Raw genomic sequence first — 57,063 nt, forward strand, 5'->3', positions numbered from 1 at the left:
GGCCCAAGAAGCGCTACCGGGCGGCTGACGAGACCGAGCAGGAGGTGCTGCAGAAGCTCTCGGACGCGCTGGCGGCGCTTCCCGAGGGCGCCGATGGCGAGGCGATCCAGACGGCGCTCTACGATCTCGCCCGCACCGTGCCGCGCTATCAGGATTTGAAGGCCAAGGGCGCGACGCCGGAGCGCCCGGGCGTCTCCAATGATTTCTTCAACATGCTCTACGCCGTGCTGCTCGGCGAGGAGAAGGGCCCGCGCTTTGGGTCCTTCGCGGCGCTCTACGGCGTTCAGGAGACGCGCGCGCTCATCGCGCGGGCGCTTGCGGGGGAATTGGCGGGAAACCGATAGTCGAGGCTTCAGGTCCTGAGATCCGATGCGTCTCCAATGGGTAGCTGAAACACGCTGACCGTCCACATTTCCGACGTGACCTTTCTCCTCGCCTACTTCGTTTGTTCGAGCGGAGCGTTGTACTCGATTCTTTTGTATGAGACGTCAATTTGTGAGCTTGGAATAGGGCCTATGCGACCGCGAGGGAATTCAACGACTGTGTGATATTCCGCATGGTATTCATGAGTTGGGGGATTGAACGGAAGTGATGGCCGGCCAAACTCATCAAAATCCCGGCGGCACTGAACGCGCTCACGGGATATATTTCTGCAGTCAAACCTGCTAAGGCGCAAGAACGGTTCGAGCTCCTCACTCTCAGAAATTTGGGCGAACCTCTCGCGAAGCCGCTCTTCAACTTTGGAGCAATCCAGCGTCCGGCGTCCTTTTCCCTCAGGCACAGTTGTTTCAAAGCAAATATTCCGGATAGTAGCAATAGCGCTATCCAGTTCTCCCCTAGGCGGGTTAGAACCCTCATTATCATCATCATAAATATCCATCGTCTCGACTATAGAGTCCTTGGCTAATGAACTCAGCCCGCCAGGCGGCAGCAAAATACAAGTCACAAGCGTGAGCAGAACGCCGACAGACCGGCTACCGGGGACTTCAGTGCTCGCGTCAGACGCGCGACGGAGATGCCGGCGCCTTTTACCACGGAAAAGTAGCGCTGCAGAGAAGAGCGCGAGGGCTTGATCAAATTTCATCTATCCTAACCTCCCGCAAATCGTCCTTATCCCTTCGGCGTCGGTCACGAAGCGCTCATTGAGTCAGCACCTCTCTCCGGCCTGCCCCGCAGGGGAGCTGTCTTGCGCGCTTGTATCCAATAAGATTCACCGCGTTTGCATGTTCGTCATCCTTGGTTCGTCCGAATTCGACGCGTGGCTGTCCTCTCTCCTGGACCACAAGGGAAGGCCAGAATTCTGGCGCGCTTGCGAAGCGCCACGTTCGGCAATTTCGGCGATTGCGCTTCGGTGGGGGAAGGCGTTTTCGAAATGCGCCTCCACTTTGGACCCGGCTACCGTGTCTATTATGTGCGTGCGGAGAAACCGATCTATCTCCTGCTGATCGGAGGCGACAAATCCACGCAAAAGATGGACATAGTCCGCGCCAAAGAGATGGCGCGAGCGATCGAGGAGACGAATCGATGACGACCACCTTTGCCCCCTTCGACGCCGCGGATTATCTCGATAGCGACGCGACGATCGCCGAATATCTCACAGCCGCCGCCGAGGACCCAAACAGCGATGTCTTCCTCGCCGCGCTCGGCGACGTCGCCAAAGCGCGCGGCATGGCCCGGATCGCCAAGGACACCGGCCTCGGCCGAGAAAGCCTTTACAAGGCGCTCAGCGCCGGCGCCCATCCGCGCTTTGAAACCGTGAATGCGGTTTTGCAGGCTCTCGGTGTGAAAATCGCGATCGTCCCCGCGGGACCCGGACAGGACGACTCGCCGGCTGCCGGCGCGGCAGACCGCCACGCATGAGCCTGTTTGGACTTTCCAGAGTCATCGCCTCGCCCAGGCGGTCCGCCCGCGCTTCGCCGCTCAGGCTTCGTAAACCACCTCGCCCGCAACCATCGTGAGCTTCACAACGCCTTGCAGCAGCGCCTCGTCGAAAGGCGTGTTGCGGCAGCGCGAATGGAGCTTTTCCGGATCGACCACGAAGGGCTCGTCCGGGTCGAAGCGGATAAGGTCCGCCGGCGCGCCTTTTTGCAGCCGGCCCTGCTCCAGCCTCAAAATCTCGGCCGGGCGAGACGACATCGCGGCCAAGAGCCGCGGCAGAGTCACGGCGCCCGAATGCACGAGGCGCAGCCCCGCGGCGAGCATCGTCTCCAGGCCGATCGCCCCGAACTCCGCCTCGCCGAAGGGCAGGCGCTTCGTCTCGACGTCCTGCGGATCGTGATCCGAGACGATCACGTCGATCAGCCCTTCCGCGAGCGCCCGGACGAGCGTCACCCGGTCTTCCTCGCAGCGCAGCGGAGGACGCAGTTTCAGAAAAGTGCGGTAGTGGCCGATGTCGGCCTCGTTCAAGGTCAGATGATTGATCGTCGTCCCGCAGGTGACGGGAAGTCCGCGCGCCTTTGCGGCGCGAAAAGCGTCCAATGACTGCGGCGCGGCGAGGATCGTCGCGTGATAGCGCGCGCCGGTCAGCGCGACGAGGCGCAGGTCGCGGTCGAGCGCGATGGTTTCGGCTTCGCCCGGCACGCCCGCAAGGCCGAGACGCATCGCCGTCTCGCCTTCGTTCATGACGCCACCGCCGGCGAGGTCGCGGTCCTGCGGGAAATGCGCGACGAGCGCGTCGAAGCCGCGCGCATAGGTCAGCGCGTAGCGCATGACGAGCGCATTGGCCACCGACCGGCCGCCATCGCTGAAGCACGCAGCGCCCGCCTGTTGCAGCAAGCCATATTCCGCGATCTCGCGGCCGGCGCATCCCTTGGTCAACGCCGCCATCGGCAGAACGCGCACGCGGCCCGTGTCGCGGGCGCGGCGCAGGACGAAATCAACGACGGCCGGATCGTCGACGACAGGCGAGGTCGTGGGGGAGGCGAGAATCGTCGTGACGCCGCCCGCCGCCGCGGCCAGGCTCGCGGTCGCGATCGTCTCGCGATGTTCGGCGCCCGGCTCGCCCACGAAGGCCTGCATGTCGATGAGGCCGGGGGCGACGACGTCGCCGCCGCAGTCGATGACGCGCGCGCCCTCGGGCGCGAAGGTCGCTTCAGGCCCGATATCGGCGATGCGCCCGTCGAGCGCGAGCAAGCCGCCCAGCGTCTCGCTTCCGGTCGCCGGATCGACGAGACGGGCATTTTGGAAGAGCAGCGGCGGAGGCTTTGAAGCGCGAGACTCGGGCATGACGCCGAGCAATAAGGGATTTCGAGGCGGGAGGGAATGTGGAGCCGGCTTGAGCTGGGAGGGCGGCTCTCACGGGTGGAAGACAAATGCCCCGCTGCTCTGCGACGCAGTATTTGCTACTATGAGAGCAACAAGGGAGTCGTCGTGGCCAATGTTCAAAAGCTGAGCGTGGCGCTCACGCCCGAAATCATCGCCATGCTCAAGGAAGCCGTGGCAAGTGGCGAGTACACCTCTACCAGCGAGGTGGTGCGCGACGCCTTGCGGTGCTGGAAAGCACAACGGACGGCGCATGAAGTCGACGCAGAAGAGCTGCGGCGGCTTTGGCGGGAAGGGGTTGCGTCCGAGACTTCGATAGAGGGCGAGGCTGTGTTCCATCGCCTGCGGGAAAAATACGCAAGCCAACCGAAGAAAGGATGAGCCGACTTCTCCTTACAGAGAAAGCCGTTGGCGATCTTGAGAAGTTCGGCGACGACATCGCTCTTTACAGTCCGACGGGAGCCGAGCGGATAATCGCAAGGATTGAAGAAATCGTCAGCCTCCTGCGGGATTTCCCGCGAATTGGGACCCCACGGGACGACATCGAAAGGGGAATGCGGATTTTCCCCGTCGGCAATTACCTCATTTTATTCGGCGCGCTCGACGACGGAGTCGAGATCGTACGCGTGGTCGACGGCCGCAGCCATCCGAGGCGCTGGCTGTAGAGTCGACGCGCTCCAAACTTTTCGAATCGCTCACGTTTTTCGCCTTCAGGCGACCCCTACGCAGCGTGATCCAAAGAGCGTCCGGGTCGAGCGGAATCGCGCGATCGATTGAGCTTTGGAAGCGGAGTCAGAAACAACGAACGGCCCCGGCTGCGGTCACGAGGGCGCTTGCGTACGGCCTTGGCGGTTCGAACAGTCCGCGCCATTTCCTTTGAAAACTACTCGTTTTACCGCGGGTCTTCCCGCGGGGGAAAGGCGAAGAAGATGCCCCTTGCGCAGATCATTCCCTTCGAGAGCGGCGCGCGTCCGCACCGTCTCAATCGTGAGCTCGAGAGCTGGCGCATGCGGCTGCGCCTTGCCTATGAAAGGCAATGGGACTGGCGCGCGCGCGAGATCTGCAAGCAGGAAATCCGCCGGCTGAGCGACCTCGTCCACGCGGCGCCGCCTGACGGAGAGTGAGTCGCGCGACGCGCGCTCTCTCCTTACTTATCTTGCGGCAAGAGCGACAAAAGATCCGCCATCTTGGGCGCCGCGGCGGGGTGCATCATGCCGACGACGTGATAGCCGGCGTCGACATGGAGGATCTCCCCCGTGACGCCCCGCGACATCGGCGAAAGCAGATAGACCGCGCTCTCGCCAACCTCCTCGATCGTGACGACGCGGCGCATCGGCGCGTTATACTCGTTCCACCGCAGAATGTAGCGGAAGTCGCCGATCCCCGAAGCCGCCGCGGTCTTGATCGGTCCCGCGGAGATCGCGTTGACGCGGATGTTCTTCTCGCCGAGGTCGGCGGCGAGATAACGCACGGACGCCTCGAGCGCGGCCTTGGCTACGCCCATCACATTGTAATGCGGCATCCATTTCTCGGCGCCGTAATAGGTGAGCGTCAGCATTGAGCCGCCGTCCGTCATCAGCTTCTCGGCGCGCTGCGCCAGCGCGGTGAAGGAATAGCAGGAGATCAGCAGCGACTGAGTGAAGTTGTCCGCCGTCGTGTCGACATATCGGCCGTTAAGCTGGTCGCGGTCGGAATAGGCGAGGCAATGAACGAGGAAATCGAGCTTGCCCCAGAGTCGTTCGACTTCGGCAAAGACGGCGTCGATCGTCTCGGTCTCGGCGACGTCGCAACGGCCGACGACATGCGCGCCAAGCTCGGCGGCAAGCGGCCGCACGCGCTTCTCCAGCACTTCCGCCTGATAGGTCAGGGCCAGCTCGGCGCCCGCCTCGCGGCAGGCCTTGGCGATACCATAGGCGATCGAGCGATTATTCGCGATGCCGAGGATCAGCCCCTTCTTTCCTGCGAGAACGCCGCTATGGGCGAGACGGGGCGAATCGGCTTGCGTCATCGTCGAATTCCTCGAACCTTTTGTGTTGCTTCAGGCCGCGCCCTGGCGCGCCTCTCGAACGGGATCGTTCGAACTGTGAGAATTTGCGCCAGATCAAAGCGCTGGGGCGAATTCAGATGCGCGTAAGCCCGCCAACCCTCGCGCAAATTCGCTCTAGCGCGGTTCGGCGACGAAGGAAACCCGCTCGATCGCGCCGCATTCAGCGCCATGGCGTGAAGGCGGAGCTCCGCCGCGAAAAAAGGAAACCGGCCTTGGCCTCGAGCCGAAAGCCGGTTTCCTTTTCACTTCAAAGGGCGCTTCCGCGCCTAGCGCGTTTCCCGCTCGAACGGAATCGTTCGAGCGGGAAACGCGCCAAATCAAAAAGGTGGAGCATGTCCCGGAAAACCGCTTCGCACTTTTCCGGGACATGCTCTAGACTATCAGTACCCGAAGAAGCCGTGCTCCGGGCTCGCGCCCATGGCCGGATGCAGCGTGTCCAGCATGAAGGTCCCGGCCTGATAGGTGCCGACCGGATCAACTTCCGGATAGGCGCGCATCCGCGCATATTGCGTATAGGTCCCGACGGGAACCATGGGTCCCGGGTCGAGCCAGCTGCGGCGCTCGATGACGATGGGCTGGCGGCCTCCGGCATAAACATAAGTGTAGCCATAGTCGGCCCGGTGGCGCTTGTGCTTGGTCTTCGCCTCCGCGCTCGGGACAAGGGCCGGGACAAGGGCGATGACGAGGGCGAGCGCCGTCGCGGTTCCAAAAAACTTGCGCATCTGCCGGGCTCCTTTCAAGCTCTGCCAACCCTGGAGACACTAGCCCATCGCTTCCGTAAGCGATAGGCCCGCGTCGCCGCAGAGCGGTGAAAAGCCCCCGTCTCTCAGTTCTTGGTTAGCGCGCCTTCTTTGCTGTTTTTGCGGGGAGAGCCGGGCTCGCCGCCCCGGGAGGGACGGAATGCGCAGCCATCCAATCCGCTTTCTCCGATGAGGCCGCCGCCACGGCGCAGGCCTGCCCGCGCAGCGGTTCGGCAAGCAGGAAGAACTTGTCCACGGCCGGCGCGGCGCCATTGGAGCGGAAGCTCAGTTGATCGACGAGGCATCCCAGCATTTTTCGATCGAAGGCCTGGCCCGGCCCGGCGCAGACCACGCCAGCGATTTCGACGCCGAGCTTGGCGCCGGCCAGTCGCAATGTCTGGCAGTCGCGCTCAACGCTCGCTCCTCCAAGGGTCTTGCCCGAGACTTTCGCCTCGGCGACCTCGAAGGCGCCAAAACGCGACGCAAAGGGCGACGGCGGTCCGCTCTTTACGATCTTGAGGCCGGCTTGTTCCGCCTCATGCGCGACATCGAGCGCGAATTCCGGATTGGCGCGCGCATCGCCCGAAGCCTGGCGAAGGTCGAAACGCGCGAAAGCGGCGCTTTGACCGAATTGGCCGATCGTCAGGCTGTCGATGCGCACCACCTCTTCTCCGCTCGTCGCGACGACGCGGGATAGGCCGGCAAACTCTTGTGCGGGCAGATCGAGCTGGACCGCGGGCTGCGCCGCGACGGGCGGGCGGGCTTCCGCCGCTTCGCTCGGTCCGCTCTCGCTCGGCCGTCCCGAGAAGGCCCAAAAGCCGAGAAGAACGATAACGGCTGAGGCTCCGAGCCCGAGCGAGACTCGAACGCCAAACGGTCTCGCCTCGATGGGACCCCGGCGGGGTTCGAGGAGCCACTCTTTTTCCATTCCGCTGACGCTCATGACGCAACTCCGCCAGATTGATATTCCGGAGCGATTTCCGACCGCAAAAGTCTGTCAGCTTTTGCGGGGCTCGCTTGGGCTCGCCGCGGGCGCTCGCGCGGGCGCAGACTACGGCCCGATTTCGCATCCAATTGTCGAAAATAAAGTTACCGAGCTCCCGCCTCGAGGCGGCATGGTTAAGGCGAGGTTGACGCCCTTGCGCTCGCTGGCGTGTTTGCACGGATCGTTCGAGCGCTAAGGAATGCGCTAAATCAAAAGTTGGAGCGAATTCTGATCGCAAAAAAAAAATAAGCAGCCGGCGAGACGTCCGACTGCTTATTTGCCGACTGCTCGGGAGAAGTCGCCGTCAGGCGGCAGGCTTCTTCTTGTCGAGGAAGAAATGCTTATAGGCCAGTCCGAAACCGACGACCGCCAGAACCGCGAAGAAGATCGTGATGGTCATGTCCTTGCCCGCAGTCTGGCCGACCGCGAAGGGAAAGCGCGACGTGTATTCCTTGCCGTCATCGCTCTTCGCCGTCACGAGACCGATGTAATTGCCCTCTTTGGCGAAGTTGTATTCGAAGTTCAGCGTGCCCGTTTTATATTTCTTTGGCGCCACATAGATTTCTGTGTTCGCCTCCATGTTTTCCTTGTCGTCCTTCTGGCCGACGTTGCGCAGGATGCGGATCTCGAGCGCCATGTCGCGCAGCTCATCCTGCTGTGCGTCCAGGACGATGATGGTTGGACCCACGTCCGGAATGTCGTCGCAGAAGGTCTCGCGCGACTTGATGGGCTGGTAGCCGGTGAAGGACATCGTGTCCGGCCCGATCTTCATGATGCACTGGCCCTGGTCGAGGCTGACGCCGCCATGGGCGTAGGCCTCGCCGGAGACGCCGAGCGCGGCGACCGCCAGAGCGGCGAGAAGAATCCTCTTCATGTTTCATCTCCCTTGCACTTTTTTGCGGGCGAGAGCCCTTTATTGCGCACGCCGCCCCGCCGGCGGGACCTCTGGCGGCCCTGTCGGAGCAAGCGCGCGAACCAATTTCACCTTATATCAGCTTTCTGCGGACTGTCCCGCGACGATCCGCCACATTCTGTCGGGAAGCGATTGATCTCGGCTCGCTCGCGTCGGCATTGGAGCCGCGGGCTCCCGCCCCTGGCGCCTTACCCCGGTTTCGGCGATGATGATTTGATGGCCCCGTTCACGCGCCGGCGCTCGCCGGTGAGAAGGGGGCTGACGCTTTCAATGGGGACCCGAGCTCTTGCCTACCGTCTCGTGCCCTTTCTGCTCGATCATGGCGAGCCAGGTTCTCGCCGAGAATGGGCTGGCGATCGCAATTCGCGACAAATATCCCGTACGCCCGCTGCATAGCCTGATCCTCACGAAGCGCCACGTCGCCGACGTTTTCGCGGCCTCTGCCGAAGAGCGCGAAGCCATGCATTCGCTCGCGGACAGCTTGACTGCAGCGATCAAGCGCGAGGACCCGACCGTCTCAGGCTTCAATTTCGGCTCGAATATCGGCGCGGTTGCGGGGCAGAAGATTTTCCACGCGCATCTCCACCTGATTCCCCGACGCCCTCATGAAGCGCCGCCTCCGGCGGCGAAGCCCTGAAACAGCGCCCCTATCGCAGGCCGTCCTTTATGCTATAAGCCGCGCCAGCCCGGGATAGCCGGGCCCCGCTCAGGCGACCGTGCTGGACGACATCCCGGCAAAGGCCCTCCTCGAGCGGACGAACCGAAGAAGAAAGGAACCGCCGATGTCGATCACCGCCGAGCGCAAGCAGGCGCTCATTAAAGAATATGCGACGAAGCCCAACGATACGGGTTCGCCCGAGGTGCAGGTCGCGATTCTCACCGAGCGCATCGTTAATCTCACCGAGCATTTCAAGTCGCATGTGAAGGACAATCACTCGCGCCGCGGCCTGCTCAAGCTCGTTTCGCAGCGCCGTCAGCTGCTCGATTACGTGAAGCGCGGCGACGAACCGCGCTACCGTGCGCTGATCGAGCGTCTCGGCATCCGCCGCTAGTTTTCGCGCGGAATTGACTGCCTCCACCTCTCCCCGCCCGCGGGGAGAGGCGCTCGCCGCAATCGCGGCGCCAAAGGCCAAGGGCAATCGGGCCTGCGGCCCAGAGAGCCAAACCTGCGTCAGGGCAGGATCGCCAGACGCTGCGTGAGAAGCCCCGCGCTTTTTGACGTTCTCCGCAGCCTCTCGCCGTCTTGCTCATGACGATCCCAAGGCTCGCTTCATGAGAGAAAGACCCTCAATGTTCGAAATCCATCGCGAAGAGATCGATTGGGCCGGGCGCAAGCTCGTGCTGGAGACCGGCAAGATCGCCCGCCAAGCCGATGGCGCAGTGCTCGCGACCTGGGGCGAGACGACTGTGCTCGCCACCGTCGTCTCGGCCAAGTCAGCCAAGCCTGGGCAGGACTTCTTCCCGCTCACTGTCAACTATCAGGAGAAGGCCTTCGCCGCCGGCCGCATTCCCGGTGGATACTTCAAGCGTGAGGGCCGTCCGTCAGAGCGCGAGACGCTGGTCTCGCGACTGATCGACCGGCCGATCCGGCCGCTCTTCGTTGACGGCTACAAGAACGAGACGCAGGTCATCCTGACCGTGCTGTCGCATGATCTCGAGAATGATCCCGACGTCCTCGCGATGGTCGCCGCCTCCGCCGCGCTGACGCTCTCGGGCGTGCCCTTCATGGGCCCGATCGGCGGGGCGCGGGTCGGCCACATCAACGGCGCGCTGAAGGTCAATCCGACGATCGAGGAGATGAAGAATTCGACGCTCGACCTCGTCGTCGCCGGCACCGCCGACGCGGTGCTCATGGTCGAGTCGGAGGCCAAGGAGCTTTCCGAGGAGACGATGCTCGAGGCGGTGATGACCGGCCATCGCGGCTTCCAACCCGTGATCGACGCGATCATTCGCCTGGCCGAGCGCGCCGCCAAGGAGCCGCGCGACTTCTCGCCGCCGGCCAAGGAGGAAGTCGCCGCCGCCGTCGCCAAGATCGGCGAAGCGGAGCTTCGCGAAGCCTATAAGATTACCGTCAAGCAGCAGCGCTATGCGACGGTCGACGCCGTCAAGGCGAAGGTCTTCGCGGCGCTCGCGCCGGAGGGCGCCGAGGCGAAGTTCTCGAAGGAGCAGATCGACGAGGCGTTCCACGATCTGCAGGCTAAGGTCGTGCGCTGGAACATTCTCGACGACGGACTGCGCATCGACGGGCGCGACGTGAAGACCGTGCGGCCGATCGTCTCCGAGGTCGGCATTCTGCCCCGCGCCCATGGCTCGGCTCTGTTCACGCGCGGCGAGACGCAAGCGCTGGTCGTCGCCACGCTCGGCACGGGCGAGGACGAGCAGTTCGTGGACTCGCTCGAGGGCACGTACAAGGAGCGCTTCTTGCTCCATTACAACTTCCCGCCCTATTCGGTCGGCGAAACGGGCCGCATGGGCTCGCCCGGACGTCGTGAGATTGGACACGGCAAGCTCGCCTGGCGCGCGATCCGCCCGGTGCTGCCGGCTCCGGCGGAGTTCCCCTACACGCTGCGGCTCGTCTCCGAGATCACCGAGTCGAACGGCTCTTCGTCCATGGCGACGGTCTGCGGCTCTTCGCTCGCGCTCATGGACGCCGGCGTCCCGATGAAGCGGCCGACGGCCGGCATTGCGATGGGACTCATCCTCGAGGGCGAGCGCTTCGCCGTGCTCTCCGACATTCTGGGCGACGAGGATCACCTGGGCGACATGGACTTCAAGGTCGCCGGCACGTCGGAAGGCGTGACCTCTCTGCAGATGGACATCAAGATCGCCGGCATCACCGAGGAGATCATGCGGGTGGCGCTGGCGCAGGCCCGCGACGGCCGCATGCACATCCTCGGCGAGATGTCGAAGGCGCTCTCGAGCTCCCGCGCCGAGCTCGGCGAATTTGCGCCGCGCATCGAGACCCTGAAGATCCCGACGGAAAAGATCCGCGAGGTGATCGGCACGGGCGGCAAGGTGATCCGCGAGATCGTCGAGAAGACGGGCGCCAAGGTCAACATCGAGGACGACGGCACGGTGAAGGTCGCTTCCTCCGACTCCAATTCGATCAAGGCGGCGATCAATTGGATCAAGTCGATCGCCTCCGATCCGGAGGTCGGCCAGATCTACGAAGGCACGGTGGTCAAGACGGCGGAGTTCGGCGCCTTCGTGAACTTCTTCGGCTCAAAGGACGGCCTCGTCCACATCTCGCAGCTCGCGGCGACGCGCGTCGCCAAGACGACCGACGTCGTCAAGGAAGGCGACAAGGTCAAAGTGAAGCTCTTAGGCTTTGACGATCGCGGCAAGGTGCGCCTCTCAATGCGCGCGGTCGATCAGACGACCGGCGAGGACATCGAGGCCAAGGCCGCGAAGTCCGACGGAACCGGCGCGCAACCGCAAGTTTGAGCGGAAGACCGCCGGAACCGAGAAAGGGCCAGAAAGCCCGCTAGAGCTTATATATCAATCACGCAGCTGCGTTCGGGCGTTTTCCGCCTGAACGCAGCCTGCTCGCCGGGCGCAAGCTGCGGGAAATCCTCGTCTGCCAGTTCTCCTGTTTGACTGCTTATTGACGCCAGATTCGCACAAGGCTCAACTTAGAAACACGCGCTGATCGGATCCGCTTGGCTCCTGCATCCGCCAGCCACGCCTCAATGACTTGATCCGGGTCAGGAGGAGAGATGTCTCAGGCAAATGCTTCGGCGGTGAGCCATGCGGCTTGCGCAAAGGTCGCCTCGGTCGCGCGGCGGGCGCTCTTTTATGCGTTACAGACGGAAATTCCCGTGGCGGCGAAGCTTGCGAGCATCCAGGCGAGGCGAGCGCTCACGATCCTATGTCTCCATGGCGTCGCCGAAGGTCAGGGCGCCTATGTCTCGATGACGCCCGCGCTGTTCGATGATTTGATTGCTTGGTTGAAGAAGCGCTTTCGGATTATCGTCTTTGCCGATCTCGAAACTTTTGAACCGGGCGGCAAACCGCCGTTGATCCTTTCCTTTGACGACGGTTACAAGGACTTCATCGAGATCGTCGCGCCAATCCTCGAAAAACATGGCGTTCGCGTCAATCTCAACGTTTTGCCGGGCGCGATCGAAAGCGGTTTGCCGCCGATGAATGTGATGTTGCAGGATTTTATCATATCCGCTCCCGCAGCCTTATTGGGCGAGACGCCGCTGCCGGGACTTCCCCAAGGCGCGGATCCCGAGAACCGCGCCGCCGCTTGCTTGCGAGCCTCCGCCGCGCTCAAGAATCGATCGATATCCGAGCAAAAAACCATGTTCGCCGAGTTGCAGCGAAGCTTCTCACGATTCGAAGGATTTCGTCCCACGCAGATGATGACCCTGCAGGACGTCCACGAGATCTCCTCGATCCACGAAGTCGGCGCTCATTCCTTCGAGCACGCAAGCATGGCCTTGGAAAGCGACCATTTTTTGCGCGAAGACGCGCACAAATGCAGAGATTATTTTCTGGCGAACCTCGGCTACGCGCCGTCGATTTACGCCTTTCCGAACGGCTTCGCGCGCTCGGGTCAGGCAGAGATCCTGCGCGAAGCCGGATATAAGCACCTCCTGCTCGTCGGACAGGATTATTCGCGCCTTGACGCCCGAGTGCATCCTCGCTTCGGCGTATATGCGAGAAGCGAGTTCGAAGCGCGCGCGCGGGCGGTGGGCTGGTCCCGCTAGAGCGCGATGCGAAAAAGTGGAAGCCGGTTTTTCGCGCAATCGCGCTCGAGTTGCGCGCTCTGCTAAGCTGGCCCGCTCCAAAAGCCCGCCTATGAATAAGGATGACCGGTTCGCTTCCCGCTGGCTTCCATGCCGATCAGCACTGCAGAATTCTCCCATCGCGCCATCATCTTCATTACGCTCGCGCTCACGCCGCTCGTCGTCTGGCTGCTGTTCGACGTTGTGCTGATGGTGACGGGCGCCGTCCTGATCGCCGTGCTGCTTCACCTCGTCGCCTGGCCCTTTCGCAAGATCAGATTGCCGAGAGCTCTGGCGCTTGCGGTTGCCGGATTCTTGATTCTCATCGTGCTCCTTGGCGTTTTCTATCTCTTCGGCAGCGGCATGGGTAACGAGTTCCAGGAGATCATGAGTCGCGCCGAGGCGGGACAGAAGCAGCTCACCCAGATGCTTCAAGGATCGACATTCGGAAAGACGGTGCTTTCGCATGTCCAACAGGGCACTTTCTCCCTGCCCGACCTCTTCGCGCGGGCCTTCCGAATCAGCGCAAGCTTTTTGGCTGGCGCGGCCATCGCCATCGTCGCTGGCGCTTTCATCGCCGTCGAGCCGGAGCTTTATCGTCAAGGCCTGAGCCTGCTCTTTCCGCAGCGCTACCGCGGAAGCGCCGACGAAACCCTCGATTATCTTGCCGGCGCGCTAAGGCTCTGGACGATCGGTCAGCTAATCGACATGGCGTTCGTCGGCGTCACGATCGGCGTCGCCTCCTGGTTCGTCGGCTTGCCTTCAGCCTATGCGCTTGGCGCGATCGCAGGCGTCGCACAATTCGTCCCCTACATCGGCTCAATCGTCGCATTTATTCCCGCCGCGCTTGTTGCGACGACAATCGACTGGAGCACGCTGGCGTGGACAGCCATCGCTTATTTTCTCGTTCATCAGTTCGATGGTTATGTGTTCATGCCGATCGTCCAGCGGCGCATGGTGTCCGTGCCGCCCGCGCTCATGCTCGTGAGCATCGTCGCGCTTGGCGAAGCCTTCGGCATCACGGCGACGATCTTCGCCGCGCCCATTACTGTCTCGATCTACGTGCTGGTGACGAAGCTCTACGTGCGCGAGACGCTGCACGAGGAAGTCGCCGTGCCCGGCGAGGCGGGCGTCAAAGCGCTGGCCGATGAGCGGAGTTCCGCAGCTGATTAGAAAGCGATCGTCAGCCGGCTAAAGCTTTTCGACACGATAAGATCTCGCTCGAGCTGACAAGACCGCCCATCCGCTTGAGCGCATATTGCGCCGGCATATCGAAAAGTGATCCGGTCGGGCGCCGGCCCCGACAAGGCGAGCTCGACCGTCACCCGCCCCTCGCCGCGCTGAGCCTTGAGGTTGAGCGCGCCGAAAGCGGTTGGCAAGTCGCGCAGCCTGATCCCCTCCCCTTCCCACCAGCTCTCAGGGACGGCGCGAAACAATTCGAGCGTTCCGCCGTCTTCCCGCACCAGCATCCTTCGCATGGCGGTGGCGAATTCGGCGCCGATCCAGCTGTGGGGCATATCGCCGATATATTCCGGCGCGCGCGGATCGCTCCAGACGACCTCGGCCCATTGCCGCCAGCCCGCAGGCCTGCGGCAGGCGAGCATGGCGGCGAGCAGACGAAAGGCGTCGTCGCGCCGGCCCAAAGACGCAAAGGCGTTGAGGTTGCGCAGCAAATAGGGGCTGTAATTCCCCTCGAACGCCGGCCCCGAAAATTGCTCGATCTGCGCGGCCACGAGGTCAAAGGTCGCCTCGACGAATTCCGCCGGCAAAACGTCCTCGACGCGGCAGGGCTCGAAGGCGATTGCGGTCGAGCTGGGATCGACGTCTTCTCGGTCGGCGGACGCCGCGATGAGCCCTCTGCCCATGAGCTCAGAGGTCACGCGCAGGGAGCGTGCGAGCGTCTCGGCAAATGCGCGGCCTTTGGCCCTCGCCTGTTCGGCGATCTCGAGCTCCCCGGCCTCACGGGCCAGATATTCGCAGTTTCGCCAAGCGCTCAAAGCGAAGAAGTCGTCCCAATAGCTGTAAGAGGGCTTGCTGTAACCCTCATGACTGATCGACGGCGCCACGAGGCCGCAGCAGCGCGAGTCGCGCTCGCGTCGCGCATCGGTTTTCGCGCAGAGCGCCTCGATGAACTGGGTCGCCCGAACCACGGGTTCAAAAACAGCGTCGAGGAAGACTCGATCTTTGCTGACCCGGTACACCTCCGCAGCGACGCCGACGAATTCACCCTGCGCGTCATATTCAATATCGCTGCCATAACCGCGGTTGACCGTTCCGTCCGGATTGAGGATCGGCGGCGCCAAGCCGTTCTCGTAGATGCGTTTGGAGTACCAGACGACATAGGACTTGGCTTCCTCGATCAGTCCCGCCCACAGCAAGGCGAGCGCCTGCGAAGAGCCGTCGCGTATCCATATGCGGTCGTAGTTTCGCGGGCCGGGCCTAAAGGCGAAGCGCGTCGCATTGACGAGAATGAGCGCGATCTGCGCCTCGATCGTGTCGCTGATCTCTTGATCGCCGACGGTGATCCTTCTTGCGCCCAACTTATTTCGCCACAAGCCGGCGACCGTGTTCCTTAGGGCGGAGAAGGCCGCCTCCGCGTGAGGCGCAATCTCGGCGCTCAGGGGAGACGCGGCGACGACGGCGACATCTTCGCCGGGGTCCAAGGAGAAGGCGAATTCGCAGGCGGCGCTGAGCAAACCTGAATCAGAACGAAGGTTCCGGGTAGTCGGTTGGGGGCCGTGCTCCAGGAGCCTTAGGACATCTCCTCCCTCGAAGTCTGCGATCGTCACGACATCCGGTTCTCGCGAGAAAGCGGCGTAGTGAGAATCGTTGATCCGCATGTTGACGCCCTCGACGCTGATCGCGTTGACGAGCGCGTGACCGCCATGTTGCCAGTAGGGATTGATCTGCACGGGGCGCACCGTCAGCACGAGCGCGCCCTCTCGCCGCGCGTCGCCACGATTGGCGATCCGATATTCCACCATCGCCTGCTCTTCATGCGCTAGCGCCGTCGCGTGAAGCTCCAGACCTTGCGTCGACCAGACGACGTTGGGAATGGGCAGCGAGCCCTCGACCAGGCATTGGCTGACGGTTTCGCTTGCGGGGGCGCCATGCAGGCCGTCGCCCAGGCGCAAGAGCGGCATGAGCTGAGCGAAGCCGCGCTGCGCTTCGAGATTTCCATATTCGTCGAAGAGCGCTTCCCCGTCCTGATTCAACTCCCCGAGCACCGTCCAATAGACTTGGCGGCCGAGCAGCGATTGCGGGTAAAGATCGGCGCGCCCCTTGCGCGCCGCACGTTCCAGCTGCCCGATCGGCATTCGATCCTTGTTCAGGATCCGGAGCTTCAGCTCCTTGACGATCGCGCCTTCGGGCGCGCTGGCCGCATGCAGGCTCAGGCGAAAATAACGGCTTGTCGTCGAGCGCCACCAAAAACTGTCCGTGCCGCCGTCGCCGGTGGTCATGCGCCCCACCTCCCGGAAGTTCTCGCCGTCGTCGGAAAGATGCACGGAAAAAACAACGCCGAAGCGCTCGCCCCACTCGACAAGGGCTCCAAGCGGAGATCTCACATAGCCGAAATCGACTGTTATGCTCTCTCCGGCCAGAAGCGCGATCGGCGCATGGCCAAGAGCCGCGACGCGGCCCCCCTCGAGCACAGAGGCCGCATCCGCAGGATCATAGAGATTGATCTGGACGATCTCCGGCGGCCGCGCCTCTGTGGGCGTTTCGCAGCTCCAGCGCAGGAAGCGCGCCGCGACGGGCGGGAAAGCGAAAACGTCCTGTCCGCCTTCGCCGTGACGCGTGCTGCAGAGATGTGACCACGACCGCCCATCGAGAGAAGTCTCGAATCCATATTCACTCGCCGCCTGACCGCCCCAATAAACCTCCAAACCGCCCAAAGTCGCGGTCCTCCCGAGGTCGATCTCGAGCCGGGCCTTTTTTGACGGTTCTGAAGCCCATGCGGTTGCATAGCAGTCGTCGATGGCTCGCCGCGCATCGCCGCTGCTGGCGGTGGCCTTCCACAAGCTCTTCGGCGGAACTTTCATGAGCGCTCCGCGGCCAGTTTCCAGCGGCCGCAGGCCCAATTAAGGCTTGCCTTGGGGCTTTCGACAAGGGCTTTCGACAGGGACAACTCAGCAGAAAGGATTCTTCAAAAACTCCTCTTCGGCTTTCGTGCTTTTACGCCCCAGCGCTCCATTCCTATCCGGGAAACGGCCAAACCGAATAATCTGATCCCGATGGCAGAGCGCGTGCTGAAGGGACGTCGCGTCGCCGAGCCTTACGAACAGATCCACGCTTCTTTCCTGCAGCTCCAAATCTTCAGCATGCTCAAAAGGGAGATAGAAAAAAAGCTTCTGGACCGTCAACACATTCATGTCGAAGCGCTTCTCGATCGCATATTCCGCCAGCATCCTGGCTTTGGAGTCGTTGGCGAAGGCTCCTGCTGCGCCGCGAAAAATGTTTCTCGAAAACTGATCGAGCAAAATGATCAGCGCCAAGGTCCCCATCTGAGTCTGCTTTAGATCGTCCAACGCTCCCGTTGCGGCGAGCCGGTTGGCCTCCGAAAACCTCTGCCTTATCTCCTGGTCGAACCCAGGAGTTGCTGCAAACCATATTTGACGCCGGCTCCCCAATTCTGCCGAGTCCGCCGAGCCGAACCAGAAATCGAGGACCTCCCGCACGAGAGGGTTGCTGTCCATCTCGGACCTCCGCCCTTTGGCGTTGAGCAACAGATCGGCGCGCCGCGACGTCAGCCGTCACGCGCCTTCGGGCGGATGCACGCGACATTGCCTTGGCGCTTATCCTAATTCTACCTTGCAAGCGGCGCGCCCGAATATTCATTGTACCTTTTCGCCGCGCCCGACGGGCGGATCGCGAAGAGCGCAGGCTGATCCGCGGGACCGATCGCTTTCCACCACATGGGAAGCGACTTGAACGCGAACACCATGTCGAAGTCTGTCGCGATCGAGCCTGTGTCAGGGTCGAAGGGTTCTGTTCCCAAACGGTCTTGGAACCAGCGGAACCAATCCTTGGACCCTGGCGCCGGTGAGCAAATATAGGGGTCGTCCGGCTTGCCGTCCGGGCAGGGTCTGAAGGGCGGTCCGGCTTTCGGGTTGGGATAGGACGGGAGGAGGAACGACAGCATCTTATGTTGCACCGGCTGCCACTGCGCCGGCGAATGGCAGCTCATACAGGACGAGTCCGGTGCATTCAGCATCACGTTATCCCCGACCTGGATGTTGTTTCTGGCGCCGTCGTTGGGGCCCGAAAGCCGTCCGCCCCATCCCAAGGTTTGCGTCGCATAGAACGGCGCCACCGGATTGATCCAGTTCTCCTTGAGTGGAGGCGGCGGGTTGAGCGCCGAATTGACGTCGGGATCGTTGCCCCATTGCGCGCCGAGGGGAACCATTTTGTCCCAGGCGTCCTTGCCCGGCGCGTCCGCATCATAAACAAGCGTGGCGAACACCCAGCCCGTTTTAGGAGCTGCGACGGAGTCCTTCACGATAATGTCGAACTGCATGACGTAGCCGTTAACGACTGTCCGCGCGGCGCCCTGCTGGCCTTCCGGGATTGCGATGTAAAGCGGCCACTGCGCCGCACCCTGCGTTACCCCCGGCCACCAGTCGCTTTGTTTTTTTGGATCGTCCGAAACGAAAATCGCGGCTTTGACAATGACCGAGCCTTCGTCGAACTGAAAGTTCTCTGTCTTGATTTCGGGATTCATTGCGTCGGCCTTCCACACCTTGTGGAGCGAGTAGGCCGCGCGCTCGTCATAGTAGGTCAGCACATGCGTATCGAAAGTCACCTTTAAACCGGTGTTGGGAAATGATTGATCATCAAAATTGCCCGCGGAATATGTCCCGTGAATGCTTTCGCGACGAGAGCCCAGCCACGGCTCAGTGTACCAATGCGCCGCAGCGGCATCCCAGCTCGCGTAATTCAAGAAGAGCTTTCTCGCGTTTCCGCCCACGTAATCCTTTAGGGCAGCCACGTAGGCAGCGGCGTTATCTTGGTTGATCCGGCCACCTCCGATGGCTTTCGACCAGGGCGGATTAGAAATTGGCGGAAGCGCTTGCTGCGGCCAAGCATGACTAAGCTTGAATAATGGACCACTATATTGGTCTGGCGGTGGTATGAAGCCATCATTTGTCAAGAAAGGGTCTTTTGGAACGGCCTCGATAAGCTCAGATTTAAACGCTTCTGCGAAAGCACTTTGCGCAGCTGAACATATTGATAAAAACAACAACATCGCGAAGGCCGAATGCTTACGCATTATCGACTCCTATGAGAATTATATAAACATATCCGACTATAAGAGAGTAGCACGTCTGATATTTAGGCGCAAGCCGATATCTGGGGAAAGCGTCATAACAAGGCGTTTGCGGACGCCCGGAGCACCATAGCCGGAGCCCTTTTAGCGAAGCCTCTCTATCCCGCCGACGCACGAGCGATCAAGGCAGCGCCTCTTCCCAGCCGCCGCCGAGCGCCTTGTAGAGCGTCACGAAATCCGTCGCCACCGCCGTGCGGCTCTGCGCCTCCTGCAATTCCGCCTGCAGCGTCGCGCGCTGCGCGTCGAGCACGTTGATAAAGGGTGAAACGCCGGTCTTGTATCGCGCCCGCGCAAGCGTGAGCGCCTCGCGCTGATGCGCCGCTTGCGCCTTGAGGCGCGCGTGCCTCGCCTCTTCCTCTCGATAGGCGACCATCGCGTCGACGACCTCGGTCCAGGCGTTCAACACGGCTTTGTGGTAATTGATTGCGGCTTCCCGAGCCTGCGCGTCGCGCAGCTCCAATTGAGATTTCAGGCGCCCCGCGTCGAAGATCGGCACGGTGACCGACGGTCCAATCTGATATTGAAACGAATGCCCTTCGAGGAGCTTTCTCGCATCGAGCGCGCTGGCGCCGACCGATCCGTTGAATTTGAACGTCGGATAGAATTCGGCGACCGCGACGCCGATATTTGCTGTCGCCGCATGAAGATCGGCTTCGGCGCGGCGGATGTCGGGGCGACGCCGCGCAAGGTCGGAAGCCAAGCCGACCGGGGGATGGGGCGGCGAGAAAAGCTGCGGGCCGGTAAAGGCCAGCTCGCCGCGCAGCGCCTGCGGCGGCTGGTCGAGCAGTCGTCCGATGGCGTCGATGAGCGCCGATTCCTGACTGTCGAGGCTCGGCAACTGGGCGCGGGTGCTCTCGACCTGCGCCGCCGCGTTTTCGACGTCGAGATAGGTCACGACGCCCCCTTGGGCGCGCGTCTTGGTGAGCTCCAGAATTTCCTGGGCGCTCGCGAGATTGGCCTTGGTGATCTCGATCTGCGCTTCGGCGCCGCGCAGCTCCGCATAGTCTCGCGCGAGCTCGGCGACCGTCGCGATCAAGGTGTCGCGAGCCTGGAACTCCGACGACTCGACCTGCGCCTGCGAGGATTCCACCTGTCGGCGCACATGGCCCCATAGGTCGATCTCCCAGGAGGCGTCGAAGCCCGTCTGCCACAAGCCGAACGCCGGGATATACGGCACCGGCTGGCCGTTGTTGAAGGCGCGGCCGAGCGCGATCAGACCATTCTGGCTCATGAGCTGCCGCGTGTATTGCGCGGAGCTGTTGATCGTCGGCAGCAGCGCCGCGGCGGCGGCGTTACGTTGCGCTCGGCTCTCCCACAGCCGCTCCGACGCCACGCGCACGTCGAGATTGTCCTCGGCAACGCGCTCGATCAGCGAGCAGAGCTTCGGGTCTCTGAATTGGCGCCACCAATTGGCCTCGAGGCTCGGCGGCTCCGGGGCGAGATCCACGGATTGGGGCTCGGGTTTGCCGAAGAAGGACTTCTGCGGCAGCATCGGATCAGGCGGGCTGAAATCAGGACCGACGCTGCAGCCGGAGAGCGTGGCGATGAACGCCACGATTGCAGCCGTGCGCAGGAACCAAGCCGTCTTCTTCCGCATGGTCAATGCGCCCCAGCCGGCCCGCCGCCGCCCTTGCGGGACGAGAGCAGGAGAATGCAGAACGGCGCCACGGCGAAGGAGATGATCCCCGCGATGAGAAACACGTCCGAATAGGCGAGAGTCGCGGCTTGGTCCTGATAGACCTGATAGACCTTGCCAAGCGCCTCCTGATGCGCGGCGCTCGCCGTGCGCCCCATCGTCAGGAGCGACCGCTCGTAAGTCTCAACGAGCGCGTTGAAGGCTTGATTTTGCGAGCTCGCCCATTGCGACAGATAGGCCTGATGCACTTGCGAGCGGCGAAGGATCAGCGCGCTCGCGACAGAGATGCCGATGGAGCCGAAGACATTGCGCAGCATGACGAACAGCGCCGTGGCGTCGCCATTGAGTTGGCGCGGCACATTGGCGAAGGCGATCGTGCTGATGGGAACGAACAGGAAGGCCAGTCCCAGGGTCTGCGCCGCGCGAAGGAACATCAGCGACGTGAAATCCATGTCTGTCGTGAGCCGCATCGAATAGAAGAAGGACGCGCCCATGCAGAGAAAGCCGAGCGCAATCAGAAACCTTGTCTGCACGAGCGGCATGATGCGCCCGACGATCGGGATCATGAAGATGATCATGAGCGCGCCCGGCGACAGCACCAAGCCCGACCAGGTCGCGTTGTAACCGAGAAGCGTCTGTGTGAACTGCGGAATAACGACCGCGCCCGCATAGAGCACGCCGCCCGTCGCGGCGATGCAGACGCAAGACATGGCGAAGTTGCGATCTTTGAGCACCGAGAGGTCGAGGACCGGCTTACGGGCCGTGAGAAGCCAGGCGATCGCGCCGATGATGCCGAATGCGGCCAGAGCGGAGGTCGTGCGGATGAACGACGAATCCAGCCAATCCTCATCCTGGCCGCGGTCTAGCGTCAACTGAAGCGCGCCGAGGCCAAGCGAGATCAGCGCCAGCCCGATATAGTCGATGTCGCCGAGATGGCTCCGCGGAAGCCAGGGCGGATCCTCGACGAGCATCGAGATGAGGACCACCGCGACGGCGCCGACGGGAATATTGATGAAGAAGACCCAGCGCCAGCTATAGGTGTCGGTGATGTATCCGCCGAGCGTCGGCCCCAGCACGGGCGCGACGATGGTCGCAATGGCGGTCACGCCGAAGGCCGCGGCGCGCTTATCCGGGGGGAAAGTGTCGAGAATGATCGACTGCTGGCTCGGCTGCATGCCGCCGCCGAAGAACCCTTGCAAGAGCCGGAAGACCACGAGTTGCCCAAGGCTCGTCGCCGCGCCGCACAGGAAGGAGCAGACGGTGAACATGAAAACGCAAATGACGAAGTAGCGCTTGCGCCCCAGAAGCGACGAGAGCCAGCCCGATATCGTGAGCACGATGCCGTTCGCGAGCAGATAGGAAGTCAGCGCCCAGGTCGATTCATCGTAGCTCGCTCCGAGGCTGCCGGCGATGTGCGGAAGCGAGACGTTGACGATCGTCGTGTCGAGAATCTCCATGAAAGCCGCGAGCGTGACGACAACGACGATCGCCCAAGGATTGGCCTTTGGCTTCCAGTCGTGATGCTCGTCGACTGCAAGGGCTTCGCTCATTTGAGGAAGACCTTGGGCGTGACCGAGATGCCGAGCGGCAGGGGAACCTCCGGATCGAGCCCGGAGTCGATGACGATCTTGACAGGGACGCGCTGCACGATCTTGACGAAATTGCCGGTCGCGTTTTCGGGCGGAAAGGCGGTGAACTTGGAGCCAGCGCCAAGCTGAATGCTGTCGACATGACCTTTGAGCTTGAGCTGCGGATAGCCGTCAACCTCGATGTCGACCTTCTGGCCGGGCCGCATCCGCTTGAGCTGGTTCTCCTTGAAGTTTGCGGTCACCCAGACTTCGGGAGAAACGATCGACATGACCTGCTGACCGGCCGTGACATAGTTTCCCGCCTCGACATTGCGCTTCGTCACCCAGCCGTCCTGCGGCGCCGTGACATTTGTCCAGGCCAGATTGAGATTGGCCTGATCCAGTCGGGCTTGCGCCGATTGCACCTGACCTTCGAGCTGGCCCACCTGCGTATCCGCTTCTCCGATACGCTGCGGCACGGGTTGGTTCTGCAGCACCTGCGCGTCAGCGAGCGCGACTTGCGCTTTCGCCTGCTTTAAGGCGGCCGCCGCGGCGTCGATCTCTTGTTGCGTCGTCGCCTTCGCGGGCAGGCTCTTCTGACGCTGGTAGTCAGCGGCGGCGCGCGCCTCGACAGCCTGAGCGTTAGCGAGCTGCGCTTGCGCCTGCGCGAGCTGGGCGGGGAAATTTTTGCGAGCGATCTCGGCGCCGTAACGAAACCCCTGATATTGCGCCTTTGCCGTATCCAAGGCGCCCTTGGCCGAGTCGCGGTCGATCAAGAATTGGCGTTGGTTGATGCGAATCAGGGGATCGCCCTTGCGGACGAATTGATTGTCCCGCACGCTCAGCGTGTCGACTTGCCCCGCGACTTGCGGCGCGATGGCGATCGCGCGTCCATCGGTGAAGGCGTCATCCGTGGATTCCACGTTGCGCGACGAGATCCAGTAATAGGCCCCTCCTCCAATCAAGAGCAGGATCAGGGCGGCGCCGATCTGGAGCCGGAAACCGCCGACTTTCTTCGATGCCTGAGCGAGCCCGCCGCCTTTTGACGGCTGGCCTTTGTCCTCATCCCTCTTGCCGGGTGCTTCGGCTTGGGTCATTTCGGGAACAGGCCTCCCGTGAGAAGCGTGACGACATGCCGTTCAAAGGCTTCGCGCGCAAGCGGCGTCGTGGCGGTTAAGCCACCGGCGAGGGGCAGAAGCGTAAGGGCCACGATCGAGACGAATACGAGAGAAGGCTCCACTCCGCCAGCGAACAATCCCTGACGCCCCCAGCTTTCCAGACGTCGATCCGCTTTTTCCGTCCCGCTTTCCTCAAGCCCCTTCAGCACCCGCTCTCGGAGCGCGCCCCCTTCGCTGAGCATCTCGCGCACCCAAAGCGGCGGCAGACATGGACATTCGTCGACGGCCTCGAGCAGCCGCCGAACCAGGCCGGCGATGATCGCCGGGGGTTCCCTCCTCTCCACGCGGAAGGCTTGGTTGATCCGGATTGCGAGCGGAAGAAGCCGCTCCTCCACCACAGCGTCGAGAAGCTGCTCGCGGCTGCGGAAATAATAGTGAGCCATCGCCGCCGTGAGACCAACGTGGTCGGCGATCATCCGAAGCGTCGTGTTCGGGACCCCCTGCTGGGCGAAGAGCGTCAGGGCTGCATCCAGGAGCAAGGCGCGGCGATCGGACTTGCCTGTCGGACGGCCGGGACGCCGGGGCGCGATCGTCTCCGCCTCCCGAGGGGGCGCTGGGACCAAATACTCAGCCGTTTGCATGGCTCGAATCTCCTCGCCCCTTTCGATCGGCGCATTTAATTAACTCATCAATTAATTTTTTGCAAGCCAAGTTCACGCTGGTCTGCGCAGGCCGCCGTCCCGCGCATGGAATCTTCCGCAAAATCCCGCGCGCTTCCCCAGGGCGTCTCCCACCCGAAGGGTCGTTCGCGCGAAGGGGAAGCTCGCTAAATCAAAAGTTAAAGCGAGCTCTCGCAGCGCACGAACACGCGGTTGCGAGGAGGCGGACCCTTATCGCCGCCGGAGAGCCGCAACCATCCGAGCTTCGCTGACGAGCCTCAGCCCGCCGTGTGTCTGAGAAAAAGGCCCAGGGCGGCGATGGACGCGCCTCTCAGCAGCAGGGCCACGCCAACGAAGACCCCCACGGCCCAGAGGCCGGTGAGCGGCCATCCCAAGATCAGGAGGAACCCGAGAATGAGGCTGATCACGCCATCGAGAATATAAAGCGCCTCGCCTTGCACATGCGCGCTGAACGCGAAGAAGATCTCGCCGAAACCGGCGACGAGAAAATAGAAGCCCATCAGCAAGGTGATGGCTTCGGCGCCCACTCTGGGCTGGGTCAGCAACACGATGCCGGTCAGGCCGAGCAGAAACGCCCAGAGAACATGCACGAAGAATTGCGTCCAATAACCCGTCGTCAGGAACGCAAAGGTGAGAATCGCAAAGGCGGCGACGCAGAAAATCGCGCCCAGCACCTGAACCGAGATCACGCTGGCTGCGCGGGCCCGCCACATGGCGACCAAGCCGAGTATGGCTATTCCCACGCCAAGAGCTACGAGCCAGAACCAATGGGCCGCGAGCTCGGGCGGCGCCTGCGTGACGAAGACTTCGAATTGTTGCTGCATCGCTTGTTCCCGAATGTTGCGGTTCGAAGATCAATATGTCGTCGATCCGGATGGCTGGCCTCTGCGGTCTAAATAGAGCGCTGCCGGAGCTTTATTCAACGATCACCAGCTCGCACTGCGCGCCGCCGTCGCGAAGCTGCAGACAGAAATCCAAGGCCTCGGCCTCTCCGCCGAAACCGCCAATGTCCAACACCCAGAACGTGCGCCCGTCCCTCAACGTTTTTGCGACGACCGGCTCGTGGTTCTTCAACAGATCCGGCTTGCGCGCTTTCAGCGCCCGCAGCTCGCGGACAGCCTGCGCCTGCGAGGGGAGAGCGCCGACCTCGACAACCGCCTTTCGGCCGCCCGTCTGCCGCGACGCTTCGGGCGGGATGACGGCTTCGGCGCCTTGCGGCTTGGCCCGTCCTTCAGCGGTCGCGCGCGGCGCAGCCTGTTCCGCGGGCTGCGCCGTCGCCGTGGGCGGCTCGGCCTTGGCCTGCGCCTCGACCGGCGCCGTCGTCTTGGCGACCGCAGCAGCTTCCTGGCGCCTGTACAGCTCACCAACGCCGATGAGCAGCACCAGGGCGGCGATCCCCAGCACCGTCGCCAGATTGTCGGCGGCTCCCCAAAGCGGACCGCGCGCGCGCGCCGCCACGGCTTCTGCGCCGGAGCGCCGCGACGCTCGCTGCAACGGCTCCTTGAGCCGAGCCAGAAAGGCCGTCGCTCTCGCCTGCCGCTCCGAGAACTCGCGCTGCATGACGAGCTTCGCCAGGTCCTGAAGGAACATCCAGACGATGTTATAGACCCACACAAGGCCAATCAGGCGCCACGGGATGGCCGGGACGAGGATTCCGAAAGCGCAAAGCAGCGCGGCCGCCAGCTGGGTCGCAACGATCGCCCCAAACAACGCCGCCGCCGGGAACGGCGGGGTCCAGAATGGCCCTTTGATGCGGGTGATGAACAGCATCAGATGTCCACCGACGACGAGCTGCAGGAAGAGCGTCGTCTGCAGGTGGGCGGGGTCGAGATGCAGGACGTTTTGACCGATCGCCAGCAGGCCAAAACTTTGCACGACGGCCAGGGCGCCGAGAACCGAGGACACGACGAGCACGCGGTCCATCTGCCATCGGACGGGAAGGCTCGGAACCTTCGCATTGTCGAAGGCGATCGTCATGATCGGAATATCGTCCAGGAGCGCCAGCATGATGATCATGATCGGCGTTAGCGGGAAGAAGCCATAGACGATCGTCGCCAGCACGATGAACACCATGATGTCCAACGTCATGGCGATGCGGTAGAGCGTGTAGCTCATCATCCGCTCGAAGATGCGCCGGGCTTCTTCAATGCCCCTGATGATGGTGGAAAGTCCTGGAGCCGTGAGGATGACGGCGGCGGCGGCCCTCGCCGCGTCTGTCGCTCCCGAGACCGCGACGCCGATATCCGCTTGCTTCAGGGCCGGCGCGTCGTTGACGCCGTCGCCGGTCATGCCGACGATATGTCCGCGCGCCTGCAAGGCTTTCACGATGGCGTATTTGTGCTCTGGAAAGACGCGCGCGAAGCCGTCCGCCGCTTCGATGCGCTCGGCCACGCCCGCCGGGATCTGATCCTTCGTCACGTCGCCCGTGAAGAGATCCGTCGCGGGCTGGATGTTCTCGCCCAGACCGAGGTCGCCCGCGATCTGCTTGGCGATCGCCACATCGTCGCCCGTCACCATCTTCACGCTGACGCCATAGCCGATGGCTTTCTTGATCGTCTCGGCCGAGTCCGGGCGCGGCGGATCGTAAAGCGGCACGAAGCCCAGGAAGCGCCAGTCGTCCCCCTGATCCGCCTGCGCCGCGCCCAGCACGCGAAAGCCTTTTGCAGCGTAAGCGTCGACCTGCTTGTTGGCGGCTTCTAGGTCCGCGCCAGAGACCTTGGCGAGCGCCAGAATGACCTGCGGGGCGCCCTTGGCCACGCGAAAAGCGCCCATCGGCCCTTTCACGGCGGCTTCGGTTCGCTTCACCACGGGATCGAACGGCTTGAAGCCCGTCTGCACATAGCCGGAGAGCGCCGAAGAATCGTGCAGACCCGCTAGCACGGCGAGATCGATGGGATCGCGGTCCTCGGCTTTCGAGGCCAATGAAGCCGCGAGCAAGACGTCCTCCGACTTTACGCCCTTCCAGGGGCTGATCTCTCCCAAGGTCAACTTGTTTTGCGTGAGCGTGCCCGTCTTGTCCGAGCACAGCACTTCCATCCCCGCCAATTCCTCGATCGATTCGAGACGGGAGACGATCGCCTTCTCCCGCGCAAGGAGCTTCGCGCCCAGCGCCATGGTGACGGAAAGGACCGCCGGCATGGCCACGGGGACAGAGGCGACGAGCAGGATCAAGACGAATTCGGCGAGCCGTATCACGTCGACGCCGCGCGAAAGCTGAACGGCGATGAGGATCGCGGCAAGCGCCGCGGCGGCCGCGATCAGAAAATCGCCGATGCGCAGAACCGCGGCCTGAAAATGCGAGTCGGCGCCGGCGCTTTGAACCAATGAGGCGGTGCGCCCGAAGAAGGTGCGCGCTCCCGTCTCGGTGACGACCGCCTCAATCTCGCCCTGCTTGGCGATCGAGCCCGAATAGAGGAGATCGCCGGGCTTCTTCGAAACCGGAAGAGACTCGCCGGTGAGCGCCGCCTGATCGACGCTCAGATAATCGCCTGAGAAAATCCGCGCGTCCGCAGGGACGACGTCGCCCAAACGAACCTTCACGATGTCGCCCGGCACGAGGTCCTTGGCGTCGATTTCGCTCCAAGCGCCTCCTCGCAACACTTTCGCTTTCAACGCCAAGGCGTTCTTCAGCGCGGCCAGCGCATTCGACGCCTGATGCTCTTCGAAGAAGCCCAGGCCCGCGTTAAAAAGCAACAAGGCGAGAATGATCGCGAAGTCGCCCCAGTCATGGACGATCGCGGCCATGATCGCCGCAGCTTCGATCATCCAGGGGATGGGACCCCAGAAGAAGCGGGCGAACAGCCGCCATTCGCTGGTCTTCTTTTCAGCGAGCGCGTTCGGACCGAACTTGACCAAGCGCTCATTCGCGCCGGACGCGCTCAGCCCCTTCTGCGGGTCGGTCGCGAGGAACGCGATCACTTCGGCGACTGGAGCTTTGGCTAGGTCGACTGAATTGCTCATTTGGCCATTCTCCAGCCTGCTGTTCGGCCTTGTCGCGACACGGGAGCCCGCCGTCCCCCTTGTGCGAATTCAAGCACAGGATTACCGCGACGTCGACACGGATTCTGGCTGCGTGAGCGCCCGCCCCAGGATCGGCGATCAGCAGTTCTTCGCTTGCAGAAATGAACGAGACGGAGGCGTTGCTGTCCGCCGTCTGGAGGCGGCTCTCATTCGCGTGGTTCAGGCGCCGCTGCCCGAGCCTGTAGAGAGAGGCGCAGGAATGCGGAATAGATGAATTAACGAATATAAATTGAGTTCCACTGCCAATGGAGGGGTTGGATGGCGCGCGATGAAGGTCTTGAGGAGCTGCTGAGGGACGATCTCAGCGCTGAAACCGAGTTGACCGAAAAGGCTATGTTCGGCGGGCGGGCATTTTTGATAAACGGCAATTTGCTATGCGGCGCTCGTGACGACGGCCTGCTGGCGAGGCTCGGCGCCGATCGCGACGGTTGGGCGCTTGAACACCCCGATGTCTTTCCCATGATCTCGCGGGGCAGACGAATGCGCGGCTGGGTGCGGGCCGGGCCGACGGCCTTTGGCGACGACGCGTTGCGTCGTCAACTGTTGGCTGCGGCCCTCCAATTCACGCGAGCCTTGCCAGCGAAAACGTCCGGTCACAGATGACAGCACAAAAATCAGGGTTTTGGGCAGCGCCTTGAGCTTCAGCGTCCTGAGATCAGATCTCAGCCTCGCTTATTCTCCTCTTTCGAGGCTTGGTGATAGAGCCGTCGGATCTCCTCAATATCGACGGCCGGCTTCGGCGTCTCGAGGCGCATGTCCTCCAAGGCGTCGGCGATGATTTGCGACACCGCCAGGTTGCGAAACCATTTGTGGTTGGAAGGGATCACGTACCACGGAGCGCGCCGCGTCGAGCACTTGGACAGAGCGGCCTCAAACGCTTTGATGTAATCGTCCCACTTCTCGCGTTCCTTGTAATCGCTCTCGCTGATTTTCCATTGACGATCGGGATCGTCGAGGCGGAGCCTGAATCGCTCCAGCTGCTCCTCCTTGGAGATGTACAAGAAGAACTTGAGAATGGTCGTGTTGTTTTCGACGGCGAGCAGTCGCTCCCATTCGTTGATGAAATCGTAACGCGGCTTCCAGACGTCTTTCGGAACGAGCTCGTGCACGCGGACGACGAGAACGTCCTCATAGTGGGAGCGATTGAAGATCGCGACATTGCCCCGTTGCGGCGCGTGAGCATGCACCCGCCAGAGAAAATCATGCTCTTTTTCTTCGGGCGTCGGCTGCTTGAAGCCCCTCACCTCCACGCCTTGTGGGTCCATTGCGCTGATGACGTGCCAACAGGTGCCGTCCTTGCCGGCCCCGTCGATGCCCTGCAGCACGACCAAGAGGGCGTGCCCACGATCCGCGTAAAGCTTACGCTGTAATTTCGAGATGCGATGCAGGTGTTTCTGCAGGTCGATCGCCGCGTCGGCTTCATTCTTGTAATCGCCGTGAAAGCCCGCGTCGAACGAGGAGAGGTCCACCGACGAACCCGGCTCTATCCGAAAACGCTTTTCCAAGTTCATGCGCGTCCTCTCCTCTAGGCCTCCCGACGAAATCACGCTGGGTTCAGGCGGGATCGCCTGAACCCAGAAAGCTCGATCTAATGCGCCGCCGCCGGCGCGCGCCGCTTGACCTTCACGAGGGCCGGCGCTGGGGTCGGCGGCATGTATTGAAGACTGATCTTTCCAAAGCCTACAGATAGATCAAGTCCCGAGTTGAGCGAGAAGGAGACGGGTTGCAGCGAAAACGCGTTTTTCGAGCCGCCGAGAAGCACGGCCCCGCCTGCGCCCGCTCCCACCGCGACATCGCCCTGCGCGCCGACGTAGTCGCCCGCCAAATCCCCCGGGGCCGGCTGCTTCACCGCGGCCAGGACTTCCCAGGTCATCACGCCGGGACCGTTGATGCCAATGTTCGCCCCGACATTGGTCAGGCGACCGATGTAATGAGAGGGCACGCCGCCGCGCAGGCCCTGATAAACGCAATCGAGAGCCTGATTTTCAACGAGAATCATGCCCACGCCGCCGGAGATGTGGCATTGCAGCGTGCCGATCGCCGCCGTTTGCGAGAAAGCGGCGGCTGGCGCGAAGGCCACAATCAGCGCGGCGTTGCGCAGTAGATTCCGGGCCCGACAAAAAACCATGAGATCTTCCTCTCCGTTAGATGACGCTTTTGCAGCGCCGGCAATGAGCGGCTCGTCGTCTAGCCCGATCGCCTAAGCAGTCGACGCTTGGCCCGCCAAAAACGGGCGACCGAAGCACGCCTCGCTCCGCGGGGAATAAAGCATGGCTCGCCCCATATGGCCAACGGCGCCGGCCAGGGTGTCACTGATCGCGCTCGGCGCCGCTCTTTTCATGCATCGATCCAAGCAGGTCGCGCATGGCGCTACGCAACCCATGCACTTGATCGACAAGGTGCAGAATAACGCCGACGCCCTGATCGTTCACGCCCAGCTCCTGTTTCAGATCCAAAATCAGTCGGGCGCGGGCAAGATCGACTTCCTCGAAGACGCGTTCCCCCTCACGCTCGCTGGGCGAGAGCCACGCCTCCTCGATCCAGACCGTCAGGGTCGCGCGATCGAGGCGGATCAAATGCAAGAACTCCTGCTCTTTCATCACGACCGCTGCTCCATCTCGCGCCGAGGATCATAAGGGGCCGCAGGCCGCCAGCTCGATAAAAAGGCTTCCAACTCGGGCTCGGGCTGCGCAGGCATCACGACCTGCAACCTCACGAGCTCGTCGCCGCGTTTGCCGCCGCGCAGGACGCCCTTGCCTTTGAGCCGCAGCATGGTTCCGGTGTTCGATCCCTTGGGGATTTTCAGAAGCACGTGACCGCTCGGCGTCGGCGCCTTCACCTCCGCGCCCAGGGCGGCCTCGACCACGGTGATCGGCAGGTCCACACGAATGTCGTCGCCGTCCCTTGAGAAGAAAGGGTGTGGACGAACGGAAATCTCGATGAGGGCGTCTCCTGCGTCTCCCTCGCCCGGAGACCGCCCGCCCTTTCCCCGCAGCCTCAGGACCTGGCCGTCTTCGATGCCGGCGGGAATGGCCACGTCCAGCCGCTCGCCATGCGGCAGGCCGATCTCCTTCTTCGCGCCGTTGACCGCTTCAAGGAAGTCGATCTCCAGGCGATAGTGCTGATCTGCGCCGCGAGCGCGGCTTTCTTCCTGAGCGCGTCGGCGAAGAAGTTCGGCGAAATAATCGTCGGCGTCGGCGAAGTCGGCGTAAGCGGATTGAGTCTGATACGGGTTCCTCGAACCGCCGGCGTAGTCGCGGTAAAACTTATGTTGCGGCTTCTCCGCGCCGGCGGCGTCGATCTCGCCCGCGTCATACCGCCGGCGTCTCTCGGGATCGGACAAAAAGTCGTTGGCGCTCGAAACCTCCTTGAACCTTTCCTCGGCGCGTTTGTTACCGGGATTGAGGTCAGGATGAAGTTTCTTCGCGTGGCGCAGATACGCCTTTTTAATTTCCTCCGGCGTCGCGGTCTTGGCGACGCCAAGCGTCTCGTAGGGATCTTTCATGAACGCGAGCATAGCCAGGGCTTTGAGCCGGTCAACAGCGACGCCGCCTCTTCCAAGCAAAACAATGCGCCTCGCCTCACGGCTCGGGCAAAGCAAGGCGCCATAGGCGCGCCACTTCGCGTCAAGGGACGCTTGCGCATTTTGGGCTGAAAAATCAAAGAGTTTACTAAAGAGTTTTCTGAGGAGACGGCTAGACTCTTCGAAGGGGCGATGCGATGCTCTCGGCGCACGCCGCGTCGGTTCGTCGCGCCCTTCGCGCGTCCTCGACGAGGGAACCAAGACAATGAACGCTCAAGCGCTCACGGGGAGAGGTCGATGTCTAGCAACGCAAACGCGGATCCGCGCGTCGAGACGTCATGCGTGTCCGCATCGAATGTGACGAGGCTGAACGGCAAGCACGGCTCCATCGATCGACGCAAGCTATTGGCGGCCGCGACGACCGGCATTGTCGGCACGATCCTCGGCGCGCGCTCCGCGAGCGCGACCGGTTTGCTCTCACGCTTGTTGGGCGACGCCAACTTCCTCGCGCCTGCGGCCAAAGCGGCTGACGCCGACGCGCTGCGAATGGCGACGCTCGGCGATTATGTTTGGCTCACGCCGACGAAGCTCGGCGGCGGCGCGCAGGCGCAGGATCTCGCCACGGGTAAGACCATGGCGTGGATCGAATATTGGAATTACGGCGACAGCTGCCCGATCGCGCATCATCTGGCGGCCTTTCCCTCGCCGGACCCGCGCAAGGGCTTCGAGTTCGTGAACTCCACGCAGGGCGGCCAGAACGTTCTGATCTACGGCATCCCAACCCAAATCCGCGAGCACGGCATGCTCGATCCGCTGTGGGGCCAGGGCAATCAGATCTATCGCGTCGGCTTCGACGGCTCGCAGATGAATCTCTTGGAAAACGTCGCCGAGTCGACGGGCGTCGGTCTTGGAGTCCACACGGTGATTTTCCCGGACGCCACGGGGTACTCGGTCTGCGACGGTCAGAAGGACATCGTCGCTTTCTTCAAGCGGGCGACCGGCGGCAACAAGACCGAGGTCATCGAGGCGTTCCGCTTCGACTGGATCGGCAATGAGCCCAACGGCCTATTGCAGGACAATTGGTTCAAGGGCGGCAAGGTGCGCGTCACCCGCCTCGTGAAAGCGCCCGAGACCGGCCTCTACGATTACCGCGGCACGAAGGGCAACAAGCTCGACTGGGAAATGGTGCCGATGGGCGAGTATCTCGCCTACACCGGGCAACTGCCCGGCGATTCTGTGAAATCGCTGACGGGCGCGGACAATTGCGTCCATCATCCGTTTCATCCGTTGTCGCTCGTCACGCTGCGCATGTTCGCTGTCGGCGTCGTGTTCGACCGAACCACCATGGAGCCGCTCGCTTGCATCTCCTCGCCGGAGGGGACGACGAAGGAGAGCATTCCCGTCAAGAAGATCGCCGACGGCATTTGGGACATCACGCTCGACAATGTCGTGACCTCCGGCCATGAATGCGGTTTTGGCCCGCAGGGCAAATGGTTCACGATGACGAACAACACACGGCAGAACAGCATGGGCGTCTTCGATTGCGAGGATCGCGATCCCCGGAAATGGATCCGCGTGCGCAACTTCAAGGACTCGCATTGGGTCGGCTCGACGCCGAGCCCGTTTCACATCACCTATTCCATGGACGGCTCGAAGATGTTCGTCTCCGAGCTGCATCAGAAGCCGGCGAAGAGCGCCATCCTCGTCGTCGACACCAACAGCTGGACAACCATCAAGCGCTTCGAGAATGTCGGCGTCGACACCCAGACCATGCATGTCACCTACGACGGCAAATATGTGCTGGCGATCTTCAGCGGCTTCCAGCGCCTGGAGGGCGGGACATTCATCTTCACGCAGGATACGCTGGAGCCCGTCGGCTATATCCCGAACTTCGGCGGTCACCACGACTGCGTGATCGTGCCGCGCAACAATCAAGAGCTGATCCACAGCCGCTGCACAACCGTCTGACGTCGCCAAAAACGAACAACGCGAGCCTGTCATGACGAGACCGCGGGCCCCGCGCTTTCTCCTGCTTCGGCTCGCCGCGCAGAACGTCGGGCGGCGATTGTTGCGGAGCCTCTTTCTGGGGCTCGCGGTGATGATCGCCGTCGGCGTCGGTTTTTCAGGCTCTGTTCTGGGCTGGACGTTCCGCCATGGCGTCGTGACCAGCTTCTCCCGGATGGGCGCCGATCTCGTCATCGTGCCGCAGGGCGCGCTCGTGAACATCACGAGCACCTTGCTCACGGTGCAGCCCACCGATCTCGACCTCGATGAAAGCCTTGGCGCCGTTCTGCGCGCGCTTCCCGGCGTCGCCAAGGTCGCGCCGCAACGGCTCGTGCGCGCTGGAGCGGAGGGGCGCGCCATCAATCTCATCGCCTATGATCCGGCGCAAGACTTCACCGTGCAGCCCTGGCTGCCGGCAGGACAACCGACCCCAAGCGATCCGTCGAGCCTGCTCGTCGGTGCGCGCGGCGGGGAGAAGCCCGGAGACGCGCTGACGATCTGCGGCCGCACGCTCATCATCGCCGGCCGCTTGAGTCAGACCGGCGTCGGGCCGCTCGACGAGTCGCTTTTCATTTCTTTCGCCGGGCTCGACGCGCTGGCGGCGGCGGCGCGAGGATCGCGCCCCGCATCCTCCACCCGACAGGGCGGCCCGCATGAGCATCATGAGCATCATGGCGCGCAGGAGTGCCTGCCCGATCTCGCCCCGGGGCGCGTCACCGCTTTTCTCATCCAGCTCGCGCCCGACGCCTCGCCGATCCAGGCGCGCTTCGCCATCGGCCAAATCCCCGGCGTGAAGATCGTCGTCGGCAATCCGGTGCTCACCGCGGCGCGGCAGTCGCTGGGGGCGCTGCTTTGGGGCGTGACCGCCTTTGCGGGCCTCCTGCTGCTGTCATTGCTGTTCGTCGTCTCGCTGCTGTTCTCGGCCATCGTGCAGGAACGCTTTCGGGAAATCGGCATGCTGCGCGCCATGGGCGCGCGGCCGGGGCAGATCGTCAGCCTCACGCTCATGGAGGCTGTGCTGCTGACGGGCCTGGGCAGCGTCATCGGCGTCGGCTTCGGTTTCTTGCTCATCTTCGTGAGCGCGCGGTCGCTTGGCGCCTATTTCGACTCGCTCGGCGCGCCGTTCGAGGGGCCCTCGGACGCTTTCGTCCTCGCGGCGGCGACGCTCAGCCTGTGTTGCGGCGTGCTGCTCGGCGTTCTGGGCGCCCTCGTTGCGGGCCGACATGCAACGCGCTTGGACCCCTACCGTATGATCCAGATGGAAAGCGCGCCGTGATCCTGCGCGCCGAAGGCCTGCGCAAATCCTATGGCGATGGGAAAACCCGCGTCGACGCGGTCGACAGCGCCGATCTCAACATCCAAGCCGGGGAGTTCATCTCGATCGTCGGACGGTCAGGCTCCGGCAAGTCCACGCTTCTCGCCATGATCGGCGCGCTGATGCGCCCAAGCGAAGGCGAGATCGTCATGGCCGGCGAGAGCGTCTGGTCGATGTCCGAGATCGCGCGTTCCGACCTCCGCCGGCGGCGGGTGGGCTTTATTTTTCAGTTCTCGAGCCTGCTGCCCAATCTGCGCGCCGTCGACAATGTCGCGCTGCCGGCGATGCTCGGCGGGGACGTCGCGCCGGAAGCAGCCTATGCGCGCGCTCATGATTTGCTGACGCGCGTGGGACTTGCACGCCGAGTCTCGAGCTATCCGGGCGAAATGTCCGGCGGCGAGCAGCGGCGCGTCGCTGTCGCGCGCGCCCTGATCAACCGGCCAGAGCTCTTGCTCGCCGACGAGCCCACGAGCGATCTCGACGAGGAGACGGAGGAGGAGATCGTCGCGCTGCTCGAAGCGTTGCGTAAGGATGAGGGCTTCAGCCTGCTGCTCGTCACGCACAACCGCGATCTCGCCGCCCTGGCGGATCGCAGGCTGGAGATGAAGCAGGGTCGGCTCATCGCGCATGACTCCGCGCCAGCAGCGGCGCGGCCGCTTCGCCCCATCGTGCTGCCCCAGCCCGCGCCGCCCGAGGCCGAGGCCGCGGCGGCAGTTGCGGGCGCGGAGGCCTTTCATCGGCTTGGCGGCCGCCTTTGGGCGAGTTTCGGGCGGCTGGCGGCCGGCGCCGCGCTATTCTTCGGCCTCGCCATGCTCGTCAACGAAGGCGTGGCGCGCTTTCAGCAGCATCAGGTCGAGGCGCGGCGGACGCGTCTCGCCGCTCTGGAAGAGCTCGCGACCTCGACGCTGCGCAGCGACATCGCGGACATCACGAGCCTCGGCGATCATCGTTACAATGTGACGATCTACCTCGAAAACACGAGGAACGAGCCGATCTATGTCATGTCGCCCAGCGTCCAGGCGTTCGTGCAGGTCGGCTCGGCATGGCAGGAGGAGCCGCTCGCGCCCGTGGCGGAGGCGAGCGCCTCCGTGCTGAAGGTGACGGGCCGCCAGCTCTATCACTTCGTCCTGGAGGCGCGCGTCGCCAAGTTTGCGGAGCTGTTGCCGCATTACATGCATGTGCGCTTCAGCAACAACATGCTCGTCAGCCCGGAGAGCACGCCAAAAGACGAGCTGTTCCAGCGCAACGACAATTATTTTGTTTATCTCAAGCCCGATGGCGTCGAGGACGCGACAATTCTGAAGGACGTGCGTTTTCCCGGCGCGCCACCCTTGTGGATCTGGATGCCGCCTCACTGAAAGCGCCGCGCGCGACTTCGACGGCAGCATCGGCGCTAGCGCGATTCCTTATCGCTCGAACGGAATCGTTCGAGCGAATGAATCGCGCCAAGTCAAAAAGTTAGAGCCTGTCCTGACCAAGTTAGAGCCTGTCCTGACCGGAAAGCCGCTTCGCACTTTTCCGTGACAGGCTCTGAGCGCGTACCTTTACTGCGACAAATTGTCCGGCTTGACGCCTTTTTGAGGCCAGCATAACGTTTTTCGTGGTTCTCGGAAGGAGAGCGGGACGTGATCGGGCGCAGCCGTGCGGATTTTGCAAGGAAAGGCGCCCTGGTGGCGATGTTCCTTGCTTGCGTGCTCGGCATCCAGACGCTGCTCTCGGGCATGGCGCTCGCGGGCGCCGCTACGCCCACGGATAAGTCTGCCTTCTCGCGTCTCTGCGCGACAGCGACGAGCGGCCAAGACCCACTCGCTCCCGGCGAGCACGGCCATGAGCATGGCCTCTGCTGCATTCTCCACACTGACCTTGCGAGCCCCAGCGTTCCGTTTGGCGTCGGCCTTCGCCGGACGCCTCCCGCTGACTCGCGCCTGCCGGCAAGCCGCGAGAACCAAATCGCGGCGCGCGCGCCGCCGGAGCTCGAGCCGCTCGCGCCACGCGGCCCTCCAAGCCTCGAAATCTGAGCCTCTTCTCGTCGACGCGCCGGGCGTAGCTGCTGCAACGTCTTTGGGCTGGCCGTCCGAGAGAGCGAGAGGCCGATACGCAAGCCAAGTCTTGCGCCAGTTTCCAGATCCTCCCCTCAGCGCAGCCTCGTCCCTTGCAAAAGGGAGAGTTCGTCTGCGCAAGCCCTGAAGAGCCAAGCGGTCGCGCCTCCGCGCGCCCCGAGCCGGGCCTGCTTCGCGACAAGCCCGATCTTCGTGCTTTGAGAGGACCTAAAACCATGAGCATCAATCAAACCGTCAGCCGCGGCGCCGTAGAGAGCGCCAGACGGCCCTTCGCTCTGCGCACTTTCATGATCGGCGGAGGCGTTCTCGCCGCGATCCTTATCGCGCTGCGGCTTTATGAGCAGGCGTTCGGCTGGAGCACCGGGCTCGACTCCTTCTCGGATGAATATCGCCTCTACTGGAACAATCTGCTCGTTTTCTCCATTCCAGCCGCAGCGCTGGCCGCGATCGCCGTGGCCGGCTACATGTGGCGCACGCGCGACCGGGATATGGACGCCATCACACCCGCCGAGGAACTGCGCCGCTATCACGTGTTGGCGCAATGGCTCGCGCTTTACGGGCTCGCGCTCTTCATCGCCTTGAGCTTCTTCACCGAGCAGACGGCGGTCTGGCATATGACCGCGGTGCGCGACTCTGACTTCACGCCGAGCAACATCGTGACCTTCTACATCGCTTATCCGATGTTCGTCGTGTTCGGCATCGCCGCCTATGCCTACGCCGCCACGAGGCTGCCCTTCTTCGCGAAGGGTTTCTCGCTGCCTTTCATGATTCTCCTCGTCGGAACCTTCATGACGATCCCGAATGTCGGCTTCAACGAATGGGGCCACACCTTCTGGGTGCTCGACGAGATCTTCGCGAGCCCCCTGCACTGGGGCTTCGCCTTCTTCGGCTGGATGGCGCTCGGCTGCTTTGGCGTCGCCCTGCAGATTTTGTCGCGGATGCGCGAGCTGATGGGCCCGGAATGCGTGGCCGTCATAACGAGCCGCCGAAAATGAGAGCTTGGCGTCCGGGCTCTTCTTCCCGCCCGGGCGCCTGAAGGAGACGCCGTTCCCCGGCGCTAAGCGCTTCACGCAGTCGATCTCCCCTCGCGTGAAGTTAGCTAACTTCCCCGCTTGGCCTTCCCCGGGCCGGCGGGGCTTTTTTTTGATCCGACCCGCGTTCGATCGAGGCAAGCGCGGAGCGCGGCTCAATCCGTAGTCGTAGTCCATCCTCCCCCGAGCGCCGCATAGAGCGCGACCGTGTTGGAGAGACGCTGCGCCTCGGCCCGCACACGGGCAAGAGTAGCGTTCAGGTAAGACCGCTGCGCGTCCACGACGACAAGCTGCGAGACGCTCCCAAATTTTTGCTGAAGGCGAACTTTGCCGAGATAACGCTGCGCGGCGCTCTCCGCGTTATGCGCGGCGGCCACGGCGCGGGCGTCCGACTGCAGCGCGTGCAGCGAATCCGCGACGTTCTGAAACGCCTTCACGACCGTATCGCGGTACTGGGCCTTGGCCTGATCGAGGCCGGCCTCGGCGGCTTTCTGCTTGTTTTGCAGGGTGAAGGCGTCGAAGGCGGTGAACGCCGCATTGCCTGCGAGTTGATAGCCGAAAGTACCGGGTTGAAAGAGATTCGGGATGAAGAAGGCGCTGGTCTGACCCGCGGCGGTGAGCTGAATGCTGGGAAGCCGCGCGGCGAGGGCGACGCCGACCTGCGCGCTCGCCGAATGGAGACTGGCTTCCGCGGCCCTGATATCGGGGCGTTGGCCGACGAGTCGCGCCGGCAGACTGACCGGGAGATCGCGCGGCAGCGAAAATTGTGACAACGCGAAAGTTTCCTCGACCTCGTCCTGGGAAAAGCGGCCGGCGAGCGCCGTGAGCAGGTCGCGCTGCTGCGCAAGGAGATTCTCCAGCGCCGGAAGCCGCTGGCGCGCCTGCGCCAACGCGGTCTCTTGCGACAGCAAATCGAGCGAGGAGACGGCGCCCTTGGCGAATTGAAGCTGCAGAAGCCCAAGCCTTTCGGCCTCGATCCCGATCACGAGACGCGTCGCGGCGATTTGCGCGCGCAGCGACGCTTCCTCGATCGCGGCCTTCGTGACATTGGCGGCGATCATCACTTGCGCCGCCGCCATCAGAAACGCTTGGTTTTCGGCCTGCGCGTCGAGAGACTCGATGTTGCGGCGGGCGCCTCCCCAAATGTCGAGCGTGTAGCTGATCTGCACCTGCTTGGTGTAAAGGGAGAAGGGCGCCTGCGTGACAGTGGAGTTGGTCGCGTTTCCTGAATAGAGACTATAGGTCGGATTGGAGGTGAGGCCGACCAGCGGGAACAGCGGACCGACGCCCGCCTCGGCATTGTAATGAGCGACGCCCATTGCCGCCTGCGCCGCCTCGATCGTCGAATTGTGCTGTAGAGCGTCCTCGACAAGGCCGTTGAGGCGCGGCGAACGGAACTGTTCCCACCAGCGGTCCGAAACTTCCGCGCCATCACGGAAGCGCTGGCCATTGCCGGGCGAGGCGGTTGTTCCCTTTGTGTAACGCTCCACAGTCGGCGGCGCGGGGGTCTCGAAATCCGGCCCGACCGCGCAGGAGGAGAGCGCAACCGCCATCGCGGGGCCGAGGAAGCGCGAAGGAGAAGAGCGCGCGCTACTCACGAGCCAAAGCCTCCACCGGATCGAGCTTCGCCGCGTTGCTGGCCGGAAAATAGCCGAAGATCGTTCCCGTCAGGAAGGCGCACAGCGTCGCCGTCGTCAGCGCCTGCGGCGACAACTCGAGAGTCCAGCCCGGAGGAAGGAAGGGATTGGCGGCAAGAATCATGACAAGGCAAATGAGCACGCCAAGCGCTGCGCCGATCAGGCATAAAACGATCGCCTCGAGCAGGAATTGACGACGAATGTCGCTCTGACGCGCGCCGACGGCGAGGCGTAGCCCGATCTCGCGCGCGCGCTCCGTCACCGAAACCAGCATGATGTTCATGACCCCAATCCCGCCGACAAGCAGCGAGATCAGCCCGACGGCCGCGAGCAGCATCCGCACCGAGCTCGTGAGCATGACCAGATTGTGAACCTCGGCGTCGTTGTTCTCGACTGCGATGTCCTTCGCATGGTGCCGCTTGGTGACAAGATCGATGATCTTTGGCTCGACCTCTTTCCCCGAACCGCCCTTGCGCAGCCTGATCAAAACCATGTCGAGATAGTCGCGACCCGTCACGCGCGCATTGCTCGTCGTGTAGGGAAGAAACACGCTCGGCCGATTCCCCGGCTCCGCCAAGCCACGCTTTGGCGTGATCACACCGATGACGATGCAGGGCAAATTTCCAACATAGATGATCTTGCCGAGCGGGTTCGCGCCATAGAAGAATTGGTGACGCACCCTGTCGTCGATGACGACGACAGGCGCCAAGGCCTTCACGTCATCGCGCGTGAAGCCTCGGCCAATATCGAAACGGAGACTGAAGAAGTCGAAGTAGTCTTCCGCCACTCCCGTAATAGCGGCCATCGCGGACTTGTTGTGATAGCGAACGGTGGCGGTGGTGTAAGTCTGTGGGGTTGCGAGCTCCACATATTCCTGCCGGCGGAGCTCTTCCACGTCGGAAGCCTTCAACGTGTGCAGATAGGCTGCGAAGGCGTCGCCGGCTTGCTTGCCTGGATAAAGGACGATCATGCGCAGATTGAGAAATTCGCCCATTTGTTCGCCGAGCACGCGGCCGCCCGCCTCGCCGACCGCCACCATCATCGACACTGAGACGATCCCGATGATCACGCCTAGGAGAGTCAGCGCGGTGCGCAGACGATGCGCGAGAAGCGCTTGCCATGCTGTCCCTGCGGTCTCGAAGAAACTTTCCCAGGGAGCGAGATAACCCCCATTGCCGACGGGCGGACAAGGCCGTTCTGTCTCCGCTTGCGGCGCGCCGCAATCGACTGCAGCCTCCGTGAGGCGATCGGAGACGATGACCCCGTCAGCGAACTCCACGATCCGCTTTGTCTGCGCGGCAATGTGGGGATCGTGCGTCGCGAGAATGATCGTATGGCCCTGGCGATTGAGCTCGACCAGGAGATTCATGACCTCACGGCCATTGGCGCTGTCCAGGGCGCCGGTCGGCTCATCGGCGAGGATCGCCGCGCCTTCATTCATGAGCGCCCGTGCGATCGAGACTCGTTGCTGCTGCCCTCCCGATAGCTGGTTCGGGTAGTGCGTCGCGCGGTCGGCGAGCCCCAGGCGCTGAAGCAACGCCTTAGCGCGCGCGTGGCGCTGCTCCGGCGCGAGCCCGGCGTAGATTGCGGGCGTTTCGACATTGGCGACGGCCGTGAGCTGACCAAGCAGATTGTAGCGCTGAAAGACGAAGCCGAAGTGATCGCGCCGCAATCGGGCGAGCGCGTCGGCGTCGAGCCCCGACGTATCGAGGCCCGCGACACGGTAACTTCCCGCGCTCAAACGATCGAGACAGCCTAAAATATTGAGCAGCGTCGACTTGCCGGAGCCGGAGGCTCCCATCAGCGCAACCATTTCGCCGGCTTGAATGACGAGATCCACGCCGTTGAGCGCGAACACGCGCTGGTCTCCCGAGCTGTAGCTGCGCATTGCGCCGCGCAGCTCGATGAGCGGCGGATCCTTCTCCAGGCTCTCGCCGGGGCTCATGTGGCGGAGCCGCCGGCTGTGGGCAGGTCGCCCAGAATCACCTCTTCGCCTTCCTTCAGCCCGTCGAGAACTTGCGCGAAGCTCCGGTTGTTGACGCCGACGCGAACGCGTCGCTCTTCCGGCTCCTTGCCCTTGGCGCCGACGACTCGAACCAGAAAACGCCCGTCAGGACCTTGCTCGCGCAGAGCGCTGTAGGGAATCGCCAGCGCATTCTTGACGACGCCTTGCACAATCGACACTTGCGCCGACATGCCGATGCGAAGCGTCCCGTCGCGATTGGGAACGTCGAAAAGGGCATTGTAGAAGACGGGGGCTCCGACCGCCGTTCCGGGGCTGGAGGACTGCGCAGCCGCTTGCGTCGCGGGAGGCTCGGAATAGCTCGACGGCGCAGACTCCACGACGCGCAGCCGCGCCGCATAGCGCTTGTCAGGCTCTCCCATGATCGTGAAGGAGACCGGTTGGCCCACTTTGATGTTCACGACGTCCGCTTCCGAGATCTGCGTCTTGACTGTCATCGCGTCGAGCTTCGCGAGCTTCAAGATCACCGGCACGATTTGCGCCGCGACCACCGTCTGCCCCTCCTTAGTCAGGATCGCCACGACTTCTCCGTCGATCGGCGCGATAATCCTCGTGTAGGAGAGATTGGCCTCCGCGGTCTTCACCAGACTCCGCGCCTGCGCGATCTGCGCGCCGAGCGAAGCGAGATCGGCTTCATTGGCTTGCGCCTCGGCTTCGGCGCTTTCAAAATCACGGCGCGAGGTCGCGGCGCCGTGAATCAGCCCCTGTTGACGCTCCAACTCGAGCCTGGCCTTGCGCAACCGGGCCGCGGCTGCGCGCTGCTTGGCCTCGAGATTGGCGAGATTGGCCTGCTGCGCGCGCAGCTCGTTGTCTTGAAGCAGCGAGTCGATTTCCGCGAGGAGATCGCCCTCGCGCACATGGTCGCCGAGATTGACTTTAAGCGACTTGAGCTGCCCGGTCGCGCGGGTGCCGACATCGACCTGGCGAATGGGTTGCAGAACGCCCGCGGCAAGCACCGTGTCTTCTATGTCGAGCTTGCCGATCTTCGCCGTCGAATATTTCGGCGGCGGCGCATGGCTGGTCCAGGCGGACAGGAAATAGACGATGACAAGCCCCGCGCAGAGCGCGGCGACTGCGGCTCGGGGCTTGGACGCCAACACTTTGAACCGGGCCATCGCTCGTCTAAAGCCTTCATCGATTGAGGCGCAGCCTTTCGCGCCCGATCACAAACTCAAGTTTCGTAGGCGGTCCCTCCGCCTTCCCGGCGGCTTGGGCCGGCAGAGGCTTCTACCTCTGGAATGTCACCCGAGCCTCTCTCGGCGGCCAGAGAGTGGCCGCTCCCGGCGCGGGCGGCGCGTTTCCTCCACCAAATATAGATTCCCGTGATGGAGAGCATCGTGATGACAAAGCCCAGCGCGCAGACGAACAATCGATACGGCAGCCCGAACACCTGGCCCATGTGCAGCGCGTAAAGCCAGCTTTCGATCGTGTTGCCAAGACGCTGCCCGCTCGGCAAGTTCAGCAAGAGCAGAGCGCCCGTGTCGGCGTCGAAAGTGACGTTCGCGCCATCGGTGTGCAGCTCGCCGACGATATCCCGGCTGCTGCGCTCCTGATAAGAATAGGCGTTCAGTTCCTTGAAATACGCCAAGGAGAGCGGCTGGCCGACGGTGAAGCCTTTCGCGCTTCCCTGCTCCGAAAGGAGCCTCTGCCCGACCGCCTCGGCCGCGCGCCAATCCAGCCCAGGCGCTAGAACCGCACGTTTTGGCAGGGCTTCGTAATCATCGATGCGCGAGGTGAAATCGAAGAGCGACCCCATCACCCATTCATAAACAGGTCGTCGCATGTCCATCATCACGCTCGACCAGGCGAAGACGAAGAGCAGCGCCCAGAGCCAAAGTCCCGGCGCGCGGTGCAGATCGAAGTTCAGGCGGTAGAAACCGGCGTTGCGCTTGACGAGCCAAGCGGGCTTCCAACGCCGCCAGAACGAGGCCGTCGTTTGCGGCAGCGTGAGATAGAAGGCCACGAAACAGTCGAGTGTCCAGGCGAGCGCGATGACTCCAAGCGTCAATTGGCCGACGCCGCCGAGCGCAAGCCGCCAATGCAGATCGTAGATGAAGGGCATAAGATTGATGAGCCCCTGGGATAGATCGGCGCTTCGTCGCCTTCCGAGTTCCTCGCCGGTGAAGGGATTGATGAAGAATTCGGTGAAGTCGAGCTCATAGGGCTTGCCGGTCGCGGGGGCGACGCGCGGCTCGAAATAGATTCTTGCCTGATCGGGCGCGGTGTTCTGCACATACCGGACGCGCCCCTGCGGCACGAGCGCATCGGCCCGCTCGGCGAGTTCCGCGAGGCTCAATCGCGTCGGATGTGACGGCTCGGCTGCGAAGAGCTGGGGAGCGAAAACGCGCTCAAGCTCCATGTTGAAGGCGAGCAGGCTGCCCGTGAGTCCTACAACGATCAGGAAGACCGCCATCAAGAGACCGACCCAGCGATGGAGCCAGACGAAGAAGCCGCGGGTCTTCATGATATTGCCTCCCGCGTGGCCGGAGCGGCCCGAGTGTCCCCGCGCCGGCCGCGAAGCCGCCGCGCCTTGCGCTTCTTCCACCAGACATAGACGCCCGTGACGGAGAGCATGACGACGATGAGCCCAAGAACGCAGACGAAGATGCGGTAGGGAAGATAGTCGACGGGATCGCGCGCCATATGCAGCGCGCGCAGCCACGCGGTCAGCGTCTCGCCGGAGTGACCGGTCGACGTCCCCATCGCAGCGAGAAAAGAACCGTCGTCGCCGTCAAAGAAGACAGTGAGCTCCTTGTCGGCGGGGAAGGGCCGATCGGTCTCGACGATATAATTGTATGTCCGCGCATAGCGCAGCGACGTGAGCCCCTTCGGCTCGAGAAGCCGGAAGCCTCCGGCCTTCGCCTGCTCGGCGGCGAGTTCTCTTCCTCTCGCCTGCGCCGCGCGCCAGTCGAGCTTCATCGGGCCTTCGTCCTTGCGCGGCGAAGCGAAGCCCGCGACCTGCTCCTCTATGGGCCGCACGTCGAACAGCGCCGCCATCACCTTCTCGAAGACGCCAAAGCTGTCGACGAGACAGACGCTCGACCAAGCGAAGATGAAGAGCATCGCCCAGAGCCACAAGCCGCTCGCGCGGTGAAGGTCGAAGTTCACGCGATAGAAGCCGCCGCGCCATTTGACGAGCCAGGCCGGCTTCCATCGCGCCCAGAACTTCTCGAGCGTCACCGGCAAGGTCAGATAGAAGCCGGCGAAGCAATCGATCGTCCAGAGAATCGCGAGGATGGCGAGGATCCACAGTCCCGTTTGGCCCATCGCCAGAGAGGTGTGCAGGTCGTTGACGAAGGGCATGATGTTGGCGACGAAACCCTGCGTGTAGCCGCTATAGGGGGAGCGCCCGAGCTCCCTGCCGGTCCAGGGGTCGAGGACGATCACGCCCGCATCCTCCGGATAGGGCTTCCCCGTCGCCGGGTCTGTTCGCGGCGCCATGCGCACGATCGCTTGATCGTCGCGAAGACGAAAGAAATAGGCGGCGGTCGCGTGCGGCATGAGCGCCTCGGAGCGCTCCGCAAGCTCGGCAAGCTCGAGTCTTCGAGCGTCCGGCGACGGCTTTGCCGCGACAAGGCTAGGATCGAGGAGCGCGGAGAGGTCGCCCCGAAAAGCGAGCAGGCTGCCCGTGACGCCCTCGATGATGAGGAAAAGCGCCATGGCGAGGCCGACATAACGATGGATCCAGACGAATAGCCGCCGCATCGTCTTGCTTCCTTCAAAGAGCCGCGAGCCTGTGAGACTCGCGGCGCGCCATCGCGCAGATCAATATTTCGCGACGATCGCCTCAGGCGCGAAACCGGTGAAGTGGTAGTTCAGGCCGCCGCGCAGAATGTTGATCTGCGGGTGGAAATTGGCGTCGATGACGCCGCTCCAGCCGCCTGAGATCCCGCCGCCGCTGATGTCGGCGAAAAGATATTCGAGCTTCGCCGACCAGTTCGTCGCGAACATCCACTCGGCGCCGCCGCCAACCGCCCAGCCGGTGCGCGTGTTGGCGACGCCCCAGGCGTCGACGCCGTCATAGGCGAAGCCCGCCGTCGTCAGCAGCAGCAGGGTGGGCGTGACGAGATAGCCGGCGCGTCCGCGCAGCGTCCCGACGTAGGGCAGGCTCGCCTGTGCTGTGTTGAAGGGCGCCGCTTGCACGAGGGCGCCGCCCGAAAAGGGCGAGGCGTGGACGGCCGCCGTCTGCTTGCCCCCGCCCGAGACGCTCGTCACTTGGATATCCGCTTCGGCGCCGATCACGACCGAGGAGCCGAACTGGTAGTTGTAGCCGACCTGACCGCCGCCCAGCGCGCCGCCCGCGCCGCCCCTGAGGCTGCCCGCCGGCAAATAGGCGAGGTTCGGGCTGACCCCTGCGCCGAAGGGCAGGCTCGGGTCCCAATAGGTTGCGGTCCCGGCTTGTCCGCTCTTGGCGTCGAGAACGCCGCCGAGATTCGCGCCGGCGTAGAAGCCGCGCCACGGTGAGGCGGGCGGCAGAACGGCGACCGGCGCGTCCTTGAGATGGGGGAGATCGGCGGCCACGACGATCGGCGCCCGCCCCTCCTCGCCGAACTTATAGCTGAAGCCGACCTCGAGCAGATTCTGATCGAGGCGACGCGCGCCCGTGAAGACGGTCGTCACCGGCGTGGCGAGCGTCGAGGCGTCCGAGACGCTGCCGAAATCCGTGTAACGATATTCGCCGCGGATCGCCCAGCTCCGAGTCATCGCCCATTCGAGGCCAGCGCCGAGAGTCCAGCCGACGCGCAGCATGGATCGGCTGCTCGAGGCGTTGAAGAGGCCCTGCCCGTCGCCGCCCCAGAGATAGCTTTGCTGCGTGAAGCCGCCGAGCGCCGCGCCGCCGGTCACGAAGGGCAGCAGTCGGCCCCAGGCGTAGCCGGCGCGCGCGCGGATCGAGCCTTGCAGGTTTGACTTCACCGCCGTCGTCAATGTGCCGCCGGGCGTCGCGGGTCCAAAGAAGCCGTTGCCATCATAGACCGGCAGCAGCGAGCTTCTGACGAGGTTCATTCCAGTGAGCGAGCCCTCGAGACCGGCGACGAGATGATCGAGCTGCCAATTGTAGCCGACATGCCCCTCGACGCTCGCGACCTGCGCGTCGCTGTTGAGCGAATCATCGGCGCCGAGCCCCCCCGGCGTCGCGATGTAATAATGGCCGTTGTTCGCGCCCCAGATCATGCCGACCTGACCGCCCGCGTAAAGGCCGGCCCAGCTGTAGCCGGTCCAGTCGATCGGCGGCGCCTTGGCGGCGAGAACGGGCGCGGCGACCGGCACGAGCAGCGGATTGCCGAATTTGTAGCTCGCGCCGACCTGGAACTGATTTTGATCGAGGCGACGTCCGCCGCCGTAGAAAGTCCCGGGAGTGGAGACGGTCGGCCTGTCCGAAACGGTTCCGAACTCCGAATAGCGATATTCGCCGCGGATGGACCAATGATCGCTGACGGCCCATTCCGCGCCGCCGCCGATCGTCCAGCCGAGCCGTGTCGTCCATTGCAACCCGTGCGTCGCGAAGCCGTCGTAGGCGAAATTTGCCCCGTTTCCACCGGCGAAATCGGACTGCGTGCCGAAATGGCCGATGGCGAGGCCGCCGGTCACATAGGGAAGCAAGCGTCCGAACGCATAGCCCGCGCGTCCGCGCAGAGACCCCTGAATGTCGGACTGAACCATCGAGACCAGCGCGGCCTGATTGTCAGCGACATCGGAGGCGCTCAGGTTCTCGCGCTTGATCAGGCTGGTTCCATCGACCGAGGCTTCGACGCCGAGCACCAGATTGCTCTCGAGCTGCTGATTGTAGCCGGCATGCGCGCCGAAGATCACGCCCTGCGCGTCATGGGCGAGATCGACAGACCTTGTGACGCCGTCGGGCGTTCCGAAGTTATAGGCGCCGTGATTGTCGCCATAGGCGTAGCCGGCCTGACCGCCGAGATAGAAGCCGGTCCAATTGGCGGCGTAAGCGGCGGGAACAACGGAACCGCCCTTATGCGACGGCAGATCGCCGGGCGCCGGGCCCTTGAGGATCGGCGCGGCGATCGCGAACATCTCTGGGTCCGCGCCGCCAAACTTGTAGCTTGCGCCGACTTGAACCTGATTCTGCGTGACGTGACGATCGCCCTGATACCAAATCCCGCCCGAAGAGAAGGAGTTCGGCGATTCGCCAATGTGGCCGAAGTCCGAGTAGCGATATTCGGCGCGCGCCGACCAGCGTGGCGTGATCGCATATTCGACGCCTCCGCCGGCCGTCCAGCCGAGTCGCCAGACAGAACGATCGTTTGCGGTGGCGGCATACAAGGGTCCGGGAACGTAGCTCCCAATATCGGGGTTGAAGACGTTGGTTATCTGCTCGCTAAGGCTGGACTGAAGATCGAAATTCCCCAAGGCCAGACCGGCGGTTCCGTAAGCGAGCAGGCGATTCCAGGCATAGCCGGCGCGGGCGCGCAGCGAGCCTTGGAAATTGGACTGGATGCGCGCGTCGACCGCGCCGCCACAGGCGCCCGCGTTGCAGTAGGCGCCGGGAGAGGAGAATGAATAAAAGCTTGGATCGAGCGTGCTCCAGCCGAGCTGCTCGCGCTTGCTGAGATTCGTCACATCGCCCGAGGCCTCGAGGCCCAGGACCCAGTTGTCGAACTGCTTATTGTAGCCCAGATGCGCGCCGGCCAGCACGCCATAGCCGTTCGTGTTGAAGGACTGCGTGCCGAAGTAGCCCTCAGGCGCGACATAGGAGAAGTTTCCGCCATTGTCGCCGACGTCCATCCCGATCTGCAGACCGGCATAGGGGCCGGTCCAGTCGTGAACCCAGCTCATGACTGGCTCTGGGGTCCTGGGGGGGATGGGGGGCAGGCCCGGCCATTGCGCGCGGATGTGACCCAGCACGCTGAAATTGTCGCCGATGCTGCGTCCGCCATAGGACCCGGCGAGCCCGACGAGCGGCGCCGTCACTTGGGCGGCCGTATAATAGGTCCGGTCGAAAAGATTGTGGACGTTGACGCCGGCGTCGAGCTTCCAGCCTTCGTAATAGAAGGGGTAGTCGGCGAGCAGGTCCACCGTCCCATAGCCGGCGATGCTCGGCGTGAGCCAGCCGAGGCCCTGAGCAAGGAACGTATTGTCGTTCATCCGCTGCGCGCCGTTGTAATGATAGGTCGCGCCGAGCTTCAGCCCCTTGAGGTTCCCATCCTGGAATTCATAGGTCCCGGAAAGGGTGGCGACGTTGCGGGGAATGCCGGGCAAGGGCTGACCGGGGAGGGCCCCCTGGCCGGAGCCGGCCGTCTGCTGGCCCAAAACCCCCTTGGTGACCTCGACCGACTGGTTGGTGTAGGCCAGGATCACGTTCAAACCGGGGTAGATCTCCCCCTGAATATCGACTTCCGGCCCCTTGCTGCGGGCTTCGCCGACCAGAACGACGCAACCTCCGGAATTGAAGACCCCTATCCCGCCGCAAAAGTGGAGAGGATTGGGGTCCGGCTCCGGGACATTGGTCTTGGTCAGGTCGTAATAATCGACGGTGGCGCGCAGCTTGCCGTCGAAGAACTCGAATTTGAGACCGGCTTCCGCGTCGCGCGCGCCGGATGGCGGCGTGACGATGCCGGGATAAACGACGCCCGAATTGGTCGAGAAGCCCTCGGCGTAGCTGATATAGCCGCTCACCCAGGGGAAGGGACGCCACAACAGGCCGAAGCGCGGCGTCAGATATTGTTCTGCGCTCGCCTGCTGCGGCGCAGCTTGTGTTGCGCCCCAATTGGCGGCGAAGCTCGGGATGCCGGTCGCTCCACCGCCCTGGCGGAAATATTGATAGCGTGCGCTCGCCAGGAAAAAGAGATCATAGGGCAGCTTGATCTGATCCTGAGCGTAAAGGCCGCCGGTATCCTGTGGATTCGTATAGGACTGATAGGGACCAACCGTCTGCAGCAGTGGTAACCCTGGGTGGACCGGATAAAAAATGCTTTCCGGCGAGTTCGCTGGGCCGAACGAATAGTTGTTCCAGTTGAGAGTTTTGTAGAAGTCTCCACCGAACAGCAGCGTATGCTCAACTCCCCAGGTGTCGATTTTTCCGGTGATGTCGGCCTCGGTCGCCATGGTTTGCGTCCCGTAATGGGCGTAGCCGAAGCCGCGACCATAGGTGGGCGACGCAGCGGGGGGAGCATACGCGAAATATGGGAAGGAAAAGTCATATAGGCCGGTGCCAAGGCGTTGAGTGTTGTCAGCCTCGTAGCGATTGTAATACAACACTTGCTTGATTGACCAATCATTGTTGAAATTATGCGCCCAGGTCAGCGCTGAAAAAAAGTTGTTATTTATTGAAGGCGACCATTCCTGATAATTTGTATTGCGCGGCAGGGAGACGAAATTTCCGTTAATTTGGGGATCGCTCGGGAAGTATCCTGCAAAATTATTCCGATAGTACTGTCCTTCGAGCTTTACCCAACTATCGTTGTCGATATTCCATTTGACGACTGGCGCAACAAAGATGTTCTCCGAATGGGTGTTGTCGATGAAAGACCCGAAGGGCGCGCCGTTGTTCTCATAGGACATGTTCATCCGATAGAGCCAAGACTTATCGGAAGTGAGCGGCCCGGTGGCGTCGACAGTCGTGCGATAATCGGCGAGCGAGCTGCCCTGCACGTTTACGTCGTAGAAGGGCTGATCGAGAGGCTGCTTGGTGATGACGTTGATGAGGCCGCCGGGCTCGCTGAGCCCATAGAGCACGGCCGCGGCGCCCTTTAAGACCTCGATGCTCTGCACATTGGCGAATTGCACGAGTTGCGACGTGCCGAACGAGAAGGCGGCCCCCGGCCCGTTGCCCAGATCGAGTCGGAAGCCGTCGCGGTAGATGTAATTCGTCGCAAATCCGCGAAGGACGATATTGCCGTAAGGATTGCCGTTGGAGGTCGGGCCGTTGGTCGTCGTCACGCCGCTGACGAACTGCAGCGCCCGCGAGAGATCCGTGACCTGCTGATCCCTCAGCACCTGCTGCGTGACCGTCTGCACATTGGCCGGCGTGTCCATGACCGACGCGCTGGTCTTGAGGGCGGTGGTGGCTTTCTCGTAGGTGTAACTGGTGTTGAAGGGGCTCTGCTGCGGCCCGGCCCCGCCATAGTTCTGGGCGGCGGCGGCAGCCGCGGCGGCGCCTGCGGCCGCAGAGGCCGCGGCCTGATCGCCGGCGCCGGTCGCCGGCCCCGCCACCGGGCGCGAATTGCCGCGGCCGCCGGCGTTCTGGCTCGCGCCGGTGCGCGGCGCGGGCTTGGCTTTCGGCACGCTCCTCGCCACCTGCTTGGGCTTGCCGATGTCGATCGACGGGAGACTCGTCTGCGCCTGAGCCGTGGTCGCCACCGCGATCGCCGCCGCGCTGACGCTGTTGAGAATGACTGTGAACCGCCGCATCTTCGTTCAACCTTTGGTCAACTGCGGTCCGCTCCGCAGCGCGTTGCTCTTCTTGGCCGTCCGATGAATCACGACGGGGACAGCTTTCGCCTGCCCGCAATCAGTTCCTGGACGGTAGGCGGGAGGCTAAAAAGACCAAGGTCACACCAAGCTCACGGCAAAAATGGAATGGCTGAATTGTCATAGGCTGTGGTAATTTAGCAACAACTCCACATTTTTACGGCAATTTGGCCGCAATTCCATCTTATCTTGTCGATATTTGGCCACAATGCTCGCCACGGCTGTGGCAATTGTGCAACAACTCTTCCCTTCGAAAAGCACGATGAAGAAACATCAATTTGCGCGCGGATGGCCTTGTCAAATTCGTTAAAGCAGAGCTAATGTTGAGTCGGTGCATGGGTTTTACCGTTTCGTAAGAGACAGGCGGGATTAAGCGGGATGCGACGCAACGCGGTCGCGGTGGTGTTGTTCGCTCTGGCGCTGGGACTAAAGTTCCTGCTGCCTGCGGCGGCGATCGCCCATGCCCCGCGCGCCGGAGGCCCCCAACCCGCCTTCCAAGAATGCCTCGGCGCCGCTGCAGAAGGCGCGCTTGGTCACGCGCGGACGCCTGGCAAGGGCGAGCGCCATGCCGAGAGCTGCCCTCTCTGCCAGCTCTCCTGCGAGAGCGCGGTCGCCCTTTTGGGGCGCCCCGCTCAGCTAGACCTCGTCACTTATCTCGACCGCACTACGCCTTGGCGGGACGCCGAGAGCGCCCGACCCCGGGCTCGCCCAGCGGTCGCCCATCAGGCTCGAGCCCCTCCCCGCTTCTCCTGACCGACCCATCGCCTGTGCGAACGCGGCCGCTGAACACTTCCCGTCCGTAACGGGGGAAGGCGCGCGCTCACGCGGCGAGAGGCGTTGTGGCATGGGAGCGCGTCCAATCACCGAAGTGGCTTCGCGCCCCAATCGACCTTGAGCGCCGCGCGCGTTGCGCGCGCTGAAGCTGACGCTCCTTGCGGCGCGTAAGCTTTTGAGAACGCCGGATCGTCCCCGACTGCGGCAGGTGAGCTTCGCCCGTTCCTGGGAAAGCTCGCCCGCGCCGACGCAATGGAATCCGGCCTGTCGGCACGGCGCCCGTTCGGGAGCATCCCTGAACGGTGGCGGACTGCGCCGTGCCGACACCCAATAGATTTTCTCCGTCCTTTACGGGTTTCGTGACATGCGAATCTTGGTGGTTGAAGACGAGCGCGAGCTCGCGGGAGAGATCGTCGGAGAAATCCGGCGCAACGGTTTTGTCGCCGATTGCACGGAGACGATCGCGGGCGCGAGCGAAGCCCTGCAGCTCTATCCCTATCCCTTGGCTCTGCTGGACCGCCGTCTTCCCGACGGCGATGCGATGCAAGCCATTCCCGCGATGCGGCGTGCGCAACCCGGCATTCGGGTCATCATGCTTTCCGCGCTCGACGCCGTGGAGGAGCGCGTGCGCGGACTCGACGCCGGCGCCGACGATTATCTGACGAAGCCTTGTCCGCTCGTCGAGCTCATGGCGAGGATCCGGGCGAGCTTGCGCCGGCCCGGCGGAGAGCTGTTGCCGCCCGTGCAGGTCGGCGCGCTGACCTTCGATCTCGCGAAGCGCAACGCCTCGGTTCAGGGCGGGCGCATCCCCTTTCATGCGCGTGAGCTCGCCCTTTTGGACGCGCTGGCCCGCAGGGCCGGGCAATTCGTGCGTCGTCAGGCCCTGATGGAGGAAATCTACAGCTATGACGACGATGTCCAACCACATGCGCTGACGATGGTCATCTCGCGCGTCAGACAGCGCCTCATCGACCTCGACTGCGGCGCCGAGATCGTTTCCGAGCGCGGGGTCGGCTGCATGCTGCGAGAGAAAGTCTCATGAAGACGGCCGGATCGCTCTGGGTTCGGCTGACGATTCTCGTCGCTCTTTCCGTTTCCGCGATCTATTTGCTCACTCCGGTCGCATATTTCTATTCACCGCCTGACTCTATATCGCCATTAGGCTCCCAAAAACTGCTTGGGGGATATTCCGGCGCCCTCAATTTTCTCGGTTTGAGCAAAGCCCAGAGTCTCGTGATCGGCTCCCTTGCACGCGATGCGGAGGGCGCCCTAGTCCTTAAGCCGACGCAGGAGCTGAAGGCCTACGCCGCCGCCAATCCGGAGTTTCGTTTCGCCGTCCTGGGCGGACGGCAGTGCCAGGCGGTGACGGGCTCGAACCCGGAAGTGATCGCCGCCATCAAAAGATTCGGCGACTGTCCCTTGGGATACGGCCCTTTCGATCTCGGCGACGGCGCTCAACCGGCGCCCTGGAGTATTTACTCTCCTTACAACTCGCCGGTCGGAGCGGTCGCGCTGGGCTTGTACGGGTACCGCTTTCATTGGGAAGACCTGCTCTACTTCTTGTGGGATCAGCTCCGCGACACGCAGTGGGGCTACTTCGGGCCGACGTTCATCGCATTAATTCTGGCTTCCGCGCTCAGCGTTCGGCGTGGCCTCGCGCCGCTGAGGAAAGCCGCGCGGCGACTCGAGGCGATCGACATGAACGCGCTCGACTCGAGGCTCGCCGTCGACGACCTCCCTTCCGAGGTCGCCCCCTTTGTCGAGGCGGTCAATGGCATGCTCGAGCGCGTCGAGTCCGGCGTCGCGCAGCAAAAGCGCTTCCTGGCCAATGCGGCGCATGAGCTGCGCACTCCCCTCGCGGTGCTGCGCGCCCGCGTCGAGGCGTCGAGGGATTCAAAACTCAAAAGCGATCTGGGACGCGACGTGAGCCGCATCGGCACGATCATGGAGCAGCTGCTCGCTACGGCCAGACTGGGCGGACCGGGCGCCAACACGACGCAAAGGATCGATCTCGCGGAGCTCGCCTGGCGAATCGTCGCGGACTATGCGCTGCTCTGCCTCGATCGCGATCGGCGGATCGAGTTCGAGGAGCGCGAGGAGCCGGTTTTCGTTCTGGGCGACCGCCGCGCGATCGAGAGCGTCGTCGGCAATCTCATCGACAATGCGTTGCGCGCCGAGCCCTCCGGCGGCACGGTTCTTGTGCGCATTCACGACGACGCGGTGCTCGAGGTGATCGATCACGGCGGGGGCGTGCTGCCTGAAGATCGGGAGACGATCTTCGAGCCGTTCTGGCGCAAGAGCGACGCGACGCCCGGAACAGGGTTGGGCCTCGCAATCGCCCGCGAGCTGATGACGAAGCTCTCCGGCCGAGTCTGGGTCGAGGACACGCCCGGCGGCGGCGCGACGTTCAAGCTCGCCTTTCGCGCCTCGCCCGAGCCAGCGCAACCGGCGGCGGATGGCCCGACATGACGCTGTCTCCGTTCCCGGTCGTCCTCGCGCCCTATGATGAAGCCTGGCCGGAAATGGCGGCGCGTTGCTCGAGGCGCCTCGGCTCGCTTGGCCCTAACCTCCTGGCGGTTCACCACATCGGATCAACCTCCGTTCCGGGATTGTCGGCCAAGCCCATCATCGACCTCATGCCGGTCGTCGCGAGCTTGAGACGGCTCGATGAGCAGACGCTGCAGCTCGCTGCGCTCGGCTTTGACTGGCACGGAGAATTCGGCATGGCGGGAAGACGTTATTGCACGCTGTCAAAAAACGGCAGGCGCGTCGCTCAGCTGCATTTCTTTGAGGTCGGCGCGCGGCATATCGCGCGTCACCTCGCGTTCAGAGACTATTTGCGGGCGAGACCGGACGCAGCTGACGCCTATGAGCAAGAAAAACGTCGCGCCCGGGATCTCTTTCCTGGCAACTCCCATGCTTACGGCGACGAAAAATCGGCATGGATCGAGGCGAAGGAAGCCGAGGCTCTTGCCTGGTTCCAGAGGCAAGAGTCTCGATCCTCATGACGATTTCATCCCTGGCGGCGCGGCTCCGCGCCTTTTATTCGCCGATCAGTGGAAGACGACGCTCTGATTGGCGGAGAAAGACCCTCCAGGAGGCGGCGGAGCCTTGGTGGCGGCGACGGCCTTCTGAAGCAGTTGGGAATGGGCGGGCGACGAGCCTTTGCAATTGATCCCCGAGATCGCGCCATTTGCGGTTACTTGAAAGCGGCAGGAGGCCGTTCCCGCGCCGACCTTCGGATTTGTCGGCACATGGACCCGCAGGGCGGCGGCGAGCTTTTGAGCATAGGCGGGATCGGAGCGCGTCACGACGGCCGGGCGCTCCTTGGGCTGAGCGGCGGCGGGAGCCTTCGCCGGCGGCTCGGCCTGGGCCGCGGCGGGCGGGGTCGAGGGCTGCTCGCCGCGAGCCGCTTCGCCCGCGCCGGAGGGTTGCTCGGCTTGAGCCTTATTGGCGCCAGCGGATTGCTCCTCGGCCGAGGCCGCGCCCGCGACGCCGAGGAACGCCAGCATCAAGACGATAGAGATAGGTCGCATCTTTCTTCTCCTTTGCCGCACCGACTGAGTCCGCGCAAAGGTTTCTCCCCTGCCGGCTCAGTTCGGAAGAAAATCCGATAGCTGAAGGGCGTCACGAAGAACGCCCGGCTTCCACCCGCGCGAAAGCTCCGCGCGGACATGCTTCCTGAAAAACACGCTGAGCTCTCGATCACGCCGCCTTCAGGCGGAATCGCTTGAACGCAGAAAACGTGATCGACTCTTGAAGTTTAGAGCCCGATTTGTGCGAAAAGCCGATTTCCGGTTTTTCGCATCGCGCTCTAATGGAACTTGACGGACTGCGAGGCGAAGAAACGCCCTCCCGGCGGCGGCGGCGCTTGCACCGAGGCGATCGCGCGGTGCAGCAGCGCCGCATGGGCCGGGGTGGATCCCGAGCAGGCGACGCCTCCCATTCCGCCCCCAGGGCCTATGTGGAAGCTGCAGCTCGCCGTGCCCGCGCCGAGCGACGACGAACCCGGCACATGGCGACGGATCGCCGCTGAGAGCAGCGCCGCATAGGTGGCGCGTGAAATCCCGCCGGAAGCCGCCTGCCCGCCTTCCATGCCGAGCCGGTGACGCTCCTGGGCCTGCTGCTTGTGCTCGGCCCGCGGCCTCTCCTGGCGCTTCTCGACGACTCGCTTCTCAGGCTCGACGACTTGCTTTTTCGCCGGCAGCGGCGGCGCCTCTGGATGCATGACGAGCGGCGGCGGAATGGCGAAGTCCGGCTGCTCCACGGCCTCGGGCGGCGGTGTGTCGTCCAATTCGACCTGCTCGACCGACTCGAATTGATCGCCTTCGGGAATGAGGTCCGCGCTCATCGAATCGAGCGGAACGATCTTCTCGAGCGCGAAGTTCATGAACAGCAGGCCGAGCGCCACATGGCCGAGGAGCACGACGGCGATCGAGAGCGGCCTCAGCCAAGGCGGCCGAATAGCCGGAAAGCCGGTCTCGAGCGATCCATTCGCAAGGGGGGGGAGCGCTGCAGCGTCCGTCATATGCGCCTCCCCCAACAGCGGGCGCCATCGGCAGAAAGGGCGCCGCTGCGCGACTCGCGCAGTCCGACCGCGCCGAGAATGACCGACTTGCCCGCGACGCTCGCCGCGTAGATCATCGTGAGGAGGGTGATGGAAAGATAATACATGACTGTCTGTCCCCTTGTAGCCATCACGCCGCCGCTCCCGGCGCGCGTCAGGCTTTATTTGATTTTGGCCGCGTGGATTTTCGCGTAAGCGAACGCGGACGTGTGAAGCGGGGAAAGGGAAGGCTAAGCCGCGGGCGGCGCGCGCGCGCCGTTGGCGGGCTCAGCCGCCATGGGCTTGAGGGGGCTCGCGGCACAAAGCGAGTAACGCATGCGCGAGGCGACGCGCTCCTGGGGCCGCGCGAAAAAAAAGCTGCGCAAGACCAGAACCGCCGTCCCCAGACAAGCGGTCAAGCAGCAATCGGGACAACCGGGAAGGCCCGAGTGGCGCGGCGCCTGCGACGGCGCGCCATCATAAGAGCCAACGCTCACATCTGGCTTGACGATGCTATGTGGGCATTCCACCGCCCCACCGCGGGCGAAGTGGCCCGCTGATGAATAAGTCGGGAAGATCAGGCCGATCATCATCGCGCAGATCGCGCCGATGACGAACAACGCCTTAGCACGGGCACCCATCGCCGCCCCTCGGTGGTGATTAAAAGCTATCCGAAACTTCGCCATTTGACA

The 57,063-nt window shown here is 63.2% G+C and carries 49 protein-coding genes (1 of these 49 cut by a window edge); 21 read left to right on the forward strand and 28 right to left on the reverse strand.

The window, feature by feature from the left end; all coding sequences use genetic code 11:
• The 3 genes from QMG80_RS20220 to QMG80_RS20230 form a co-directional block, all read left to right on the forward strand.
• A protein-coding gene (locus QMG80_RS20220; protein ID WP_085770808.1) for a lysine--tRNA ligase crosses the window boundary here: on the forward strand, positions 1–344 show its 3' portion. 1,357 nt of this gene lie to the left of the window's left edge; 344 of the gene's 1,701 nt are visible here — the last part of the coding sequence; the start codon falls outside the window, past its left edge; the stop codon is at positions 342–344.
• 914 nt (positions 345–1,258) lie between these two features.
• Positions 1,259–1,528: a type II toxin-antitoxin system RelE/ParE family toxin gene (locus tag QMG80_RS20225; protein ID WP_245300099.1), complete on the forward strand. Its 270-nt coding sequence runs from the start codon at positions 1,259–1,261 to the stop codon at positions 1,526–1,528.
• A complete protein-coding gene (locus tag QMG80_RS20230; protein ID WP_085770810.1) occupies positions 1,525–1,860 on the forward strand; it encodes an addiction module antidote protein in 336 nt (111 codons plus the stop codon). Before QMG80_RS20225 ends, QMG80_RS20230 begins: the two co-directional genes overlap by 4 nt.
• Positions 1,861–1,920: 60 nt before the next feature.
• On the opposite strand, the gene pyrC is transcribed toward QMG80_RS20230, so the two are convergent.
• The gene (gene pyrC / locus QMG80_RS20235) at positions 1,921–3,225 is read right to left on the reverse strand and encodes a dihydroorotase (RefSeq protein ID WP_085773550.1); all 1,305 of its coding nucleotides are present in this window, start codon (positions 3,223–3,225) and stop codon (positions 1,921–1,923) included.
• Between the two features lie 144 nt (positions 3,226–3,369).
• On the opposite strand from pyrC, the gene QMG80_RS20240 reads away from it, so the two are divergent.
• The 3 genes from QMG80_RS20240 to QMG80_RS20250 all read left to right on the forward strand — a co-directional run bounded on the left by QMG80_RS20240 (position 3,370) and on the right by QMG80_RS20250 (position 4,385).
• Positions 3,370–3,642 (forward strand): ribbon-helix-helix domain-containing protein, encoded by a 273-nt coding sequence (locus QMG80_RS20240; RefSeq protein WP_085773551.1) that lies wholly within the window; start codon positions 3,370–3,372, stop codon positions 3,640–3,642.
• Positions 3,639–3,926, forward strand: coding sequence for a type II toxin-antitoxin system RelE/ParE family toxin (locus tag QMG80_RS20245; protein ID WP_085770811.1), 288 nt, complete (start codon positions 3,639–3,641; stop codon positions 3,924–3,926). The genes QMG80_RS20240 and QMG80_RS20245 overlap by 4 nt, the downstream gene beginning before the upstream one ends.
• Before the next feature lie 264 nt (positions 3,927–4,190).
• On the forward strand, positions 4,191–4,385 hold the full coding sequence (locus tag QMG80_RS20250) for a hypothetical protein (RefSeq protein ID WP_085770812.1): 195 nt from the start codon (positions 4,191–4,193) through the stop codon (positions 4,383–4,385).
• 23 nt (positions 4,386–4,408) lie between these two features.
• On the opposite strand, the gene fabI is transcribed toward QMG80_RS20250, so the two are convergent.
• The 4 genes from fabI to QMG80_RS20270 form a co-directional block, all read right to left on the reverse strand.
• On the reverse strand, positions 4,409–5,269 hold the full coding sequence (gene fabI / locus QMG80_RS20255; RefSeq protein WP_085770813.1) for an enoyl-ACP reductase FabI: 861 nt from the start codon (positions 5,267–5,269) through the stop codon (positions 4,409–4,411).
• A 419-nt stretch (positions 5,270–5,688) separates the two neighbouring features.
• On the reverse strand, positions 5,689–6,030 hold the full coding sequence (locus QMG80_RS20260) for a hypothetical protein (RefSeq protein WP_085770815.1): 342 nt from the start codon (positions 6,028–6,030) through the stop codon (positions 5,689–5,691).
• Between the two features lie 115 nt (positions 6,031–6,145).
• Positions 6,146–6,991, reverse strand: a complete 846-nt coding sequence (locus QMG80_RS20265; RefSeq protein ID WP_085770816.1) for a hypothetical protein — start codon at positions 6,989–6,991, stop codon at positions 6,146–6,148.
• 346 nt (positions 6,992–7,337) lie between these two features.
• Entirely contained in the window at positions 7,338–7,907 is a 570-nt protein-coding gene (locus tag QMG80_RS20270; protein ID WP_085770818.1) for a hypothetical protein, read from the reverse strand.
• A 325-nt stretch (positions 7,908–8,232) separates the two neighbouring features.
• On the opposite strand from QMG80_RS20270, the gene QMG80_RS20275 reads away from it, so the two are divergent.
• The 5 genes from QMG80_RS20275 to QMG80_RS20295 all read left to right on the forward strand — a co-directional run bounded on the left by QMG80_RS20275 (position 8,233) and on the right by QMG80_RS20295 (position 13,852).
• The gene (locus QMG80_RS20275; protein WP_102938060.1) at positions 8,233–8,583 is read left to right on the forward strand and encodes an HIT family protein; all 351 of its coding nucleotides are present in this window, start codon (positions 8,233–8,235) and stop codon (positions 8,581–8,583) included.
• Positions 8,584–8,662: 79 nt separating this feature from the next.
• The gene (gene rpsO / locus QMG80_RS20280; protein ID WP_425351455.1) at positions 8,663–8,998 is read left to right on the forward strand and encodes a 30S ribosomal protein S15; all 336 of its coding nucleotides are present in this window, start codon (positions 8,663–8,665) and stop codon (positions 8,996–8,998) included.
• Between the two features lie 238 nt (positions 8,999–9,236).
• Positions 9,237–11,390, forward strand: coding sequence for a polyribonucleotide nucleotidyltransferase (gene pnp, locus QMG80_RS20285; protein ID WP_085770821.1), 2,154 nt, complete (start codon positions 9,237–9,239; stop codon positions 11,388–11,390).
• A gap of 272 nt (positions 11,391–11,662) precedes the next feature.
• The gene (locus QMG80_RS20290; RefSeq protein WP_085770822.1) at positions 11,663–12,661 is read left to right on the forward strand and encodes a polysaccharide deacetylase family protein; all 999 of its coding nucleotides are present in this window, start codon (positions 11,663–11,665) and stop codon (positions 12,659–12,661) included.
• Positions 12,662–12,790: 129 nt separating this feature from the next.
• Positions 12,791–13,852, forward strand: coding sequence for an AI-2E family transporter (locus QMG80_RS20295; protein ID WP_245300101.1), 1,062 nt, complete (start codon positions 12,791–12,793; stop codon positions 13,850–13,852).
• Here the strand turns inward: QMG80_RS20295 and QMG80_RS20300 are convergent.
• The 9 genes from QMG80_RS20300 to QMG80_RS20340 all read right to left on the reverse strand — a co-directional run bounded on the left by QMG80_RS20300 (position 13,849) and on the right by QMG80_RS20340 (position 27,969).
• Entirely contained in the window at positions 13,849–16,722 is a 2,874-nt protein-coding gene (locus QMG80_RS20300) for a discoidin domain-containing protein (RefSeq protein ID WP_158658625.1), read from the reverse strand. The two genes, QMG80_RS20295 and QMG80_RS20300, sit on opposite strands and share 4 nt — an antisense overlap.
• 87 nt (positions 16,723–16,809) lie before the next feature.
• On the reverse strand, positions 16,810–17,376 hold the full coding sequence (locus QMG80_RS20305) for a DUF924 family protein (RefSeq protein ID WP_085770824.1): 567 nt from the start codon (positions 17,374–17,376) through the stop codon (positions 16,810–16,812).
• A gap of 110 nt (positions 17,377–17,486) precedes the next feature.
• Positions 17,487–18,950 carry a hypothetical protein gene (locus QMG80_RS20310; protein ID WP_158658626.1) on the reverse strand — a complete coding sequence of 488 codons (1,464 nt, stop codon included), beginning with the start codon at positions 18,948–18,950 and terminating at the stop codon, positions 17,487–17,489.
• Positions 18,951–19,128: 178 nt separating this feature from the next.
• Positions 19,129–20,604, reverse strand: a complete 1,476-nt coding sequence (locus QMG80_RS20315) for an efflux transporter outer membrane subunit (protein WP_085770826.1) — start codon at positions 20,602–20,604, stop codon at positions 19,129–19,131.
• A 2-nt stretch (positions 20,605–20,606) separates the two neighbouring features.
• Positions 20,607–22,193: a DHA2 family efflux MFS transporter permease subunit gene (locus QMG80_RS20320; RefSeq protein WP_085770827.1), complete on the reverse strand. Its 1,587-nt coding sequence runs from the start codon at positions 22,191–22,193 to the stop codon at positions 20,607–20,609.
• A complete protein-coding gene (locus tag QMG80_RS20325) occupies positions 22,190–23,308 on the reverse strand; it encodes an HlyD family secretion protein (RefSeq protein ID WP_085770828.1) in 1,119 nt (372 codons plus the stop codon). Before QMG80_RS20325 ends, QMG80_RS20320 begins: the two co-directional genes overlap by 4 nt.
• Positions 23,305–23,970: a TetR/AcrR family transcriptional regulator gene (locus QMG80_RS20330; protein ID WP_085770829.1), complete on the reverse strand. Its 666-nt coding sequence runs from the start codon at positions 23,968–23,970 to the stop codon at positions 23,305–23,307. The genes QMG80_RS20325 and QMG80_RS20330 overlap by 4 nt, the downstream gene beginning before the upstream one ends.
• A gap of 296 nt (positions 23,971–24,266) precedes the next feature.
• On the reverse strand, positions 24,267–24,833 hold the full coding sequence (locus QMG80_RS20335; RefSeq protein ID WP_085770830.1) for an HdeD family acid-resistance protein: 567 nt from the start codon (positions 24,831–24,833) through the stop codon (positions 24,267–24,269).
• Positions 24,834–24,924: 91 nt separating this feature from the next.
• Positions 24,925–27,969 carry a plasma-membrane proton-efflux P-type ATPase gene (locus QMG80_RS20340; RefSeq protein WP_085770831.1) on the reverse strand — a complete coding sequence of 1,015 codons (3,045 nt, stop codon included), beginning with the start codon at positions 27,967–27,969 and terminating at the stop codon, positions 24,925–24,927.
• A 318-nt stretch (positions 27,970–28,287) separates the two neighbouring features.
• Between QMG80_RS20340 and QMG80_RS20345 the strand changes: the two genes are divergently transcribed.
• Complete coding sequence (locus QMG80_RS20345; RefSeq protein WP_085770832.1) at positions 28,288–28,632, forward strand: TfoX/Sxy family protein; 345 nt, start codon at positions 28,288–28,290, stop codon at positions 28,630–28,632.
• A gap of 59 nt (positions 28,633–28,691) precedes the next feature.
• Here QMG80_RS20345 and QMG80_RS20350 read toward each other — a convergent pair whose 3' ends face one another.
• From QMG80_RS20350 to QMG80_RS20365, 4 genes are all read right to left on the reverse strand, one after another.
• Positions 28,692–29,540 (reverse strand): polyphosphate kinase 2 family protein, encoded by an 849-nt coding sequence (locus QMG80_RS20350; RefSeq protein WP_085770833.1) that lies wholly within the window; start codon positions 29,538–29,540, stop codon positions 28,692–28,694.
• A gap of 77 nt (positions 29,541–29,617) precedes the next feature.
• Positions 29,618–30,157, reverse strand: coding sequence for a DUF992 domain-containing protein (locus tag QMG80_RS20355; RefSeq protein WP_085770834.1), 540 nt, complete (start codon positions 30,155–30,157; stop codon positions 29,618–29,620).
• 181 nt (positions 30,158–30,338) lie between these two features.
• Positions 30,339–30,629: a chaperone modulator CbpM gene (locus QMG80_RS20360; protein ID WP_085770835.1), complete on the reverse strand. Its 291-nt coding sequence runs from the start codon at positions 30,627–30,629 to the stop codon at positions 30,339–30,341.
• The gene (locus tag QMG80_RS20365) at positions 30,629–31,534 is read right to left on the reverse strand and encodes a DnaJ C-terminal domain-containing protein (RefSeq protein WP_085773553.1); all 906 of its coding nucleotides are present in this window, start codon (positions 31,532–31,534) and stop codon (positions 30,629–30,631) included. The genes QMG80_RS20360 and QMG80_RS20365 overlap by 1 nt, the downstream gene beginning before the upstream one ends.
• Positions 31,535–31,849: 315 nt before the next feature.
• Here QMG80_RS20365 and QMG80_RS20370 point away from each other — a divergent pair, with 315 nt between their 5' ends.
• The 5 genes from QMG80_RS20370 to QMG80_RS20390 all read left to right on the forward strand — a co-directional run bounded on the left by QMG80_RS20370 (position 31,850) and on the right by QMG80_RS20390 (position 37,926).
• Positions 31,850–33,520: a DUF1513 domain-containing protein gene (locus QMG80_RS20370; protein ID WP_085770836.1), complete on the forward strand. Its 1,671-nt coding sequence runs from the start codon at positions 31,850–31,852 to the stop codon at positions 33,518–33,520.
• Between the two features lie 31 nt (positions 33,521–33,551).
• Positions 33,552–34,832, forward strand: coding sequence for an ABC transporter permease (locus QMG80_RS20375; protein WP_085770837.1), 1,281 nt, complete (start codon positions 33,552–33,554; stop codon positions 34,830–34,832).
• Positions 34,829–36,229, forward strand: coding sequence for an ABC transporter ATP-binding protein (locus QMG80_RS20380; RefSeq protein ID WP_085770838.1), 1,401 nt, complete (start codon positions 34,829–34,831; stop codon positions 36,227–36,229). Before QMG80_RS20375 ends, QMG80_RS20380 begins: the two co-directional genes overlap by 4 nt.
• 267 nt (positions 36,230–36,496) lie before the next feature.
• Positions 36,497–36,889 carry a hypothetical protein gene (locus tag QMG80_RS20385; RefSeq protein ID WP_158658627.1) on the forward strand — a complete coding sequence of 131 codons (393 nt, stop codon included), beginning with the start codon at positions 36,497–36,499 and terminating at the stop codon, positions 36,887–36,889.
• Positions 36,890–37,146: 257 nt separating this feature from the next.
• A complete protein-coding gene (locus QMG80_RS20390; protein WP_085770840.1) occupies positions 37,147–37,926 on the forward strand; it encodes a methane monooxygenase/ammonia monooxygenase subunit C in 780 nt (259 codons plus the stop codon).
• A 191-nt stretch (positions 37,927–38,117) separates the two neighbouring features.
• Here the strand turns inward: QMG80_RS20390 and QMG80_RS20395 are convergent, their stop codons facing one another.
• The 6 genes from QMG80_RS20395 to QMG80_RS20420 are packed head-to-tail and all read right to left on the reverse strand — an operon-like array spanning position 38,118 to position 50,991.
• On the reverse strand, positions 38,118–39,560 hold the full coding sequence (locus QMG80_RS20395; RefSeq protein ID WP_245300102.1) for an efflux transporter outer membrane subunit: 1,443 nt from the start codon (positions 39,558–39,560) through the stop codon (positions 38,118–38,120).
• Complete coding sequence (locus tag QMG80_RS20400) at positions 39,553–41,544, reverse strand: MacB family efflux pump subunit (RefSeq protein ID WP_085770841.1); 1,992 nt, start codon at positions 41,542–41,544, stop codon at positions 39,553–39,555. Before QMG80_RS20400 ends, QMG80_RS20395 begins: the two co-directional genes overlap by 8 nt.
• Entirely contained in the window at positions 41,541–42,737 is a 1,197-nt protein-coding gene (locus tag QMG80_RS20405) for an efflux RND transporter periplasmic adaptor subunit (RefSeq protein WP_085770842.1), read from the reverse strand. Before QMG80_RS20405 ends, QMG80_RS20400 begins: the two co-directional genes overlap by 4 nt.
• Before the next feature lie 56 nt (positions 42,738–42,793).
• A complete protein-coding gene (locus QMG80_RS20410; protein WP_085770843.1) occupies positions 42,794–44,086 on the reverse strand; it encodes a PepSY-associated TM helix domain-containing protein in 1,293 nt (430 codons plus the stop codon).
• On the reverse strand, positions 44,083–45,327 hold the full coding sequence (locus QMG80_RS20415) for a PepSY-associated TM helix domain-containing protein (protein ID WP_085770844.1): 1,245 nt from the start codon (positions 45,325–45,327) through the stop codon (positions 44,083–44,085). Before QMG80_RS20415 ends, QMG80_RS20410 begins: the two co-directional genes overlap by 4 nt.
• A 60-nt stretch (positions 45,328–45,387) precedes the next feature.
• Positions 45,388–50,991, reverse strand: coding sequence for a TonB-dependent siderophore receptor (locus QMG80_RS20420; protein ID WP_085770845.1), 5,604 nt, complete (start codon positions 50,989–50,991; stop codon positions 45,388–45,390).
• Positions 50,992–51,429: 438 nt separating this feature from the next.
• Here QMG80_RS20420 and QMG80_RS20425 point away from each other — a divergent pair, with 438 nt between their 5' ends.
• The 4 genes from QMG80_RS20425 (at position 51,430) to QMG80_RS20440 (ending at position 54,833) form a co-directional block, all read left to right on the forward strand.
• On the forward strand, positions 51,430–51,804 hold the full coding sequence (locus QMG80_RS20425; RefSeq protein WP_158658628.1) for a DUF2946 family protein: 375 nt from the start codon (positions 51,430–51,432) through the stop codon (positions 51,802–51,804).
• A gap of 385 nt (positions 51,805–52,189) precedes the next feature.
• Positions 52,190–52,867 (forward strand): response regulator transcription factor, encoded by a 678-nt coding sequence (locus QMG80_RS20430; RefSeq protein ID WP_281926155.1) that lies wholly within the window; start codon positions 52,190–52,192, stop codon positions 52,865–52,867.
• Positions 52,864–54,294 (forward strand): sensor histidine kinase, encoded by a 1,431-nt coding sequence (locus QMG80_RS20435; RefSeq protein WP_085770847.1) that lies wholly within the window; start codon positions 52,864–52,866, stop codon positions 54,292–54,294. Before QMG80_RS20430 ends, QMG80_RS20435 begins: the two co-directional genes overlap by 4 nt.
• Positions 54,291–54,833 carry a GrpB family protein gene (locus tag QMG80_RS20440; RefSeq protein WP_085770848.1) on the forward strand — a complete coding sequence of 181 codons (543 nt, stop codon included), beginning with the start codon at positions 54,291–54,293 and terminating at the stop codon, positions 54,831–54,833. The genes QMG80_RS20435 and QMG80_RS20440 overlap by 4 nt, the downstream gene beginning before the upstream one ends.
• A 45-nt stretch (positions 54,834–54,878) precedes the next feature.
• On the opposite strand, the gene QMG80_RS20445 is transcribed toward QMG80_RS20440, so the two are convergent.
• The 4 genes from QMG80_RS20445 to QMG80_RS20460 all read right to left on the reverse strand — a co-directional run bounded on the left by QMG80_RS20445 (position 54,879) and on the right by QMG80_RS20460 (position 57,012).
• Entirely contained in the window at positions 54,879–55,361 is a 483-nt protein-coding gene (locus QMG80_RS20445; RefSeq protein ID WP_085770849.1) for a hypothetical protein, read from the reverse strand.
• Positions 55,362–55,639: 278 nt separating this feature from the next.
• On the reverse strand, positions 55,640–56,353 hold the full coding sequence (locus QMG80_RS20450; protein WP_085770850.1) for a hypothetical protein: 714 nt from the start codon (positions 56,351–56,353) through the stop codon (positions 55,640–55,642).
• Positions 56,350–56,523, reverse strand: a complete 174-nt coding sequence (locus QMG80_RS20455) for a hypothetical protein (RefSeq protein WP_158658629.1) — start codon at positions 56,521–56,523, stop codon at positions 56,350–56,352. The genes QMG80_RS20450 and QMG80_RS20455 overlap by 4 nt, the downstream gene beginning before the upstream one ends.
• Before the next feature lie 99 nt (positions 56,524–56,622).
• On the reverse strand, positions 56,623–57,012 hold the full coding sequence (locus QMG80_RS20460; RefSeq protein WP_158658630.1) for a hypothetical protein: 390 nt from the start codon (positions 57,010–57,012) through the stop codon (positions 56,623–56,625).
• Positions 57,013–57,063: the final 51 nt, after the last annotated feature.

This window comes from Methylocystis bryophila (genome assembly GCF_027925445.1).
GTDB classification, from domain to species: Bacteria; Pseudomonadota; Alphaproteobacteria; order Rhizobiales; family Beijerinckiaceae; genus Methylocystis; species Methylocystis bryophila.

Coding starts and splice junctions, on each gene's coding strand:
- QMG80_RS20230 (WP_085770810.1), top strand. CDS start 1,525: ATGACGACCACCTTTGCCCCCTTCGACGCCGCGGATTATCTCGATAGC.
- pyrC (WP_085773550.1), bottom strand. CDS start 3,225: ATGCCCGAGTCTCGCGCTTCAAAGCCTCCGCCGCTGCTCTTCCAAAAT.
- QMG80_RS20245 (WP_085770811.1), top strand. CDS start 3,639: ATGAGCCGACTTCTCCTTACAGAGAAAGCCGTTGGCGATCTTGAGAAG.
- QMG80_RS20250 (WP_085770812.1), top strand. CDS start 4,191: ATGCCCCTTGCGCAGATCATTCCCTTCGAGAGCGGCGCGCGTCCGCAC.
- fabI (WP_085770813.1), bottom strand. CDS start 5,269: ATGACGCAAGCCGATTCGCCCCGTCTCGCCCATAGCGGCGTTCTCGCA.
- QMG80_RS20260 (WP_085770815.1), bottom strand. CDS start 6,030: ATGCGCAAGTTTTTTGGAACCGCGACGGCGCTCGCCCTCGTCATCGCC.
- QMG80_RS20265 (WP_085770816.1), bottom strand. CDS start 6,991: ATGAGCGTCAGCGGAATGGAAAAAGAGTGGCTCCTCGAACCCCGCCGG.
- QMG80_RS20270 (WP_085770818.1), bottom strand. CDS start 7,907: ATGAAGAGGATTCTTCTCGCCGCTCTGGCGGTCGCCGCGCTCGGCGTC.
- pnp (WP_085770821.1), top strand. CDS start 9,237: ATGTTCGAAATCCATCGCGAAGAGATCGATTGGGCCGGGCGCAAGCTC.
- QMG80_RS20290 (WP_085770822.1), top strand. CDS start 11,663: ATGTCTCAGGCAAATGCTTCGGCGGTGAGCCATGCGGCTTGCGCAAAG.
- QMG80_RS20295 (WP_245300101.1), top strand. CDS start 12,791: ATGCCGATCAGCACTGCAGAATTCTCCCATCGCGCCATCATCTTCATT.
- QMG80_RS20300 (WP_158658625.1), bottom strand. CDS start 16,722: ATGAAAGTTCCGCCGAAGAGCTTGTGGAAGGCCACCGCCAGCAGCGGC.
- QMG80_RS20305 (WP_085770824.1), bottom strand. CDS start 17,376: ATGGACAGCAACCCTCTCGTGCGGGAGGTCCTCGATTTCTGGTTCGGC.
- QMG80_RS20310 (WP_158658626.1), bottom strand. CDS start 18,950: ATGCGTAAGCATTCGGCCTTCGCGATGTTGTTGTTTTTATCAATATGT.
- QMG80_RS20315 (WP_085770826.1), bottom strand. CDS start 20,604: ATGCGGAAGAAGACGGCTTGGTTCCTGCGCACGGCTGCAATCGTGGCG.
- QMG80_RS20320 (WP_085770827.1), bottom strand. CDS start 22,193: ATGAGCGAAGCCCTTGCAGTCGACGAGCATCACGACTGGAAGCCAAAG.
- QMG80_RS20325 (WP_085770828.1), bottom strand. CDS start 23,308: ATGACCCAAGCCGAAGCACCCGGCAAGAGGGATGAGGACAAAGGCCAG.
- QMG80_RS20330 (WP_085770829.1), bottom strand. CDS start 23,970: ATGCAAACGGCTGAGTATTTGGTCCCAGCGCCCCCTCGGGAGGCGGAG.
- QMG80_RS20335 (WP_085770830.1), bottom strand. CDS start 24,833: ATGCAGCAACAATTCGAAGTCTTCGTCACGCAGGCGCCGCCCGAGCTC.
- QMG80_RS20340 (WP_085770831.1), bottom strand. CDS start 27,969: ATGAGCAATTCAGTCGACCTAGCCAAAGCTCCAGTCGCCGAAGTGATC.
- QMG80_RS20345 (WP_085770832.1), top strand. CDS start 28,288: ATGGCGCGCGATGAAGGTCTTGAGGAGCTGCTGAGGGACGATCTCAGC.
- QMG80_RS20350 (WP_085770833.1), bottom strand. CDS start 29,540: ATGAACTTGGAAAAGCGTTTTCGGATAGAGCCGGGTTCGTCGGTGGAC.
- QMG80_RS20355 (WP_085770834.1), bottom strand. CDS start 30,157: ATGGTTTTTTGTCGGGCCCGGAATCTACTGCGCAACGCCGCGCTGATT.
- QMG80_RS20360 (WP_085770835.1), bottom strand. CDS start 30,629: ATGAAAGAGCAGGAGTTCTTGCATTTGATCCGCCTCGATCGCGCGACC.
- QMG80_RS20365 (WP_085773553.1), bottom strand. CDS start 31,534: ATGAAAGATCCCTACGAGACGCTTGGCGTCGCCAAGACCGCGACGCCG.
- QMG80_RS20370 (WP_085770836.1), top strand. CDS start 31,850: ATGTCTAGCAACGCAAACGCGGATCCGCGCGTCGAGACGTCATGCGTG.
- QMG80_RS20375 (WP_085770837.1), top strand. CDS start 33,552: ATGACGAGACCGCGGGCCCCGCGCTTTCTCCTGCTTCGGCTCGCCGCG.
- QMG80_RS20390 (WP_085770840.1), top strand. CDS start 37,147: ATGAGCATCAATCAAACCGTCAGCCGCGGCGCCGTAGAGAGCGCCAGA.
- QMG80_RS20400 (WP_085770841.1), bottom strand. CDS start 41,544: ATGAGCCCCGGCGAGAGCCTGGAGAAGGATCCGCCGCTCATCGAGCTG.
- QMG80_RS20405 (WP_085770842.1), bottom strand. CDS start 42,737: ATGGCCCGGTTCAAAGTGTTGGCGTCCAAGCCCCGAGCCGCAGTCGCC.
- QMG80_RS20410 (WP_085770843.1), bottom strand. CDS start 44,086: ATGAAGACCCGCGGCTTCTTCGTCTGGCTCCATCGCTGGGTCGGTCTC.
- QMG80_RS20415 (WP_085770844.1), bottom strand. CDS start 45,327: ATGCGGCGGCTATTCGTCTGGATCCATCGTTATGTCGGCCTCGCCATG.
- QMG80_RS20420 (WP_085770845.1), bottom strand. CDS start 50,991: ATGCGGCGGTTCACAGTCATTCTCAACAGCGTCAGCGCGGCGGCGATC.
- QMG80_RS20425 (WP_158658628.1), top strand. CDS start 51,430: ATGCGACGCAACGCGGTCGCGGTGGTGTTGTTCGCTCTGGCGCTGGGA.
- QMG80_RS20430 (WP_281926155.1), top strand. CDS start 52,190: ATGCGAATCTTGGTGGTTGAAGACGAGCGCGAGCTCGCGGGAGAGATC.
- QMG80_RS20435 (WP_085770847.1), top strand. CDS start 52,864: ATGAAGACGGCCGGATCGCTCTGGGTTCGGCTGACGATTCTCGTCGCT.
- QMG80_RS20440 (WP_085770848.1), top strand. CDS start 54,291: ATGACGCTGTCTCCGTTCCCGGTCGTCCTCGCGCCCTATGATGAAGCC.
- QMG80_RS20445 (WP_085770849.1), bottom strand. CDS start 55,361: ATGCGACCTATCTCTATCGTCTTGATGCTGGCGTTCCTCGGCGTCGCG.
- QMG80_RS20450 (WP_085770850.1), bottom strand. CDS start 56,353: ATGACGGACGCTGCAGCGCTCCCCCCCCTTGCGAATGGATCGCTCGAG.
- QMG80_RS20455 (WP_158658629.1), bottom strand. CDS start 56,523: ATGGCTACAAGGGGACAGACAGTCATGTATTATCTTTCCATCACCCTC.
- QMG80_RS20460 (WP_158658630.1), bottom strand. CDS start 57,012: ATGGGTGCCCGTGCTAAGGCGTTGTTCGTCATCGGCGCGATCTGCGCG.